A 57,671-nucleotide genomic window follows, 5' to 3' on the forward strand; every position below is an offset into this window, starting at 1 on the left:
AGACATACGGCATTGACTTGCAGATCGAAGGAGAGATCGCAGAAAAGCTTGTTTCCTTGAATGTGGCAAAAGTATTGAAGAATGAAGTGACCTATACGGGCGTCGGCGCAGGAGCGGTTCATGAACTTGACAACTTGGACAATGAAGCATTCTCGATAGAAGGCGAAGTAAACCTTACACCTGATTTTGGCGTTAAATTGGCCTACATGAACTATAATGACCGTTATACGTATCCAGATCACGACCATGGCGGAGAGGATCATGATCATGAATCGACCAATCAGTTTGTTGATGTAAAGGATTTGGACCATGCGATCACCGTGGGGCTTGACTATTCGTTTGATTTTTATCTGCCTATGAAGGCCTCAGCAGAGTATTGTTGGGCAAAACCGAGTTTGGATAGAGTGAAAGATTATGAAACACTTCTTTTTTCTCTAAATATGCTTTTTTAAATCCAAAAAACGAGTATCAATGGGGATAATTTGTCTCCATCGATGCTTTTTCCGCAGGATTATTTCAAAAATCTCATAAATACTTTTTAGTACACAACCCCTCGCCTTCCTGTTTTGTTTTTTAGTGTAACGGTGTAAATTGTAGATCTCTAAAAGTTTAGTCTATTTAACTAAACTTAATTTATAAAAAATATGAAGCATGTACTTGACAATCATTCGCTCAATGTTGTATAATTATTTCAAGCATTCAACTGAGATGCAATATATCTATAAAAAGGAGGTGTGTTAATGAGTCAGGAGAAAGAAGATTTTCAAGACGAAAAAGCACCCCATGAGCAAAATGAAATTCAAGAAGAGATGACACAAGAAGATCTTTTAGCTCAAACCCAGGCTCTTGCGGATGAGTACAAAGACAAGTATCTTCGTGCACACGCAGATTTTGAAAATTCCAAAAAACGTTTAGAAAAAGATAAGGCGAATGCCATAGCTTATGCCAATGAAGGTTTTGCCAAAGATCTTTTGGCGGTGATTGACTCTTTTGAAAATGCGCTTGCATCTATTGAAAGCACCAATGAAGAGAATACACATGAAATACTTGAAAAAATGAAAGAGGGAGTAAAGCTCACTTACGATCAGCTCAAAAAAGTTTTAGAAAAAAATCACATCAAAGAGATTGGATGCGAAGGAGTGTTTGATCCTGAAGTCCATCAGGTGATCATGCAGGTAGAAAGCCAAGAGCACCAAACAAACGAAATCGTACAAGTCATGCAAAAAGGGTATATACTTAAAGACAGAGTACTCAGACCTGCCATGGTAAGTGCCGCAAAATAAAAAATTTCAATAAAGGATAGATACATGGGTAAAGTATTAGGAATAGATTTAGGGACAACAAACTCTGCAATGGCGGTTTATATCAATGGTGAAGCGTCGATTATTGCCAACAAAGAAGGAAAAAACACTACCCCTTCTATTGTTGCTTTTACGGATAAAGGAGAAGTGCTTGTCGGTGAAACAGCAAAAAGACAAGCGGTAACCAATCCGGAAAAAACCATTTACTCTATTAAAAGAATTATGGGGCTTATGAGTGACGAAGAAAAAGCCGCCGAAGCCAAGGAGAGACTGCCTTACCATGTCATAGACAGAAATGGCGCATGCGCGATCGAAGTGGCAGGAAAAGTTTATACGCCTCAAGAGATTTCAGCAAAAGTATTGATGAAACTTAAAGAAGATGCAGAAGCGTATCTGGGAGAAAAAATAACAGATGCCGTTATCACAGTACCTGCTTATTTTAATGATGCACAAAGAAAAGCAACCAAAGAAGCGGGAACAATTGCAGGACTCAATGTGCTAAGAATCATCAACGAGCCTACTTCGGCAGCGCTTGCATACGGATTGGACAAAAAAGAGTCTGAACAGATCGTGGTGTATGACCTTGGCGGAGGTACATTTGACGTAACAACGCTTGAAACAGGCGACAATGTTGTAGAAGTTATGGCAACAGGAGGAGATGCATTTCTTGGCGGAGATGATTTTGATAATAGAATTATCGATTTTGTCGCAAGCGAATTTAAGTCTGAGACAGGTATTGATATCAAATCAGACGTGATGGCTCTCCAAAGGGTAAAAGATGCAGCTGAAACAGCTAAAAAAGAGCTCTCTTCAGCAATGGAAACAGAGATCAACCTTCCGTTTATCACGGCAGATGCGACAGGACCTAAGCACCTGGTTAAAAAGATCACCAGAGCAAAATTTGAGTCACTTGTCTCAGATTTGGTAGCCGGTACAATCAAAACGATCGAAGCAGTTCTTAAAGATGCAGGTCTTAGCAAATCCCAGATCAATGAAGTGGTTATGGTGGGCGGATCCACAAGGGTTCCTTTGGTTCAAGAAGAGGTTAAAAAATTCTTTGGCAAAGAGCTTAACAAATCTGTAAACCCGGATGAAGTGGTTGCGCTTGGTGCGGCAATTCAGGGCGGAGTACTTGCAGGCGATGTAAAAGATGTATTGCTTCTTGATGTGACTCCGTTGAGCCTTGGTATCGAGACGTTGGGCGGAGTAACAACTAAGGTGATCGAAAAAGGTACCACGATCCCTGCGAAAAAATCACAAGTGTTCTCAACGGCAGAAGACAATCAGCCTGCTGTGAGTATTCATGTACTGCAAGGGGAACGTGAATTTGCAAAAGACAATAAATCTTTGGGTATGTTTGAATTAAGAGATATTCCTGCAGCTCCTAGGGGTGTGCCTCAGATTGAAGTAACTTTCGATATCGATGCCAACGGCATCCTGACGGTTTCGGCGCAAGATAAAGGTACAGGCAAATCTCAGGAGATTAAAATTACCGGTTCGTCAGGACTTAGCGATGCAGAGATAGAAAAAATGGTTCAAGATGCAGAAGCACACAAAGCAGAAGACGAAAAAAGAAAAGCTGTTGTGGAAATAAAAAATCAAGCAGATGCATTGATTCATCAAACCAAAAAATCAATCAGTGATTTGGGTGAAAATTTTGATGCCGGCGAAAAAGCCAACATTGAAAAAGCAATAGAAGATCTTGAGGCAATACTTAAAGATGAAAATGCAACCAAAGAGCAGATTGAAGAGAAACTAAAAGCATTGACAGAGAAAAGCCATAAATTGGCTGAAGCGATGTATGCCAAAGAGCAAGGCGGAGCTGATGCTGCAAAAGGCGGTAAAAAAGCAGAGGATGATGATGTTATTGATGCCGAAGTAGAGTAATAGACGCTGCGTTACTCCCCTTAAATCCCTCTTTAGGGGGGATTTTTATATCCTCTTCCCTCTCTATTAATTCATTTTAAGCTATAATCATTCTATTGTGACGATATACTCAAGGATAGAAAATGAAAACAAAAAAATGCGTGACGCTTCAAGAAGCGAGAGAAGAAATCGATAAGGTTGACAGTCAGATCGTGACATTGATCGCTCAAAGAAATGACTATATCAAGCAAATCGCACATTTTAAAAACAGTATTGATGAGATAAAAGCCGAAGATCGGATACAAGATGTTATTTCAAGAGTCAGGGAGCAGGCAATTTCATTGGGTCTTTCTCCTAACCTTATCAATGATCTGTATGTCAGAATGATCGATGCGATGGTTGAGAGTGAAATTGCGGAGTTTAAAAACGCAAAAAGTTATTAGAGAATATTGCCCCTGCTTTTTTGGATGCACCCAAAAAGAAACAGTATGACAAATCGGATAATGCTTACGTTTTGATTTTTATTCAAAAGTGTTTGCAAAAATCATCGGGCACAACCAGAAATCCCAAATTTACCACTTACGCAAAGAGAGGATTTCGCGACTATTTTTTAGTTGACAAATACGTAAAGACAAAACTATTCTTTTGTGTCTTCAATGTCATTCATGAGAGCCCCGATTACATCTGTCATCGTTAAGATGCCCAGCAGTTCATTGTTATCGACGACAAGCAGTCGTTTGATACTGTTTGTTACCATCATTTTGGCTGCATATTTTACATTGAGCTTCGCAGAAACCGATATGGCGGGTATGGTCGCGATATCATATACGTTTAAAAGATCGATATCACCGTCTTCTGCAACAATGCTTTGTAAAATATTTTTAAAAGTCACCAGGCCATAAGCGCCGTCTTCATGGTTTTTCTCCACGATGACAGAGCGCACTTTGTGCGTTTTCATTAGCTGAAGTGCTTGACGTACCGAAGCGGTGGGGGTAACGAGGACCAATTTCTCTTTTGGGGTCATAATGTTTTGAACTAGCATATTTTTCTCCTATAGCATATTTTTAATATCATCTTCAAATTTTTCCAATTCTTTGATGTCCAGTCCGGCAACATGGCTCAAGGGCACAGTAAAAGTGAGGCCGCTGTTTTCGGGATTGTCCAAATCAAATGTTTTTCGTAAAACCCTCATGACTTTCAGGGAAAGTTTTCGGGGCAGTATAAAAAGCAATATGGATATGTTTTCTTCAAGTGTTAAGCCAAAAAATACCTTTTTTTCCTCAAGACCGATATTCTTTCCGGCGATAATGGTGACGCTGCCTGCTCCTGCTTCTTTGGCTACCTTGATAGCCTCTTCTTCATCTTTGTCTTGAATGATAGCGATAAGTGCCGTAAACTTCATGATGCAACTCCTTTTGTTTTGGATTGTTGATAGTGGGCATAGATACCATATCCCATGACGGTCAGCATAGGAAAAAGAACTGCAAATGCAATGAGACCAAATCCGTCAATGAGCGGATTGCGTCCCTCGACATTTTCAGCCAGTCCAAGCCCCAGTGCAGCTACAAGCGGCACTGTAACTGTTGACGTTGTTACTCCGCCACTGTCGTAAGCGATAGGAATAATATAGCGAGGTGCAAAATAGGTTAGAATGATTACCACGATATATCCCATAATAATATAATAATGAATCGGATCACCTTGAACAATGCGAAAAGCGCCCAGAGTAACTCCCATGGATGCACCCAACGCAACAATAAGGCGCAACGGCTTTTGTTTCATGTTGCCTTGGCTCACCTCTTCTGCCTTGAGAGCAATAGCCAAAAGAGCCGGTTCCGCCATGGTTGTAGAGAAACTGACCAAAAACGCAAAAAGATAAACCAAGCCGATATAATCCATGGAAGTCAATTGGAATGCAATGGCTGACCCAATAGGGAACAGCGCCATTTCGAGCCCTACAATAAAAGCATAGAGCCCAAAAATTACCAAGATAATTCCTGTTGCGATTTTTCGTAAATAAGGAATGGCTTTTTTGATGATAAGGTATTGAAAGAAAAAAATGACCGCCAAAATGGGTGCAACATCTTTTGTAACCCCTCCAATTCCCATTAGAATTTCACGTAATGAAAAGGCATAGGCATTTACACTCGCTTGTGTCTGATTTGCTACCGCCTCAACTCCCGCCGAGGATACTTCTGCGAAACTGTATACGATAATACCATAAATTTGGACAAAAATCATCGGAGTGAGTGAGGCGAAGGCAATGAGTCCAAAACCATCTATGGCCGGGTTGCGGCCTTTGATACTTGAAGCCAGCCCGATACCCAGGGCGGCCACCAGCGGCACCGTCACGGTCGATGTCGTTATCCCTCCGCTGTCATAAGCTAAACCAATGATCTCTGCAGGAGCAAAAAAAGTGATCGTTATCGCAAAAATATACCCGGCTATAATATAGTAATGAATCGGATGTCCTAATAAAATACGCAATACCCCAAGCATAATGGCGAATCCTACCGAAAGTGCCACAGTCATACGAAGCCAAAAGGCATCAATAAGCCCTCCGCTAATGAGAGTCGCCTTATTGGCTATCGCCATTAAAGCCGGTTCCGCAACAGTCGTAGAAAATCCTACCGTGAAAGCAAAAAGAAGTAGCCAAAAGAGTGATCCTTTTTTTGCAAAATCGACTGCAAGACTTTCTCCGATAGGAAAGATGCCAAGTTCCAATCCTCTGACAAAAAGAGCTAATCCTACGGCAACTATAAATAAACCTATTATGATGGAGTCAAGGTTCTTGGGAATAACCTGGATGATCCCTGCTTGGAAAAACGTCACAACTGCAATGATGGGCAAAAGATCTTTAAATGAATTTCTGATATCGGAATAAAATATTTTAATGCTTTCTCTCATGTCAAATATTATATCTATTGGCAAATTCTTTTGTGTTTAAAAGGTTTTATTCTTATACAATCTTGTAGTAAAATACATAGTAAATCATTTTAATAAGAAATCCAAAGGCGAGATGTGCTGTTGGTATTTGAATGATTTGGAATTTGATACAAAAGCCCTTGTTGCTATGGCGGGAAAAAAAGAGTTTGAAGCCTTATTTTTCTTCTTGCTCCCGCAAATAAAATTAGTTCCCCATTCTGGTTTGTACGCAGCTGATGATGCCGCTAAATTCTTTTTCATGTCCAAAGCAACTGCTGCTATTGCAAATCATAAAATCATCATTTAAACTATTTTTAAACAGCGTAAAAGGGTAGGGAACGGTGTCCATTTTTTCAATATGCGGTTTGAGCGTTTCTTCTTTGGCTTTAATGACAAGGTCGTCCTTGAGGTAGCGTATCACCGTATGGCTTAGTTTCGGCGTTGAGATAGGTTGACGCATGACATCATAAGAGTTAAGTTCCAAAGTTTTAAAAACAAACTTTTTGTAAACGGTGTCAACCAGTGAAGAGAGACTAAGAAGTACGCAAAGCATTGTTGAAACTGATGAAGGATAGGAACTGTCATAAAGATCTGCATCGGTTTCAAATTCGCCGCGGGAAAATTTCCATTTTCCGTGTACATAATATTTTTCTATCGCACTGTTTGCCAGCTTGGCGGCAGTGATGAGGTATCTTTCGTCCAGAGTGCTTTTGTAAGCTTCTATCAGCGCTTCGCTCAAAAAGGCATAGTCTTCCAAAAAGGCATGTATTTTTGGTTTTTTATCTATAAGTGCAGAATGAAAGAGCTGGGAATGGATATACATAGTTTCAAGCAGTCTGTCTAGGGAGCCAGTAGCTGCTTCAAGATAGTGTTCGTTGATACGCGCGGCTTTAAAAAGTGCTTTGATCATCATGGCATTCCAAGAAACAATGATTTTTTTGTCTATGAAAGGATAGGTGCGCTTTTCTCTGCATTTTTTTAAAGCCCCAATCGCCTCATTATAGAAAGGGGTATCTAAATGTTGAGGATCTTCGATCCGGATGATATTTTTGCCTTCAAAATTGCCTGCTTTTGTGATATGCAAGGCAGCCGCAAGCGCGGCATGCTCTTTGCTTGGGATGTTTGCTTTTTTAAAAGATTTGAGTGCTTCTTCGTAGGTATAAACAAAATAGTTTCCCTCTTTCCCTTCTGTATCTGCATCGCTTGCGGAATAAAAAAGTCCATTTTGGTTCATTTTTTTAAGCATAAAATCTAATGTTTCAAAAGCGATTGTTTTGTAAACAGTATTTTGAGTGATACAGTAGGCCTTCAGGTATACTTCGGCAAGCAAAGCATTGTCATAAGTCATTTTTTCAAAGTGGGGAACCAGCCATTGATTGTCTGTAGAGTAGCGGCAAAAACCACCTTCCACCCTATCGTACAAGCCTCCTTTTGCCATTGATAGAAGCGATACCGTTCCCATTGAGAGTGCTTCTTTGTCTTTAGTGAGACTATAAAGATCAAAAAGCAGGTCAAGGATTGAAGCTTGCGGAAATTTGGGCGCCTGGTTGAATCCTCCGTTTTGATAGTCAAAAAGTTGTTTAGCTTGGCTTAAAAAACGATTTATGATACTTTCATCAAGTGTTGTGGCTTGAATTTTGTCTATTTTTGGATTAAGAAAAGTCAAAATCTCTTCCGCTTTTTGGGTAAGGAGTTCTTTTTCGCTATGGTATTTTTGCACAATCGCCTCCAAAAGCGACTCGAAACTCATCATGCCGTAGCGTGGTTCGGGAGGGATGTAGGTTGCCGCATAAAAAGGCTTTAGCTCTTCGGTAAGAAAAATGGATGTAGGCCAGCCTCCCGGACGGGAATTTATAAGCTGATAAACTCCCTGAAAGTGTTTGTCAATATCAGGACGTTCTTCCCTGTCTACTTTGATGGAAATAAAATATTCATTAAGAATTTTTGCGGTTTGTTTATTTTCAAATGATTCGCGCTCCATCACATGACACCAGTGACACGAACTGTAGCCGATTGAAAGAAAAATAGGCTTATGTTCTTTTTTGGCTTTTTTAAATGCTTCTTCGCCCCATGGATACCAATTCACCGGGTTTTGAGCATGTTGCTGGAGGTAAGGAGAGTGTTCATTTTTAAGATGATTTGCCATAAGTAACCTTTTTTATAATTCAATTTGTACTATAATCTTATAGAGTAGTATGCGGCTTATATGCGATTATAATACTATAATTGAATAAAAAATAAAGAAAAAAAGAGAAAAGATGGGCAGTACGATAAAAAAAATGTTGTGGATGAGTGTTGTTTTGAGTACCTTTGTATTGGGAGGGTTTGGCGGCGCAATTCAAAAACAGGAATTTTTAAAACCTGAAGATGCTTTCAAGGTTAGCGCAGCCAAGCAAAACGATAAGATTGAAATAGACATTGCAATCGCCCAAAGTATTCATGTTTACAAAGAATCGTTGGAATTTATGATTGTATCTCCTATTGAAAAAAAGGTGGAAGCAGCCAAACCTCAAGCGATTGATTTTGAGGGAGAGGAAGTGTATGAAAAAACTATACATGTTTCTATCCCGGCAGAGCAAATCGAATCTCAAATCAAAGGAAATTATACGCTTGCAGTAAAATTTGAAGGATGTTCTGACCAAGGTATTTGTTATCAGCCCATAACGGAAACATTTGACTTTAAAGGAGAAGAGCTAAGCGTTTTTGATAAGATCTCCTCTTTGACAAAAGAAAGAAATACCGCAAAAATTGCTGACGTATTAGGGGGTGAAAGTTCATGGTTTGTGATTGTGCTGTTTTTTATTTTCGGTCTGCTTTTGGCCCTTACGCCTTGTGTCTTCCCGATGATTCCAATTCTTTCTTCCATCATTGTTTCGCAGTCGGGTGATGAAAAGCCCAGTGTAGTCAAAGCATTTTTTATCTCGTTGGTGTATGTTGTTTCTATGGCGTTAACCTATACCTTTGTGGGGGTAGTTGCAGGTCTCCTGGGGGCAGACATTCAAGCAGCAATGCAAAATCCTTGGGTTTTGACGCTGTTTGCCGGGCTTTTTGTTGCTTTGGCTCTTTCGCTTTTTGGTTATTATGAGATAGGTCTTCCCGCTTCTTGGCAGTCTAAAATCTCTAAAGCCAGTGATGATGCAGCCAAAAGCCAAGGACTTTTGGGCACAGCCGTCATGGGATTGCTTTCCGCGCTTATCGTAGGCCCCTGTGTTGCACCTCCGCTTGGCGGAGCCGTGTTGTTTATTTCCCATACGGGAGATGCATGGCTTGGAGGATGGGCGCTTTTTGTGATGAGTATGGGTATGGGGATGCCGCTGCTTCTGGTAGGGATAGGTGCAGGCAAGTTTATGCCGCGTCCGGGAGGATGGATGATGCGCGTTTCACAAGTCTTCGGTGTGATGATGTTGGGGCTTGCCATTTTTATGTTAAGCCGTATTTTGCCCGACAGCGTTACGGTAGTGCTTTGGGCGCTGCTTTTTTTGGGGTCTGCACTCTACATGGGGGTCTTTGAGAGCAAAGAAGACGAGGGGGCGCTGAAACTTTTCAGACTTCTCGCTTTGGTCTTTTTGCTCTATGGAGCATCGTTGTTTGTAGGTGCGCTTAGCGGTGCAACCTCGATGCTTGATCCGTTTGAAAAATTTACTTCCGGTACGAAAGTGACAGGTGCTGCTCAAGAAACGGACAAGAGTACCCATTTGGGTTATTCCGTGGAGAGATTGATGCAGGAGGTTCAAGCTTCTGAAAAACCGGTGGTTGTGGATTTTGGAAAAGCTTCATGTTCTGCGTGCGATGAGCTTGAGCTTATCACTTTCCCAAATCCAATCGTGCAAGAACAGCTTAAAAAGTTTACGTTTATTAAAATAGATTTGACCAAAAACACCGAAGAAGACAAAGCGCTGCTGAAAAAATTTGAACTTTTTGGGACTCCCAACATCATTTTCTTTGACAAAGACAACAATTTTCTGCCGGAGAAAAGTTTGACGGGATTTATAAAACCTGAAGATTTTGCAAAACATTTGGAAGCGATAGCGCAATAACGTAAAATTGGATATAATCATTCATAGATTGTGTGTGCTTCGCAATACTTCAATACGACGGAAAAACCTATCATGCCAAACAAACTTCAAAATACACATATTAAAATTGGTGAAGTCAATACTCTCAAAGTAGAGCGGGATACTGACTTTGGTCTTTATCTTGTTGCTCAGGATTTTCACGAGGTGCTGCTGCCCAATATTTATGTGATGGAAGACGAGATGCCCTTGGGCGCACTGATAGATGTATTTGTCTACACGGATTCTGAAGATCGTCCTGTGGCAACAACTAAAATGCCTTATGCAAAACGGGGTGAGTATGGGTATTTTACAGTGGTGGATTACAAATCATATGGAGCATTTGTCAATTGGGGTTTGCCAAAAGATCTCTTTGTCCCTCTTTCTCAGCAAAAAGAGTATTTTAATATCGGAAAAAAATATATCCTGCGTATTTGTCTGGATGAACAAACAGGGCGGCTTTATGGTACGCAGAAAATAGGCAAATATTTTAACCGCGATATGAAGGGGCTGCATCCAAACAAAGAGATGGAGATAGTTGTGATTGCTAAAACCCCTTTGGGATATAAAGTCGTTGCAGACAACCAGTATGAAGGAATGCTGTTTGATAATGAGATTTTTGAAGAGGTGAAAACAGGAGATCGCAAAAAAGCCTATATCAAAACGGTAAGGAAAGATTATAAACTAGATCTTTTATTGCAGCCTATGGGCAAAAAAGCTAAAGTGGAGGAGGCGCAGCATAAAGTGCTGCGATTGCTTAAGGAGCAGGGCGGCCGGCTGCCTTTTACTTATAAAAGCGATGCAGAGGAGATTCAAAAAGTATTTGGATTGAGTAAAAAAAACTTTAAACGCACGCTTACGACACTTATTGAAAATAAACAAATTATACTTCATGAAGATTGCATAACATTTGATAGTGCATCTTTTGTCTGACAATTTGACAATTTTTTCTTTTCTTCCTTATTTTCTTTGATAAAATATTTAATCAATACAAAATAGGGGATTGCTTTTGCGATATTTTTATTTTTTTTTATTGCCATTGCTGCTGTATGCTAAGCCTTTTAAGATAGCAACCTATAATGTGGAAAACCTTTTTGATGCGTCTTTTCAGGGAAGCGAATACGAACAATATGTTCCCGGCAAACATAATTGGAATGAGCAGATGGTGGATACCAAGCTCAATCATACCGCAGAAGTTATCTGTGATTTGGATGCCGATATCCTGGGACTCCAAGAGATAGAAAACAGTAATATACTTAAACAGCTTCAAAAACGCCTTGAAGAGGTTGGGTGCGGCTATCAATATAGTGCCATTACGACAAAAACAAATACGTCGATCCAAGTCGCGTTGCTTTCGCGGTATCCTATACGGGCACATAAAGAACTGGTGGTAAGCCATGAGCCGAATATACGCAATCTATTGGAAGCGGACGTGGAAGTGCAAGAGCATTTTGTGAAACTTTTTGTCAATCATTGGAAATCAAAAAGCCGAGGCGGAAAAGAGAGCAAGCGTATCATCTATGCGAAAAAGTTAGAAAAGTATATTCTGTCTTTGCCTCCCGGTACAGATTATATTGTTATGGGGGACCTTAATAGTGATTATGATGCGTACTTGACATTAAATCACAGGCTTGATGATACAAACGGGCAGACCGGCATCAATCATGTGCTGCGTACTGTCTGCGATGAGAAATTGCTGCAAAAAGATGAAATGTCAAAAGCGCAAAAAGGAAGTCATTATAATTTATGGCAGGAGCTTCCTTTCGTGCAAAGATGGAGCCATAAATTTTATGGCAATAAAAGTACTTTGGATCACATAGTACTTCCTGCGGGTATGTTTGACAAAAAAGGCATTGACTATGTCAATCACTCTTTTAAAGTATTTAAGGCCCCTTATCTCTTTACAAAGCAAGGATACATCAACCGCTGGCAATATGACCACGGCAAGCACAAGGGTAAAGGCTATTCTGATCATTTGCCTGTCTATGCCTTTTTTGACACAAGTCCTTATGCGGCAGATAAAAATTCTCAAAAGAATAAAACAATTGTCTCCAAACCGATAGAGTTTCTTTATAGTGTTGAATCCTTGAAAGAGGAAGTCTTGCTAGAAGATGTAGTGGTATTAATGAAGAGAGGGAACCATGCCCTGATCAAGCAAACTCCAAACGGGCGCGGCATCTATCTTTACGGTTGCGCAAAAGGACTTACGGAGGGTCGCCGATATGATATTGTGGCTCAAAATATCGCTATGTATCATGGACTAAAAGAGATTACACATGCCTACAGGGTCAAAGAAAAAACCAAAACCAAAACCGCTTCTTATTTTAATCAAAATACAAAAGTACAAAATGAAGCGCTCAAAGAAATTATTGGGATCTACAAAGGCAAAAACTTTTATTTTAACGGGCAAACGCTGCCTATTCACTTTAAAAATAAAAAAGATATTCCGCGCCAAGGAAGCAAACTAAAGTTACACTATGCGCATTTAGGATATTATAAACAATTACAAGTGGTTGTATACAATAAAAAAGATTTTAGCATAGTGAGGGAATAATGGAATTTTATACATGGATATTGGCATTTCATGTGATGAGTTTTGTGAGTTGGATGGCAATGTTGTTTTATCTCCCAAGGCTGTTTATCTATCACCGCGAAAATGCAGACAATAAATCCTTTACAGAGATTGTAGAAATACAAGAGTATAAACTTTTTAACTATATAGGCGTTCCTGCGATGTGGGCAACTCTGTTTTCAGGTTTGGCCATGATTTATTTAAATGCCGGTATTTTTTCAAGCGGCGGATGGATGCATGCGAAGTTGGTTTTGGCGGCATTCTTGATCGCTTATCATTTTTCGTTGGGAAATATTCGCAAAATCATGCTGGAAAATCCTCACTACAAAACAAGCAAATACTTAAGAGTCTACAATGAAGTTCCCACATTGCTGATGATTTTTATCGTGATTATGGTGGTTGTAAAGCCGTTTTAAAATATCATAAAATAAAATTATTTTATGATATAATATTTTATATAAAAGTTCTAAAAGGAGCAATATATGGAACTTCCGACTATTACATTGCCTGCTATACATCTCCCTTTTGATATTCCCTTGTTGCTGCATCCGCCGGTAGATCATTTTGCTATCGCATTGCCCGGTGTTATTCTCTTGCTGGAGCTTTCAAATCTGGTACTTAAAAGAAGAGCCGTCAGTATAACTTCGTTCTTGTTTATAACTTTGATGGCCATAATGACCGGTGCGGCCTATTTCACCGGAGTGACCGATGGAAAAGAAGCTTTTGAGCTATTAAGTGATGAGGGGCAGGAAGCACTCAGGGGACACAAAAACTTGGGCACCTATCTAATGTTGGCATCCTGGATTGTATGGTTGGCAAAATTGTTCTCCATGATGCTAAGCAGGAGAGGAATACAGATAGCCTACATGGTTCTTCTTCTTTTGTTTGTTGCTCTTATTCTCAAGCAAGGCAAAGACGGAGGTGAGCTGGTGTATGTTCACGGAGCGAATGTAGCCAAGGTTCAAGAGCTTGATGATGAAATGTTTGATATAAGCGAAGAGCTTGATGATCTGAAAGCAGAGATGAAGAAGCTAAAGGAAATACAGCCGCCGGTCATTGAACCTGAGTTGGAGACTGAAGTTCCGGCTGCTTCGGCGCCTGACGCCAACCATACTGTTGAAGCAGAAGACAAAACAAAAGAAGTGCAGCAGAGCGAAGTTGATGCTCCGAGTGCGGAGACGTTGCCTCAAACAACAACGGATTGAACGTATTTGAAGTTTCAATAAGTGATACGGGCAAGATAAAGCCCTGAAGGCGACGCAAGTTTTGTAGTGTGTCGTATTTTACATGCAAGTTGCTGCTCTAAGGCTTCTATGGACATTGTGCCGCAAGCACAAGCCATTGCCGCCTCAATCATCATTCTTACCTGTGAGCGCAAAAATCCATTGGCCTGAAAATAGATAAAATGATAGCGGCCATGTTGTTTGTAAGCTGCATGGTAAATTTTCCTAACTGTGGTATGGGTGATTGTTCCTGTTTTATGAAAATAGTCAAAATCATGTTCGCCTTCAAAACATGCGAGCGCTTGGCACAGCAGCGTTTTATCAAAAATGCCATAACAAGAGATATAGTTTTCTTCAAAGACAGAAAGTTCATCTGTTTTAAAAACATAACGATAAAGACGTTTTTTGGCACTGAAACGCGCATGAAATGCTTGAGATGTTTTGGTAATATGTTTAAAACGGATACCGCGCAGTTTTTTATTGAGTATGGACTTTAGTTTGTCTAAATCGTACCAGAATTCAGGCAGGTCAAAGTGTATAATTTGACCTGCAGCATGAACACCTGCATCCGTTCGTCCGCTTGCAACGATACGAGAGTCTATGCGTAAAGAATGCAGCGCTTTTTCTATCGCCGAAGCAATAGTCTGAGAGGTGCTGTTTTGTTTTTGAAAGCCATGGTAAGCGCTTCCGTCGTAGGCAATGACGGCTTTTACTCTCATAGGATTTCCTTTGTTAAAAATATTTAGCTACACGTTTGTTAAAGAGCCATTTTCCAAACAGCGCAATTATAAAAATCAGTAAAAGCACTATGTAAAAATTTCCCCATTTGTCCAAAGATGACGCTATAAAATAAAAAAAGAGCGACACTGCAAAGATAATAAGAAAAGAATGATTGGCATCATATCGGGGGTTGATCATGGCAAAAGAAGCTATCGGATAGACACAAAGAAGGGGGATGAAACTCACAAAGATAAAAAATAGAATTTTGCCCATTAATTTTTGATTGACGGCTGCCTGTGCCCAATAGTTAAATATGTCTTGATAATGGAAATCTTTTTGTGCGGTTGTGTCGTAAACTTGAAGAAGTTTGTATTGGGCTTGCTGTAGTTTGGTGCCCGTGTAAGTATATCCGTATCCCTCATTGAGTAAAAGCGAAGTTTGATTGTGTTCTTTGTTGAGTTTGCCGCTATGCGAAGAGAAAAACTGTTCTTGGTCTTTGTTTGTGCGGTTATAGATGACGATCGTGTGAAAAACATCATCTTTGTTCTCTTTAACATAGACATAATAATCCCCAAACCTTTGACCCAATTTACCCGGAACGATATTGAGTTTAGCCTCGGCTTGCTTGGCCGTCTTAAATGATTGATAATATTGCTTGCTGAGCGGCATCGCCAAAAAAGAAACAAAGAGAAGCAGCAGTGAAAAAAGCAATCCCAGAACAAAAAGACTTCTCAGTATTTTGTCTGCTTTGAGCCCAAGCGCATATAGCGCGATCAGCTCATTGTCCAAAGAGAGTCTCATGAGAACGTTTGTCAAAGCTGCCACAAAAGAAAGAGGCAGAGTATAGAAAATGATATCGGGCAATGTATAGCTGTACAGTTGAAACATTTCTGTAAAAGAGATTTGTATCTGAGCCGTAAGCGAAGCTATTTTTACAAGATACACCAGGGAGATGATAAGAAAAAAAGGAAGAAATACTGTCAAAAATGCTTTGGTGAAATTGGTTGAAATATACCCTTTGATATTAACCATAGATGATTTTTCCTATAAGATATGATGTTTGCGTGTCATAAAGATAGACAATCAGTGTTGCAAGTGCCAAAAAAGGCACAAACGGTACGCCTGTTTCGCGATTGATCAATGAGGGAACCATTGCCAGTACGGCCGAAAGAAAAAGGGCAACAAAAAAGTTTGGAAATCCAAGAAGGGCACCCATGGTTCCGGCAACAATGACATCTGCACTGCCCATCGCCTCTTTTTTTGCAAGAAAAGAAGAAACTAATCCGATAAGATAAAGTCCTCCTGCGGCAATGGCTGCATATAAAGCGGCATGTATGAAGTCCGGCTGAATCAAAGCAAAAATCAAGGCAGAAAAATTGACATTATCCGGAACAGCCATATATTTAAAATCGATCATCACCAAAGCAAGGAGTGCGGCAAAAGAAGCAGCCGCAAAAGGCAAATACCACACTAACCCCATTTTCATATAAAGCGCTGTAAAAATGAGTCCGGTAATCAGCTCGAGCATGGGATACTGTATGGCAATTTTTTCGCCGCAAAAATAACATTTTCCGCGCAATGCAATCCACGAAACGAGAGGAATATTGTGCCACCATCGAAGCGGCGTATGGCAGCTTTGACATTTTGATGCCGGAAAAACGATACTTTCACCTTTGGGGATACGGTAAATAACTACATTTAAAAAGGAACCGATGGTGATTCCCAAAATAAACACGGCTATGGCTACGGGAAGCAGAATCTCTTCTTGCATTATAGTCCTCCAAAGCGTCTTGTGCGCTGATGGTAGTTTTGGATGATTGTATCCAATTCGTCCGCGGTAAAATCGGGCCAAAAGGTGGATGCAAAATAGAGTTCGCTATAGCTCAATTGCCAAAGCAAAAAATTTGAAATGCGCTGTTCTCCGCTGGTCCGTACAAGCAGATCGATATCAGCATAAGGTGTTTGAAGTGCTGATGATATATCCTCTTCTGTAAGCATATTTTTCCCGCTTGCAATAAGACTGTTGACTGCCGCGGTGATTTCAGCGCGTCCTCCATAGTTGAGTGCAAGTATTTGTGTGAGGTTTGTATTGTTTTTGGTTTGCTCTTGGGTATCCAGAATCCTTTGCTGTAAGGTTTTTGAAAAAGCGCTCAAATCCCCGATTGCTCTAAATGCGATGCCTTGTTTTTGATAAGAGGATAATTCTTCTTTAAGATATCTGTCTAGCATTTTCATAAGAAATTCCACTTCTATTTTGGGGCGCTTCCAGTTTTCTGTGCTGAACGCATAAAACGTAGCCGTTTCTATCGTGGGATGTTTGGCGCAATAAGCAGTAATATCGCGAATGACTTCTGCGCCCTTTTCATGTCCTTTGGTGCGCTTTAGTCCACGCTGCTCGGCCCATCTTCCATTGCCGTCCATGATGACAGCCAGATGCCGCAGGGGAGTATCACCCATCTATAAGCGCCTTTGCTTTGTCAAGAATATATCCAGAAAGGGTGAGTTTGTCGGTTCTTTCTAGCGTGGTTTGACTTTCTTTTGTGATAAATGTGATTTCGTTTTCTTCTGTCCCAAAGCTTTCGCTATTGTTTAAAAGATTGTAGCATACCCCATCAACCTCTTTTTGTTCAAGCAGTGCCGCGGCATTGGCGAGGCCATGCTCGGGATCCATTTCTGCTTTAAAAGCAATGGTTTTAATGCCTTCTTTGTTTAAAACAGAGAGGATATCCGGTGTTTGTTTTAGCTCCAAACTCCATGTGTTACCCAAGAGGCTTTTTTTGAGTTTTCCTTTTTGCGGATACCTGGGCGTAAAGTCAGAAACGGCTGCAACCATAAAGAGGTAAGGTTCTTTCTGTATGAGATGTCTGGGGTCATAGCTGTTCAGAGAGACTTTGCTCATCTTTCCTTTTTTGGCTACGCGAACAGCATCCTGTGTGTAATCCAAAAGCTCTTTTGTGTCATCAACCTCTATGGTGTAGATATTTTGAGGCAATCCTTCTTTCCCCGCAGTGGTAATGTAGCATACGTCTGCCCCCTTAAGATAAAGGCTTAGGCAGAGTGCTTTTGCCATTTTTCCTGAAGAGAAATTGCTGATATAGCGTACTTCATCTATCTTTTCGCGGGTACCTCCGCCCGTAACCACGATACGTCTGTCTTCCCAAAAATTCTCCTTGAGCAGGGCTTTTGCCGTTTCAAAAAATATTTCAGAAGGGTCTGCCAGTGCACCCGAACCTACATCCCCGCACGCTAAAAGTTTTTCTTGCGGCTGTATGATTGTATAATCATTAACTCCCAGCATCTTAAGGCTGCCCGCAGTGTAATGGTTTTTGAGCATTTGAGTATTGGCAGCAGGGGCAACAAGCATAGGTCCGGCATAAGCCAGAGCAGTCTGTGTTAAGAGATTATCAGCAATCCCTTTAGAAAGTTTATTGATCGTGTTGGCTGTAGCGGGAGCGATGAGGAACGTGTCGCATTTTTTGCCTATCTCAATATGATTCAATTCTGAGACCCAGCTTTCACTGCTTTCTGTCAGTACGGGATTTCGCGTAAGTGCCTCGAAGGTCAGCGCAGAAACAAACCGTTCAGCACTGGGCGTCATCACGACATGCACCTGTGCGCCGGCTTTGACAAAAAGTCTTGCAATGTCGCAGGCTTTGTAGGCTGAAATGCTTCCTGTGACGCCCAGTAAAATCGTTTTATTTTTTAAATCAACCTGCATCTATTTGTCTTCCTTGTTGCTCTCTGCGAGAAAAAACTTGTAAAAAAAGTTTTTTATTGTTCTAAGCGGAGCTCTTGAGATAGCAAGCTCGCCTTGCTTTATATTTTTATTGACAGTGGTTCCGGCGGCTATCATCACATCGTCTTCTATGACAATGGGCGCAACCAACTGTGTATCGCTGCCGACAAAGACATTTTTCCCAATGATTGTTTGGTGTTTGTTTTTGCCGTCATAATTGCAGGTGATGACTCCTGCGCCAAGATTGGTGCCTTCATCGATGCTCGCATCACCGATATAAGCCAGGTGTCCTGCTTTAACACCGTTGAGGGTGGATTTTTTGACTTCTACAAAATTCCCGATATGGGTGTTGATAATTTTTGAATGCGGTCTGATGCGTCCCATAGGGCCCACGTCAGAATTTTCTATATAGGATTCTTCAATAATAGAGTGTGCTTTGATGTGTGCATTATTGAGATGGCTTTTTCCTTGGATGCACACGCCATTTTCAAGGACACATTCTCCTTCAAATGTGGCTTGACTATCAATGTAGATCGTCTCAGGCAGGCGCATGCTCACCCCTTCTTTCATCCATTTATGTCTGATGCGTCTTTGCATAATCTCTTCAGCAGACGCCAGATCAAGTTTGGAGTTGACTCCTTTAAACTCTTCTTCTTGCACAAAAACAGGGTGCACTGTTTTATTTTCATCGACTGCCATTTTAATGATGTCGGTAAGGTAGTATTCTGCTTGTGCATTGTTGTTGTTTAGTCGGGGAATATAGTTTTCCAGCATTGCTTTTTTAACGCAATACACACCGGCATTGACCGATTGTATCTTTTTTTGTGCGAACGTACAATCTTTTTCCTCTACAATCTCCTGTACCTTATCCTCATCGATGATTACCCGCCCGTAGCCGCTTGGATCATCAAGTTTCAGGACGGACATGTTGATGTGCGCGTCACCCAGCGTAAGAGAAAGCAGAGAATCTGTCGTCATAAGCGGCATATCTCCATTGAGTATCAATACTTTATCGTGCTGTATATGTACCCCCTTCATCGCACCTCCTGTACCGGGAAACTCTTGGGCGTTTTGCCTATGAAAAGAAATTCCCTCGTACTGCGTCTCTATCTCTTTTTGGATACGGTTTGCCTGATGATAAAGCACGACCGTGATGTCATTCGAGAGTATTTTGGCTGCATCAATCACATGAAAAAGCATAGGTTTGCCGGATATTGGATGAAGTACTTTGGGGGTGGCTGACTTCATTCTTGTTCCTTGACCCGCCGCGAGTATAACCACACTGATAGACATTTACACTACCTTTTAGATAAAATGATACAAATAATATTATTGCGATTATACCTAATTGTAATTAAAGGCATTACTTTGAGATGTAAACATTTTGGAAATTGTGGGTCTTGCGGATTGTATGAGATGAGCTATGAAGAGCAGCTCCATGAGAAGCACGAAAGGGTGGCGCAGTTGCTTGCGCCTTATTATAAAAAAGAGTTAGAGTTGTTTGGCTCTCCTTCTTCGCACTATAGAGCCAGAGCAGAGTTTCGTATCTGGCATGAAGGGGACCGTTGTGCATATGCAATGGGCAACTCTCAAAAAAACGGTGCGGTTTGCATCGAGGAGTGCCCCAAGGTCATCGAAGCGATCGAAAAACGTATGTGGAGACTGCTGGAAAAGATCAATGCATCGACACAGACATTGGGACATCGGTTGTTCGCAGTAGAATTTTTGGCTACGATGACCGATGAGTGCCTCATAACGATGCTTTATCATAAAAAGCTCGACGACGCATGGAGCACAGAAGCCAAGCTTCTCGAACAAGAGCTCGGGTGCAAAATCTTGGGCAGAAGCCGCAAACAAAAAGTCGTACTCAGCGATGAGTATGTGACTGAAAAGCTTATTGTTGACGGCAGATGTTTTACTTATAGGCAGTATGAAAGCGGTTTTACGCAGCCCAACCCAGCGGTTAACGCAAAGATGATAGAGTGGGCTATCAGACAAGCCAAAAAAGTAGGTTATGGAGATTTTTTGGAAAGTTATTGCGGGTTGGGCAATTTTACATTGCCGCTTTCGCACTATTTTGAGAAGGTGTTGGCTACAGAGATAAGCAAGCGTTCAATTGGGGCAGCACTTGAAAATTGCCAACACAATGATATAGCCAATATCACTTTTGCAAGACTCTCTTCTGAAGAGATGACTGAAGCGCTCAGCGGTGCACGAACATTCAACCGTCTCAAAGGAATAGACTTGCAGGCGTATGATTTTTCTATCGTTTTGGTTGATCCGCCAAGGGCGGGGCTTGATGAAGGAACAATGGCGCTTATTTCAAAAATTGATCATATTATTTACATCTCATGCAATCCTGAAACTTTAGCAAGAGATTTGGGCGTATTGACGCAAACCCATGAGGTGGCTGAGGCTGCCTTGTTTGACCAATTTCCTCATACCGAACATATAGAGAGCGGTGTCTTCTTGGTCAAAAAAGGGTAGTCAGAAACCGTTTATCCCAAAAGCGCTCTGTGATCGACCATTGCGCATCGGTTCTGCACGACATGGATGCCTGCATCTTTTGCTTTTTCCGCTGCAGTATTGTTGACGATACCAATCTGCGTCCAAAGCACTTTTACATCTCCTCTTTTGATGCAAGCATCAGCGACAGCATCGACCACCTCAGGTTTTCTAAATACAACAACCATGTCAACAGGCTCATCGATCTCCAGAAGGCTTCTGTAGACTTTTTGACCGAGAATCTCTTCTTCTTTAGGGTAAACAGGGAACATTTTATAGCCTGCTTCAAGTAAATATTTGGCAACCCTATGGCTGTCTTTTTGGGGGTTTGGGGAAGCGCCGATTACGGCAATATTTTTTGTGTCTTTAAAATATTTAATGATTTCTTCTTTATTGCTGTTAATCCTTGGAAATTCACATTCCATGCTTTATCCTTTATTTTGATATACTTTTGCCAATTATTACCTAGGATGCATAATGTTAGACTTAAAACGTATTGAAAAAGCCTATAAAAGAATAGAGGAGGTAGTCTGCCGTACCCCTTTTTCTTACGCCCCGAATTTAAGCAAAATGAGCGGCTTTGAAGTGTATCTGAAAAAAGAAAATCTCCAACATACCGGTGCTTTTAAACTCCGCGGTGCTTTCAACAAGCTGTCTTGTTTGATGGAGGAGGGATACAAAGGAGGAGTGGTTGCTGCAAGTGCGGGAAATCATGCCCAGGGTGTTGCTTTCTCTGCACAATATTTTGGTATCAGTGCGACGATTGTAATGCCTGAATCCACTCCGTTAACCAAGGTGCAAGGCGTCAAAGAGTTTGGGGCAGCGGTCATGCTGCATGGAACAAATTATGATGAGGCTTATGCTTATGCGGTTAAGTTCGCAGAAGAAAACGATTGTACATTTGTGCATCCCTTTGCAGACGATGAGGTAATGGCGGGCCAAGGCACGATAGCACTTGAAATGCTAGAAGAGGCAGAAGATCTTGATGCCATCGTGGTGCCTGTAGGAGGAGGAGGGCTTATTTCCGGTATTGCGTGTGCCGCCAAAACACTCCAGGAAAAAGTTAAACTTATCGGTATATCGGCAGAAGGTGCCCCGGCGATGAAAAACTCCTATGATGCCAAGCGGCCGTTGGACTCGTTGAGTGTTCGTACGATAGCGGACGGAATTGCCGTGCGTGATGTTTCGCCTGTAACATTAAAGTATATCCTTCGCTATGTTGATGCGTTTGAGAGCGTGAGCGAAGATGAGATTGCTTCGGCTATTTTATTTTTGCTTGAGAGACAAAAGGTATTGGTGGAGGGCGCAGGAGCCGTAGGGGTAGCGGCGCTTATGCATGGCAAAATCGATTTACCAAAAGGAAGCAAGGTGGGAATTGTTCTCAGCGGAGGAAATATTGATGTTACGATGCTTTCGCTCATCATTGAAAAAGGGCTTACGAAGTCTGCACGAAAAATGAAATTGGTAGTTACGTTGGTTGATAAGCCCGGAGCGCTACAGGTATTTACAAAAATATTGTCAGACATTAATGCTAATATCGTTCAAATAGGTTATGATCGAACCTCTACAAATTTGGATTTTGGGGATGCTCATGTTTCTGTTGCGCTAGAGACCAAAGGGGTAGAGCATCAAGAGCTGATACGTCAAGCGCTCAAAAAAAACGGATTTGTGTTTAAAGAGGAACAGTAAACGGATAAATAAAAACAGATGATAGCGATTGATCTGGGTTCAAATACATTACGGGTGGTTCAGTTTGACTGCGCAAGCCAAAAGTGCATCTTTGCGTATGAAAAAATAGTAAAAACTGCTGATGGACTGGCGTACCACGGAACCATAAGCAATGAAGCGGTTAGCCGAGTCATTGATGCAATCAATGAGGCTAAAACACAAATAGATTTCAGTAAAGACAAAATCAGGGCTGTGGCTACCGAAGCACTAAGAAGTGCTGCCAACAAAGAAGAGGTTATTGTAAAGGTAAAAGAGCAGACCGGCATTGCATTTGAAATAATTAGCGGCGATGAAGAGGCAGCATTGACCTTGCTGGCGGTAAAAAAAAGATTTGAAAACTTACCGTATGCATCTAAAAATTTTATCGTAGTCGATATAGGCGGAGGATCAACCGAGCTTATTTTTCACTATTCAAATCAAGTTTTCACCAAAAGCTTTCCTCTTGGTATCGTGACCGTTGCACAAAGTTATTGTTCGCTTGAGGAGATAGAAAAGGCATTGCCCGGACTGATGATCCAGATGAAAACATTTTGCGCTGAAATTTATGCTGTTTACGGCAAAGCGGATATGTTTGCTGCCACTGCAGGCACTCCTACTACGGTAGCCGCAATGAAACTTAATCAAAGCTATGCAACGTATGATTCGCGAAAAATAAACGGAACATTGCTTCAAAAAGATGAGCTGGATTTCTTTTTGGGCAAACTCTTGGCTATGCCTTTTGAGCAGCGCGAATATATGGTAGGCACAGGGCGGTCTGATCTGATCGCTGCAGGGATATTGATCTTTAAACAGCTTTATACCCTTCTTGAATTTGAAGAGTGTATGGTGGTTGATGACGGGCTGCGTGAAGGTGTAGCTTTGGAGATGTGCGATAAACTCTAATCTTTTTTAGCTATAATCGGAAAAATAAAATATTAAAGAAAAACGGAGTGTAGGCCATGCAGATGAGTGGTGCACAAATGGTATGTGAAGCGATCATCGCCGAGGGCGTAAAGACCGTATTTGGTTATCCCGGCGGTGCAATTATGCATGTGTATGATGAGATTTACAAGCAAAACGGTTTTGAGCATATACTCAACCGTCACGAACAAGCAGCAGTGCATGCAGCAGACGGATATGCCAGGGCAACAGGCGAAGTAGGTGTTGCAATGGTTACAAGCGGACCGGGATTTACCAATGCCGTGACCGGACTGGCAACGGCCTATATGGATTCTATTCCTTTGGTTGTTATTTCGGGGCAGGTTCCTTTGTCCCTTATAGGAACAGACGGATTTCAAGAGATTGATGCTGTAGGCATTTCAAGACCCTGTACAAAACATAACTTTTTGGTGCGTACGATTGAAGAACTTCCGCGTATTTTAAAAGAAGCTTTTTATATCGCAAGGTCGGGAAGACCCGGTCCTGTGCTTGTAGATGTGCCTAAAGATATTACCGTAGCAGTGGGAAATTTTGTTTACCCTGAGACTGTAAACATACCTACGTATAAGCCAACATACAAAGGAAATAAAAAGCAGATAGAAAAAGCGGTTGAGGCGATCAAAAAAGCTAAAAAACCATTGATCTATGCGGGCGGAGGCGTCGTATTGTCCAACGCAAGCGATTTGGTGCGGGAGTTGGCCGAAAAAACACAGATTCCTACAGTTGAAACACTCATGGCAAGAGGGGTTATGGGCGCTAAAAATCCATTACTTTTAGGAATGCTTGGTATGCACGGAAACTATGCCTCCAATATGGCAATGAGTGAAACAGACCTCATTATTGCATTGGGCGCGAGATTTGACGACAGAGTAACAGGCAAACTCTCTGAATTTGCGCGTTATGCGGATATTATTCATGTGGATATCGATCCGGCAAACATAGCCAAATTGGTCGATGTGGAGTATCCAATTGTCGGTGATGTCTATGATGTATTGAAAAATATGATCCCGCTGTTGGAGGATGTTAATTCCGATAGGTACCAAGCATGGAGGGAGATTCTTAAGCGGTATGATACGCTTCATCCTCAATCGTATGTAGATAGCGACGAAGTACTTAAACCGCAGTGGGTTATCGAAAGAGTGGGTGAGCTGGTAGGTGAAAATGCCATTATTACTTCGGATGTCGGGCAGCATCAGATGTGGGCAGCCCAGCATTATCCGTTTGACAGGCCGCGCCAATGGATCAATTCGGGAGGTCTGGGAACCATGGGGTTTGGATTTCCTGCTGCACTAGGAGCAAAACGGGCCTTTCCTGAAAAAACTGTCATCAATGTTACCGGCGATGGATCAATCCTCATGAATATGCAAGAGCTTGTCACTGCGGCCGAATATAAAATACCGGTTATCAACCTGATTTTAAATAACCATTTTCTTGGAATGGTAAGACAGTGGCAGACTTTTTTTTATGAGAAACGCTATTCACAAACAGATCTTACTTTTCAACCAAACTGGAAGGCTTTGGCTGAGGCATGCGGTGGCATAGGATACGATGTTGCGACCAAAAAAGAGTTTGATGCCGCACTCAAAGATGCCATAGAGCAAGACAAGGTCTGCTTTATGAATATTGCCATCAATCGTTTTGAAAATGTACTTCCGATGGTGCCTGCAGGGGGTGCATTGTTCAATATGATGTTACCGCAAAGTGAGGAGAAGTGATGGGAGCAGAAACAATGAAAGACGAACGACGTGTTATTTCTATAATCGTAATGAATGAAAGTTCTGTGCTTGCAAGGGTGACTGCACTTTTTGCAGGACGCGGTTACAACATTGAGTCACTCACGGTTGCGCCTATACCAAATAGTGAAATGTCCCATATTACTATAGAGACCAAAGGGAATGCCAAGGTAATGGAGCAGATAACAAAACAGCTTCACAAGCTCATTCCTGTTTATAAGGTTATCGAACATGAGGAGATGGTAGAAAAAGAGATGGTGCTGGTCAAATTTCCTATTGCTGAAAATCTGAGTGATATTGCGGCGCTATGTAAAGCGTATAATGGCGGAATCGTTAACGTGGGCAAAGAGATGGTTATTGCGCAGGTTGCGGATGAGCCGATGCGTATTCAGCATTTTATTGAAGCCGCACAGCGTTACAATCCCTGCGAGACAGTGCGTAGCGGCGTTGTTGCTATTGAGCGTTAATCCATTTTTATAAAAGGCGAAGGGTGAAAGAATACAGTTTAAGAGAGATTTGCCAAGAGATCAAGATTGATTTTAAAGGGCAGGACATTCAAATCAATGGTATTCATACACTGAGTGAGGCCGCTTCCTCGCAACTGAGTTTTTTTAATGCTTCAAAATATGCGGATCAGCTTTTTTTTACAAAAGCCGCAGCAGTGCTTATAGAAGAAAAATATGCGCATCTTTTGCCTTCAGGCACGATCGCATTGATAACAGATGAACCGTATTTGAAACTCGCACTTGCCTCCAAACTTTTTGCCCACAAAATAGAGTCTTATGGCGGACATCCTTCAATGGGAACAGGTTGCGATATTGATAAGCGTGTACGATTTGGCAAAAATGTAAACATTGGAAACAATGTAACAATTTTGGCCGGATGTTATGTGGGGGACAATGTCACTGTCGGTTCGGATACACTATTGTATCCCAATGTTACACTGTATCATCATACCCAAATCGGAAGCCGATGTATTATCCATGCAGGCACCGTCATTGGTTCGGACGGTTATGGTTTTGCCCACACAAAGACGGGAGAGCATATCAAGATTTATCAAAATGGCAATGTTGTAATTGAAGATGATGTGGAGATAGGGGCAAACTGTGCCATAGACAGAGCAGTTTTTGGCAGTACGTATATTCGCAAGGGTACAAAATTGGATAATCTTATACAAATTGCACATAATTGCGATGTAGGAGAACACAGTCTTTGTGCCGCCCAGGTAGGGCTTGCTGGCTCCACCACGCTTGAGAGAAATGTTGTCATGGGCGGACAGAGTGCCACGGCCGGACACTTAAAAGTCGGGGCTTTTGCAACGATTGCGGGCAAAAGCGGTGTGACAAAATCACTTGAAGGCAGAAAAACATATGCCGGCTTCCCTGCAATAGAGCATAAAATGTGGTTGAAAATGCAAGCCATGTTTTCTAAAATGTTAAAGCAGAAGTAAATTAAGAAGTTCTAAGATCTATGGTATAATCAAACTGAAAAATTATAGTGTAAAGGAATAAAGATGAGCGGAACAGTAACTAAAATGGATGAAATAGCATTAAGCAACACAAAAGAAGGTAAAATCACTATCGCAATTATTCACGAACCCTACGGCCCAAAGAGCCAGAGCGTAGCAAGCATCGGTATTTCGCTTCAGACAACCTTGGAAGAACCGGACTGGAAAGTGCATATTCCTAAAGAAAATATTGATGCAGTCATTGAGGCACTACAAAAGGCAAAAGAAGCGCTTTAAGCCTTCTTTGTGCTTTTTTTAAAAAATACCACTCTTCCAATTTTTAGCCTTTCGCTTATTGCGGCACAAGAACAACATCCTTTTAAACGTATTTGTTTCATACTTTGCTACAATTACACCATTACAATCAAGGAAGTTTTTTGTCTACGATCCAAACAATAAAATCACTTTTAAACAGACGCATTTTAGTTATAGACGGTGCGATGGGAACCCAAATACAAGACCTCGAAGTGCCCAAAGAAGCATGGATAGACGATAAAGGGGTCTCTCAAGAAGGGTGCAATGAATTGCTCAACGATACCGCACCTGAGCTTATAGCAAGAATTCATAAACGCTATGCGATGGCGGGTGCAGATCTGATCAAGACCAATACGTTCGGTACGATGCCGTGGGTGCTGGATGAGTACGATATGAAAGAGCGTGCGTATGAACTCTCCAAAAAAGGTGCACAGCTTGTAAAAAACATATGCGATCAGTATGCTACAAAGGAGTCTCCGCGGTTTGTACTGGGTTCCATGGGTCCGGGAACAAAACTGCCTTCGTTAGGACATATCCACTATGATGAGATGTTTGAAGGCTACAAAGAGGTGGCTCTTGGACTGATCGATGGGGGGAGTGATATATTTTTGCTTGAAACCTGCCAGGATCCGCTTCAAATCAAAGCCGCACTCCACGGATGCGAAGCAGCGAACGGCGAGCGCAAGGTTCAATTGCCTATCATGGTTTCTGTAACCATTGAGCTTAGCGGAAGCATGCTTATCGGTACGGACACATCTACGATCGCAACAATCTTGGAGCCTTTTGATATCCTCTCGCTAGGTTTCAATTGCGGAACAGGTCCCGATCAGGTCAAAAAACATCTTAAAACACTCAGTGAACTTTGTAACATTCCAATCTCTGTGCATGCCAATGCCGGATTGCCTCAAAACAGAGGAGGGTACACCTATTATCCGATGGGGCCGGATGAATTTACGGCAAAACAGCTTGAGTTTACCGAATTTGACGGAGTGAGCTTTTTGGGCGGATGCTGCGGTACGACACCGCAGCATATTCAAGCGCTTAAAAAAGCAGTGGGGACTATAAGGCCCAAAAAACCCACAGGCAGCATCAAACCCTCTATCGCTTCTTTGTTTAACAGCGTAGAGCTGTTTCAGGAACCTGCACCTTTGCTGATAGGAGAGCGAAGCAATGCCACAGGATCTAAAGCATTTCGTGAACTTATCATTGCAGGCGATTACGATGGGACGTTGACTGTGGGACAGGCACAAGTACGTGACGGAGCACACTGTTTGGATGTCAACGTAGAGTTTGCCGGCCGTGATGGAGCGGCGGATATGCGTGCGGTGATGGAGCTGTATAATCAAAAAATACCTCTGCCGCTGATGCCTGATGCCACACGTGTCAATACGATGGAAGAGGCGCTCAAATGCATAGGGGGTAAACCTATCATTAATTCGGTCAATTTGGAAGACGGCGAAGGAAAGCTTGACGAAATTTGCAGACTGGCAAAAAAATACGGTACCGCTCTGGTCTGTTTGACGATTGATGAAAAAGGGATGGCAAAGACCACTGAAGATAAACTTCGTATTGCTGAGCGCATCTATGACCTGTGTGTAAACCGACACGGCATAAATCCCAGAAATCTCATCTTTGATATGCTGACTTTTACCGTTGGCTCAGGAGATCCGGAGTATCGTGATGCGGCAGTGCAAACTTTAGAAGCGATCCGTCAGCTGCATGCAAGACATCCTGAGGTGGGTTCTACGCTTGGACTTTCAAATATCTCTTTTGGATTGAGTGCCAATGCGAGAGTCTATCTTAACTCAGTCTTTTTGCATCATTGTGTTGCGGCGGGAATGACATCGGTCATTATCAACGTCAAACACATTGTGCCGTTAGCCAAAATGAGTCAAGAGGAGATTGCTATTTGTGAAGAGCTGTTGTTTGGGGCAGATGATAACTCTCTTTTTAAATTTATAGAATATTTTTCTGACAAAACAGTCGATAGCGGTGCCAATGATGAAGCCTATGAAACGATGAATCCCCAAGAGAAGATTGCAAAATTGCTTTTAGACGGCGATAAAGAGCGCATGATCCCTTTAGTCGAAGAGGCGCGTCATCATATCCACCCCGATACCATTGTCAATGAGATACTCATTGATGCGATGAAAGTAGTGGGAGAACTTTTTGGAAACGGGCAGATGCAGCTGCCTTTTGTGCTTCAAAGCGCTGAGACAATGAAAGCCACAGTGGATTATCTTACGCCGTATCTCACCAAACAAGAGAAAGATACTGACACTACGCTGGTGATTGGTACAGTCAAGGGCGATGTCCATGATGTAGGTAAAAATTTGGTGGATATCATTCTTTCTAACAATGGATTTAAGGTTATCAATATAGGGATCAAAACCGAATTGCAAGAGTATCTTGATATGCTCCAGGAACATCCGGTACAAGCTATCGGCATGAGCGGGCTTTTAGTAAAATCTACCGCTGTCATGAAAGATAATCTTGAGGCAATGGCGCAAATGGGACTTGAGATACCTGTACTTTTGGGCGGTGCGGCATTGACGCGAAGTTTTGTCGATGATTTTTGCCGCCCCGTGTACAAAGGACCTATCTTTTACTGCCGTGATGCCTTTGACGGAGTCATTGCCATGGGCCGTATCGAAAAGTACAATGAAAACCCAAGTGTAGGACTTGATACACGCTTATCGGGTGACATGACGGAACGCCAAGAAAAAGTACAAAAAAAGACGATCATTCCGCCTTTTGAGCAAATCAAGATGCCTGACCGCTCCGCGGAGATACCTACACCGCCGTTTTGGGGAAGAAGAGTACTCCAAAAAGCTGATTTGGATGCCAGTATGATCTATGAGTGGATCAATACACGTTCTGTTTTTAAGATGCACTGGGGATATAAAAGCAAAGGGATGAGTAAAGAAGCCTATGAAAAGCTGCTTGATGAAACCATTATCCCGGCATTTGAAAGACTTAAGCGAGAATTCATTGAAAAAGACCTTTTCGAGCCGATTATCATCTATGGGTACTATCCGTGCAGAAGCAATGATCAGGAGTTGCTGATTTTTGATGAGAGTGAGGGGTGGAATGTTGATGCCAATGCAAATAGAGAGCCGCTTTATGAGGTCATAGGCAGGGCCGTCACACAGTTTTCTTTTCCAAGACAAGGCAGAAAACCGCATCGTGCACTGAGTGATTTTTTTCATCACGACAGGCATGATGTCATTGCTTTAACCTGTGTGAGCGCAGGCAAGAAATTCAGCCAATATGAAAAAGAGTTGTACGAAGCGGGAAAATACCTTGAATACAATTTGGTACACGGACTTTCAGTGGAGTTAGCCGAAGCACTTGCAGAAATAGCGCACAAACAGATACGTTTGGATCTGAATATTGCAAGCAAGGATGAGGGCCACACTTTAAGAGATGTGCGAATGAACCGTTATCAGGGGGCCAGATATTCGTTTGGATATCCTGCGTGTCCGGATTTGGAGCAAAGCCGCCAGCTTTTTGATCTATTGAAACCTGAAGAGTTTGGCATAGAGCTTAGCGAAACGTTCCAAATACATCCCGAACAAAGCACTACCGCACTGACGGTGCACCATAAGGAAGCTACCTATTATGCGGTATAAAGAGCGAAACGTAAACATAGGGTACCGGGGTAGGGTATAGTGATAAGCGAAGAGTTAATGATGTGGAAAAAATTATTATCAAAAAAAAGATATCATGGTTGCAATGAAACAAGAGAGGACACCATAGAAGAGTACTGTCGCAGCAGTTACCATAAAGATTACGACAAAGTAATCTTTTCCAATCCATTCAGAAGGTTGTCCAAAAAGACGCAAGTTCATCCTTTGTCAAAAAACGATCATGTCCACAATAGATTAACCCATAGCCTGGAAGTTGCCAGTGTCGGAAGAAGTTTAGGATTGAAAGCCGGCGAATTTCTAAAAAAGAAGTATCATGCCATTGAGCCTTATGATGTTGCCTATATAATTCAAACAGCATGTTTGGCTCATGATATCGGCAATCCGCCTTTTGGACATGCCGGAGAAGAGGTCATCAAAGAGTGGTTTGCAAAAAATGCAGACAAAGATTTTTTAAAAGAGTTATCATCGGAGGAATTGGAAGATTTTAAATGTCTTGACGGTAATGCCCAAAGTTTCAGAATAGTCAGCAAAATAGAAAACAACCTATTTGGCGGAGGGATGAATCTTACATTTGCGACATTGGGAACACTGGTAAAATATCCTTATTCTTCAAGCCATTGTCAGCTAACCGGGACATCAAAATTTAATTATTTTCATAGCGAAGCAGATTTTTTTAAACTTTTGTTTGAGGAGCTTGGATTGGCCAAAGCCGACGGTTCCTTCAAGAGACATCCTCTTTCTTATTTGATGGAGGCTTCTGATGATATTTGCTACGGATTATTGGATCTGCAAGATGCATTTGAGCTGAAGATTATAACCCTAGAAGACATGAGGGATATTTTTGTCTCAATTTGCGGTGAAGAAAAAACAGAAGAAGTTTATCGTAATGAAAAATATACACAGACCCAAAAAGTTTTAAAGCTGGTAGCCGCTTCTATCTATATTTTGGCTACCCATGCAATGGAAGTCTTTGAAGAAAATTTTGATGCCATTGCAGGGGATAATCAGCCAAAAGATCTCATTGAACTTTTTAATAACAAAGTGCTTAAAGAAGGGATCAAAAAAGCAAAACGATTGGGAATTAAAAAAATATTTAATGAAAAAAGAAAAATTGAACTGGAACTTGGAGCATACAACATCATAGAAACGCTGCTGGATATTCTCATTCGCGCTACCTATGAACTCTATAAAAGCGGGGACGGAACAGCATTGTCTTTTAGAAATAAAAGGGCACTGGAATTGATGGGCGGAGGCAGGCCGCAAAAAACAGACAGCGTGTATCATATGTATCAAAGAGTCATAGACTATATCATTGGCATGACGGACAATCATGCAAAATATGTCGCAAACCAATTAAACGGCAGCGGCTATTAAATTAAAAAATAAAACTGCGATACAAAATCGTCTTTTGTGATTAATGTTGATTAATATGCAGGCGGCTATAATTAGCGATAAAAAGTCAGCCTAAAATCTATCTAAAAAAGAGGAAATCTTATCTTGCACTCTCTTATAAAATATTTTCTCGACAATTCAAGATTGAACCACACTATTTTGGTATTTTTATTGTTTATGGGTATTTTTGCTTACATAAAGATACCAAAAGAGATGTTTCCTATCGTGACGCTTGATGCGATCGATATCAAAGGAAACTATAGCGGAGCAAGTGCAGATGCGCTGAACAATTTTGCCGTTAGAGAGATAGAAAATCAAATCGATGCTATTTCCGGCATCAAAAAAGTAAGTTCAACTATTACTAACGGGAGTTTTCTTGTCAGCATTGAACTTCAAGACGGTGTCGATAAGTATGAAGTGCTCAATGAGGTCAAAGATGCCATTAGCATCGCCAGGCAGTACCTTCCGGGCGATATGGATGAGCCCATAGCAACGGTTTCTCAAAAAGTGATGCCGCTTTTGAATGTTTCTTTGTCTTCAGGCGCTTATGACCAAAAAGGACTGTTGGATATCGCAGAAAAATTAAAGACATCTGTATTTCAGGTACCTCATATAAACGATGTGCAGATATTTGGCGATAGTGATCTGCAGATCGATATTATGCTAGACCATAAAAAAATTATGATGTACGGGCTGAACAGTTCTTTGATTATCAATAAAATTAAAGAGCTTTCGTATATCTATCCGGTTGCTTTTGTCGAGGAGGTCGGCAATCATATCTTTTTAACTGCCAACAACAACAAGTTTGATCTTAATCTCTGGAAAGAAACACTCATAGAGGCTGAGGGCAAAAAAATATATTTGGGCGATGTGGCTGCCGTCAAGATCGATTATCCGACCAAGGATACCATTTCGAGGTTTAATGCAAAATCATCTATTTCATTGCTGATATTTAAAGATGAGCAGGGCGACTCCATAAAGGTTTCCCAAGAAGTAAAAAAAGTTTTGCAGAAAACACAAAATACCTATAAAGATTTATCAATTGATATTTCAAGAGACAGCTCAAGGCCTGTTGAGCAGAGGATCAAAACGATACTTTCCAATATTACATTGGGGCTTATTTTAGTCGGATTTTCGATGTACATTTTAATCAGTCCCAGATTGTCGCTTGTAATTGTGATGGGGATACCGTTTTCGTTTATTTTTGGGCTTTTGATCATAGAGGTTTTGGGTTACAGTTTAAATATGATCTCACTGATGGCGATGCTGATCACTTTAGGTATTGTTGTGGATGATGCGATCATAGTAAGTGAAAATATTCAGCGCCACTTGGATGAAGGAGCCGACGTCAACGAAGCGGTGATCAATGGCACCAAAGAGATGATTATGCCCGTCATGATCGCTGCGTTTACTACGATATTTGCTTTTTTGCCTATGCTTTTGATCAGCGGCGAAATGGGATTGCTGATCAAACTGATCCCGATAGTGATATCGGTGTTGATATTTTCATCTTTGATAGAATCTTTTTTCTTTTTGCCGCTTCATGCAAAAGATATTTTGCGGAAAAATGACAAACTGTTTGACTGGTCACCCGTATACAATGCATATGAAACGATTTTACATAAAATTATTCACCACAAGAAATCATTTTTGGTTGTATTTTATATTATTGTTCCTGTGTTAACTGTTTTTGCTGTAGAAAACAGCAGATTTCAAATGTTTCCCGACATGGATTCACGAAACGTTACGCTTTCTGTCAAGCTGGATGATTCTTTAAGTATCGAAGAGACCGATAAGATAGTTGAAAAATACGAACAGCTTTTGCTGGAGAATAAACAGCGTTTTTACATTAAAAACATCAATACCTCTGTAGGTGTTTTTTCTGATTTGACCGGCACGACAGAAGTAATAGAAAACGGATTTACGCTGATGCTGGAGCTTGAAGATTTTAAAGAAGACAATATTTTGGATAATTACATCAATCCGGTGCTGTCGCTTAGTTTTGATTTTGAACAAAAAGATAAAATCAGGTTAGAAAGTACTCAGGCCGTGATGCAAAAAATAAGAGAATTTGTTGCACCTGTTACACAAAAAGACAAAGCCGTGGATTTCAATATCGTAAGCAACAGGCTTCACGTGATGAAAACAGACATTGAAATAAAATTAAGCTCAGATGATACCCAATCGCTTGTTTCGCATATAGAAAAACTCAAAACAAAACTTTCTTCGATTGAGGGGGTAAAAGACGTTACAGACAATACAAAAATGGGACAACAAGAGTATAAATTTATACTGAACCCTTATGGCCAAACTTTGGGGTTGACTGACACGGCTGTTGCTTTGGCGCTTAGCAGCTATTTTATGGAAAAAGAACAGGCAGCCACGTTTGACAATAGCGGAATTATCAAAATAAAAACATACTCAATCCACAAAGACAATTTGGATGAATTGAAACATTTTCCTATCCCTCTAGGCAACGGATTTGTCGAATTGCAGGATGTGGTAGAGTTTAAGATCGAAAGAAATTTTGAAAAAATCGAAAAAGAAAATGGAAAAATCTACAAAAGTGTTTTTGCAAATGTAGATAATCGAATCATTAGCGCAAATGAAGTTTTAAAGCAAATCGATAAGATTGTTCAGGAGGCAAAACAGGACAATATCACAGTCAGTTTTGGCGGAGAACGTGAAAAAAGCATTCAAATGGCAATTGATATGGCAAAAGCGTTTATGATAGCCATCTTTTTGATTTTTATCACACTGTTGATCAACTTTCCTTCCTTTAGGGTTTCCTTAATGCTTATTTCTGTCATCCCTTTTACTGTTTTAGGTGCCGTAGCTGGCCATTTTATTATGGGTATCAATCTCAATTCCCAATCTATGATCGGCATGCTCGGTCTTGCCGGAGTGGTAATCAATGATGGGATTATCATGTTGGATTTTTTGCACGGAACCAAAAACAAAGAAGAGTTTTACAAAAGAGCCAAACAAAGAGTAAGACCTATACTCATCACCTCAATTACTACGGTTTTGGGGCTTATGACCATTATATTTTTTCCATCGGGCGAGTCTATCATGCTTCAGCCGATAGCGGTATCTTTGGGGTTTGGTATCGCATGGGGGACAGTGTTGAATTTGCTCTATCTGCCTGCGCTTTATGCGGCGGTATTTAAAATTAAGGATTAAAAATGAAATATGTATTTCTTTTGTGTGTGCCGATCATGCTTTTTTCTCAAACCTATATGGCAAAAATAGAGCCGTTTGACAGTTTTACTATTTACGCACAAACAAACGGACAGATTGTATACCTGGATAAAAATGATGAAACCAAAGTGGTCGATAAAATGATCATTAAACTCGATGACTCTTTGGAGCAAAAAGAGTTGAAAGGCTATCGGATACAGCTAAGGCATTATGAGGAAAAGTTAAATTTGCTTACCAAAAATTATCAAAAGTATCTTCAGGTTGCCGGAAAAAGTGCTTTTGAAAAAGATGAAAAGTACTATCTGGTGCTTGATCTTAAGGTAACAATAGAAAATCTTAAAATCCAGATAGCCCAACTTGAGGATACGATAGCAAAAAAACAAATATCGGTAAATAAACTTTATATAAAATCATTTCAAGCAAATAACGGTGATTATGTTACCGCAGGTACACAATTGGCAAAAGCGTTCGATATTAGCCGTTCTAAGCTGGTTGTTTTTGTCAGTCGTAATGATTATGAAAACATAGACAATAAAAAAATTCTCATAGACGGAAAACATAATAATGCAGAAATTTATAAAATTGACAAAATTCAAGACGAAACGATGATTTCGGCTTACAGGGTTGAGCTGCTTTTGGAAAGTAATGATTTTGGCAAAATTGTAGAAGTGGAGTTTGTTTCTTCTTGAGGATGCGTGCATTTTTGATAGATGGCGGTCATGGTGCCTTGCAATCTGTTTGTTGGAGAACGGGTGATGCAAAAATTACACAAGTTGCTTAAAAAGCGGAAGAGGTTGCATGAAAATAGTTCACTTTAGCGATACCCATTTGGGTTTTAATGATCTCGATGTGCTCAATGAGGACAACATCAACCAAAGAGAAGCTGATTTTTATGATGCTTTCTTGCAGGTTGTAGAGCAAATCAAAGAGATAAAGCCCGATTATATCGTCCACACCGGAGACCTGTTTCATAGAACAAGCCCCAGCAACCGTGCCATTACGTTTGCCCTGGAGCAGTTTAAAATCATCAATGCTTTAAATATCCCTTTTATTTTAATAGCCGGTAACCACAGCACCCCGCGAACAAATCTAAGCAGTCCGATACTAAAGATTTTTGAGAACTTTGAAAATATCTATGTATCCTATAATCAGCAGTATAAAAAGCAAGAATTTGAAGATATCGTGTTTCACTGTTTGCCGCATATGAACGATGATGCCAAAGCACTCTCGCAAATCGAACTTTGCGAAGCAGGGATTGAACCAAACAAAAAAAATATCATGATGATGCATTGCAGTGTCGGAGCATGGTATTTGATGCAAGAGTTTGGAGAGTGGGTCTATCCGACTTCTAAAGAGTATATCTTTTCCAAAATGGACTATGTAGCTTTGGGGCATTGGCATGGATTTGGAAAGGTTGGAAAGCATGAAAATGTTTATTACAGCGGAAGTACAGAGCGAACAAGCCTTAACGATAAACGCAACTCAAAAGGGTTTATCGTTGTAACTCTTGAAGATGAACCAACAGTTGAATATAAAGAGATAACTATCCGGCCGATACTGGAGTTTCAAATAGACTGTGAGGATTTTGAAAAAAGTGTGGCATCACTTGTTCTTTTGAATATCAAAGATGCCATCATCGATGTAAAACTAACGAATCTTACTACACTTCAGTCTATTGATATCAATACGGGCGATATCAAAAAGATTTTTGATGGCGCTGTGTATGTTAACGTCAAACGAGAGTTTAAAACCGCTGGCGATGCAAAAACGATCGAGGATATCGAATCGCTTTCACTGGAAGATTATTTTATAGAACATATCAAAGAAGAGAGTAAAACAGAAGAGTTTGACAGACTAAAATCAAAAGTGCAAGAGCTATTTAGTGCTTATGAGGAGGTGTGCAGTGATACTGAATAATCTTGAGCTCTTAAACTTTAAAAAGTACACCCAAAAAAGCTTTTCATTTGATGAGGGGCTGACCGGCATCATCGGGAAAAACGGCAGCGGCAAATCCACCATCTTTGAAGCGATACTTTTTGTACTTTACGGAGAGCTAAAAAACAAAGGCTCAAAAGAACTGATACGAAATTCAAGCGTAAGCCAGAAAGAGCCTGTAAGCGTCACACTGGAGTTTGAGTTTGATAGCGCTACCTACAAAGTGATCAGAGAGTTTAGAGGCAAAACACTCACAGCCAATGCAAAACTTTATAAAAATGAAGCACTCGTTTCAAGCGGAGCAAAAGAGGTAACAAACTCTATTGGCAAACTTGTAAAAATGAACAAAGATGCTTTTTTGCATACTTTATTTGCCTCTCAAAAAGAGCTTACAAGTCTTAGCAATCTAAAACCAGAAGACAGAAAAAAGATGATAAGAAAGCTTTTGGGGCTGGAGAAAATCGATGCCATAGAAACCATGCTTGTTGAAAAAAGCAGAGGACTTAAAAGAGAGATTGATGCATTTAGGGAAGTGCTACTAAGTAGTGATGAGATCATATCTAAAGAGAGTGCAATAAAAACTCATAATGAAAATAAAACCTCAATATTTACAAATTTAACAGCAAAGTCAAAAGAGTTAGAAACGCTAAAACTAAAAGAGATTGAATCTAAAAAAGAGTTAGATCTTTTACAAAAAACAAAAGAGCATAAAACAAAGCTGCTAAGTGAACTTGAACTTATTAAAAATACTCTTGAATCTAATAAGCTACAACAAACAAAACTTTCATCTGAGCTATTAGAGTTACAACAAAAACAAAAAGAGCTAACAGTTTTAGAGCCTTTAAAAATAGAGTTTGAACAGTTGCAAACTAAACTAAAAGAGCAACAGCAACTAAAAGAGATACATCTAAAAATTGAAGGGTTAAATAAAGAGCAGACTCAACTTAGAGAGCAATACACAAAAGCCAAAAATGATATTGCTGCTCTAGAACTTGAAGTGAAAGATTATGCAAGTTTGCAAGTGAAACAACAGCAGATGAAAAATGAAGCGGATAAACTTCAAACAACTATCAAAGAGTTAGAAACTCAAATAAAAGCTATCAGTTCTTCTGTATCCGGAGAGCAAAAACTCATCGACACTACAAAAGCCCAGATTGCAGAGATTGAAAAAATAGGCAAGGGCTCAAACTGCCCCACTTGCACCAGGCCGCTTCTTGAAGAGTACGACAAAGTCATTGCGACACTTTCAAATACCATACAGACTATCCAAAAAGAGAAAATTGATAAACAAACCCTGGAGTTGTCAAAAGTAGAAAGTTCAAAAGTAGCACTTGACAAACAAAAAGAGGAAATTCAAAGTCAACTTCAAGAGCTAAATAAACAACTAACTATCATCGAGACAAAACAAAAAGACCTTATCAAAGCACATGTACATTTTAAAGAGGTTGAAGCAAAAGGTATCCAAAACAAAAAAGAACTAGAAGCGCTTTCAAAATACTCTTATGATGAAAAATTGCACGAAGATTTGATAGCAAAAGAGCAAACATTAAAACCTAAATATGATGAGTATAAAAAACTCCAAACTCTTATCCAAAGAGTTCCCGTACTTCAAAAAGAGTTAGACGAGATTAAAAAAGCTATAAAAGAAAAAACTTTAGGTTTTACACATAAAGAGACTGAAATCAAAGCCATTATTTATGATGAAACAAATCATAAAACAAAACTTGATGAGTTTACTCTCCTGCAAAAGCATAAAGATGAATTAGCAACTGTTATCAATGAATTTAAAGTGCAAATCGCTTCCATCGATGGTGAGATAAAAACACTTCAATCCTCCCTTGATACAAATAAAGAGCATCAAGCAAGATTGGCTGCAAAGCAGCAAGATTTAAGTGATTATGAAAAGATAAAAGTATCTTTGAACGAATTTAAAACGAAGCTCAACTCGAAAGTAGCTCCAAGAATTTCTCAAATTGCTTCAGCCATGTACGGTCAAATCACCAAAGGAAAATATCAGCATATCGAAGTGGATAACGACTTTGACTTTTATATCTACGATGAGGGGCAAAAGTTTCCGATAGAGAGATTTAGCGGCGGGGAAGTGGACCTTGCAAATTTAGTTCTTAGAATTGCTATTTCAAAAACATTAGGGGAACTAAGTGGTGCAGGGAATATAGGGTTTTTAGCATTTGATGAAGTGTTTGGTAGTCAAGATGAAAGTAGAAGAATGGAAATCTTAGAAGCATTTCATACTATCAAAGAGCAATACAGACAGATATTTTTGATATCCCATGAGATGGAGATAAAAGAGATGTTTGAGCGGCTTGTGGAGTTGTAAAAATTGATATCTTTGATTTTTGCGGCCAGGATAGAAGGCAGAGAAAATTTCAAAAATCAAGAAAATTTATTTCCAAAAATATCTTCTCCGATCTTTAATGCCGCACGTTTAAGCTGCGTTTGTTCTTTGTCCAAAAACGTTTCAAACTCTTTGCCCAAAGGAGTGTCCAGCGTGTGCAAAAATGTTTTAAAAACTGTGATATCGTGGATATCCCCCAGGATATGTGCCAAAGATTTGAGAGTTTCTGCTTTTTCCTGAAACTCCTTTTTGTCTATCATAAAAAGCTGAAAGCCGTAGTAGTTCACCCACTTTCTCCACTCGTGAAAATACAAATCGCTTTTTTTCTTGATAGCCGTTTTTCTTAGTTTGTCGGTTTTTTGATACGTCTTTTTCAGACATGAGAGAAAATGCGCTTTTGTGTTTTTTTTCAGTTTGTAATGTTTGAGGGTTTTAAGGTTTTTTTGCAGGCGCTCTTTGATGTCAAGAAATGATTGGTCGGGATCGAGCGGGGGTTTTGACGATCGGATGGCTTGGAGTATCGCATCATAGGTTTGTTCGTCGAGAGTGTATTTTCGGATGATTTCAAGATAGGTATCCCCCAGCACTTTTTGATCCCTTGAGGCAGAAAATGAGTGCGCGCACTCTTTGAAAATGCGGTTTTGTTTTTTAAAAAAGCTTTCGGAAAGATCGTTTAGCAGGAGATGTGTCAGGGCGCGAAGTTTTTTAAATCTTCTTCTGATCTGATGGATGGCTTTGTCCTGGGGAATAGTTTCATTTTCGCACATCGCAATGATTTTTTGCATATGATTTTTGAGGATTTTTTGGATTTGTTTATTTAAATTTTTTTTAAATGATATGGTCGAAGACACAGCAAAACCCTCCATCTCTTTTCAGTCATTGTACACCTTTGTGGCTTAATACACTCCGGTTTGGTTATTTGATATGCCATTCTTTATTTTTTTCAAATACGGATATTAAGATCTCTTTTAAGTCTCTTTTCATCTCTTTGCTCAGTTCTTTTTTGCTGCTGTATATAAAAAAAGGCACAGTGTTGAGCATGGATTTTTTAAGCCTTTTTCTGAGTGTTGATACTTCATCGATAGATACCAAATCCGGCCCACTAAACAGGTAGAAATCTTTTGAGACCCCCAGTTTAAATGAAACGATCTGATAAGACAAAAAGACATCGCCTTTTGATTCGTAGTGCGCCATAAAATTATCCAAAGAGTTCTTGAGAATATGCAGTTTGGATGGGCTGATATATCCGAAGCTTTCCCGAAACTGATATTTTTGCGTTAGAGTAAAACCTAAAACGCCATAGAGGTCATTGAGGTTTTTCCATAGGGAGTTAAAATATTTTTTTCCAAAGAGAACTTCTTCAAATACCATTAAGATTTTTTGTTTATTTTTGGTGGAGGGGGAATATTTTATCTTGAAATACTCTTCTTTAAAAAGAGATATAAGCCAGTTTTCATCAAGCAGACTTATGGTGTCGAGTTTTTTTTCGAGTTCGTTGGCATCAACAAACTTCCACAGCATCGAGATATCATTGAGCCTGTCATTTTTCTCTTGTGTAAAATATTGATTGGCCAGATAGACAATCAGGTTTTCAAGCATGGCATCTTTTTTTGCTATTTGATGATTGAAAATCACTTTTTTGTAGAGATTGAACCGCATCTCCAGCATATGTTCAATGTCCAAAATGGCGCTGTCGTAAAAAGAGAGATGATAGGTATTGTTTTTTGATGTTAAAATGGTTTGTTTTGCGATTCTGAGCAAATCAACTGCTCCTCCGATATAGCCGCTGGCAAGCATGTCGCGGTTGACATAATCCAAGCGATCGGCGTCTACGGTAGAATCAATGATATCATGCAGTACCCCAAAATCAAATCCGCCAAAATTTTCATCTTTGAAGATATTTTCAATCACTTCATAGACAATTTTTATATAATTTGTATCAATCGGATCGCTAAAATTTTCGATTATTTCGTATTCAAACAGCATTTTTGTAAACGCATGGCCCATTGCTTCATGCAAAACTTTCTTTTTGTTGTCTGTTATTTTTTCGTAGAAATTTATAAACTCTTTTTGGGACGGGTTTGCATCGAGAAGTGTTGCTTGTTTGTCGTAGATGCTTTGCATGGCGTATTCTACCTGATGGGAAAAAGGCAGATGGCCTACATCATGAAGCAGTCCGGCGAGCCTTATGGCTTGCAGTGAGATCAGGTAGGCATATTTTTCTTTATTGTTTTTGAGCGGTATAAGAAATTGATACAAGGAGTCATCTTCAAGCAGATTGCTTTTGTTTATTTTTATGTCTATGTCCAGTTTGGTTTCTATCTTTTTAATCGCCCCATAAAGATCGGCTAAAAAATTTTCTCTTAATTTTGATTTTGCATTGAGCAGGGCACTTTTGTACATATGCGATGCGAGATGCATGGTCCCAAGGCTATGTATATATCTTTTGGTGGTAATGGACGGAAAAGAAAAGTAGGCCAAAGCATTTTGCGTGATAAATTGCAGCCTGCTCAAAATCTTGGTTTGAAGAATTTTCCCTTCAAATTTTGTGTGTTCTATGTGGCTGTAGAGAGTATCGTTTATAAATCTATTTGTCATCTTTTTTTTCAAAAATTCTTTCGCTAAATTGTGCAAACCTGCCGCGAACCGATTTTTCAAGTTCTATTGCAAACATGCCCAGTTCGGAATGTTTATGCTTGCTTTGTTTGAGCAGCGCGGTGAGCCCATTGTTGTATTTGTTAAGATACAGGTTGTCTATTTGTCTATTTGATCCTATGACGATAGCCATACAACTCTCATCAAGCCTAGATAAGATAAGCTGGGTCGTTTTCTCGCTGCTGTTTTGCCATTCATCCATGATCACAATAGATCCGCTTAAGGTTCGGCCCCTTGCTTCTCCCGGCCAAAGCGTTTCAATGCCGTATCGTGCAATAAGTTCTTCTGTTTTTGAGTTAATTGATTCTGCATTGTCCGTATTTCCTTTCTTTTTTATCTGTTTTGTGGCAATAAACTCTATCGTATCTCTTAGGGCCATATTGTAGATTCTAAACTTCTCATCATTGCCGGACAAAAATCCTATTTCAGCACCTTTGTCTATGGATTCTATAGAATTGCGCACGTAAATGATCTTATCATACAGTCCTTTGTCGATAAGTTCCATGGCAGAAACAAGCGATATAAGCGTTTTGCCGCTTCCGGCTTTTGCATCTATGACCAGTAAATTATACCCGTTTGTGATGATGGCTTTTGCAAAAAACTTTTGTTTTAGGTTGGCAGGTTTCACAAGAAGCGAACTAAAATCGCTATCATCGACAACCATAATCTTGTCGTTGGCTACTATCGCATACAAACTATTCCCGTCATTAAATTCAAAATGGTAGCAGAAATTTTCCGGCTTGTATGCTTTGTCAAATTCCACAATCGATCGAAAATAAAGTGCATCGGGCTGTACCGTTTCAAGATAAAGTGTTTTAACAAATTCAAAATCCGGTACTTCGCTTTTGTCATCATGCAAGGTTTGAGTTTTGATGTTTTTAAGCAGCGCAAATGTTCTTGCATAGATGTCGATAGAGAGGAAGATTACTTTTTTTCCCTTATAGTAATCCTTTGCAGCTTCTGCGGTCTCTATGATTCTTTTGTCGTTGCTCTCAGAAATATGGTGCTGTTCGATCGCGCTGTCGTAGTTGTCTTTGGAGATGATGTGGATTAGAATATCATCTTTATACAGTTTTGCAACTTTATAGTTTGACTTATGGTCAACCTCTTTTACTTTTGCAGATGCCAGAAATCTGGCAAATTCTCTTGAATAGAAACCAAGCTCGTTCGTTAGCTTTTTTTTGTCTTCAAGTTCAAGCAATACCGTTTCCGGTATCACTATGATGTTTGTGCCGTTATCCGAGAGTTTTTTAATATTTTGCAAATTCTGCAAGATAATATTGGTATCCAGGACGTATACTTTTTCTTTTTTCATTGAAAAATGATACGTACTTTTGGTTACATTTTGGAGACAAATATCTTTATTTTTTTTTGTCAGCCATAAATCCTCCGCCAAGACTTACATACAACTCAACCGCGGATTTTAAAGTTTCAAATTTTATGCTTTCTTTTGATAGTGCAACTTCAAATTCTTCTTTTCTCGCCTCTAAAAACTCCAAATGATCGGCAAAACCCTGTTTGTATTGTTGTTCAATGATTTGTTTTTTATGGTTTATGGCCCGGTATCTTTTTTCTTGAGAATGCAGTCTTTGTTTGTTTGAAGCATAGGTGTTGAGGCTGTCTTTAACTTCCCCAAAAGCTTTTCTTACGGTATCTTGGTACTCCAGCAATGCTAGTTGCTGATCAATTTTAGCCGTTTTGATATTGGCTTGTATTTTTCCAAAATCCAATATCGGGGACAATATATTGCCACCTGCAGAGTAGGTAGAGGTGTTTGACGAGATGAGGCGGCTTAAGTCCCCGCTTACGTATCCCTGTGCTCCGCTGAGGGAAATGGAAGGGAAAAATGCACTTTTTGCAACAGAAACTAAAAAGGCACTGGATTTGACTTTTGCTTGAGATGCCTGAATGTCTGCTCTTCGCTGAAGTATATCGGATGGAAGGTTTGACGGAACGGGCAAGGAAGAAGCGCTGTAGGCAGCGTCCCGCACCTTTTGCGTTCCGGCAAATACTTGGGCAGGTTCTTTTCCAAGAAGTATCGAAACCGCTGTTTTGTAGGCGCTTAAAGCATCTTCTCGTTTTATCATTTCGTCATAAAACATTTGCACCAAAGATTCTTCCTGCAACAAATCACTTTCCCGTATTAGTCCGGCTTTGTATTGATTGTGCATATAGGTATAAAATGCTTTTTCGTTCAAATATTGCTCTTTGGCTATTTGATAAATTTTGGTGTTTGTTTTGAGGCCGAAATAAGCGATGATGCTATCGGCAATAATTCGTTGTTTGATGCTTTCTTTGAGATAGGATTCTCTCATCATATCTTCAAAAGCGGCCATTTTTGTATTTTTAAGCTTCCCCCATAGATCTACTTCATAAGAAGCCATGGCGCCTAATTCAAATTGGTCATAGGTGAAGCTTTGGTCAAACGAAGCCATATAGCTCTTTGTCTTTGAGGCGGATCCAAAAGCGTCTATTCTTGGAAGCTGTTCACTTTTTTTGATATCTAAAAACTCTCTAAAGCGCATTACTTGGAGTGTTGCGATTTTAAGGTCGCTGTTTTGGTCTAAGGCTTCCTGCACAAAGAGATTTAATTCTCTATCATGAAAATTTTCCCACCATCTGTCGTTCAATAATAGCTTTTCGCTATCACCTATGCCGCTATGTTTCGGAAGAACGGTGTTTGGAATATTTGGATTTTGGGAAAGCGAACAGCCGCTTATCAGGAGTAAACTTAAGGTTAAAGCCAGATGTTTCATTTGTTTGCCTCCTCTTTTTTGAAGCTTAGTTTAGAAATCCATACATAAAAAAGCGGAATAAAGACGATCGCCAGGAATGTTGCCGCGAGCATTCCGCCAATGACGCCCGTACCTATAGAGTGTCTACTGGCCGCACCCGCACCGCTGCTTATGGCAAGCGGCACAACCCCCAATGTAAAGGCCAAAGAGGTCATGATGATAGGCCTTAGTCTTATTTTTGCCGCTTCGATTGCAGCATCGTAAATGCTCAAGCCTTCCTCTCTTTTCTGCATCGCAAACTCTACGATCAAAATGGCATTTTTTGCTGCAAGTCCGGCAAGCACTAAAAGCCCTATTTGGAAATATATGTCATTTTCCAAACCTCTCAAGAGGGTAGCGATAATCGCTCCAAAGATAGCAAAGGGAACTGCCAGAACGACTGAAATCGGCATCGACCATTTGCCGTATTGTGCAGCAAGTATCAAATATAGCAGCACCATGCCAAAACCAAAAGCCAAAATACTGCTGCTGGCAATTTGTTTTTCTTGATAAGCAGTTCCTACCCATCCCAGAGAATATCCCGCGGGAAGCACTTCTGCCGCCACTTCTTCTATGGCTTTGATGGCATCCCCGGAACTGTATCCCGGTGCAGGCTGACCGGAGATTTTTGCCGAAGGAAACAAGTTAAATCTTTCTGCCAGGTCGGTTCCTACCACTTTGGTAAAATTGACTAAAGCGCCAACCGGGATAAGATCGCCTTGATCATTTCTGACAAAGACTTTGTCCAAATCCTGCGGATCTTTTCTGAACTCACCGCTTGAAGCGATATTTACTTTGTATGTACGGCCGTAAAGATTGAAGTCATTGATATAATAATTTCCAAAAGCGGCATTCAGTGTTTCGTAAATGTCCGAGACGCTTACGCCTTTCGCCTTTGCTTCCTCTATATTTACAAGCACTCTATATTGGGGCACATTGGCATTTAGCGTGGTTCTTACACCCACTAAATCTTTCCGTTGATTTGCTTTTTGGATAATTTGCTGCACATACGTATTTATTTCACTGACATTTGCGCCTGTTCTGCTTTGTACGTACATATCAAATCCGCCGGCTATGCCCATACCCATGATAGGAGGCGGTAGCACTGGGATAGAAAATCCGTTGGGAATTGCCATTGTCTCTTTTGAAAATTGTCCTGCGAGGGCTTGGGCATGTTGATTTGCAAGCGGTCTTTGGTCCCATGGTTTGAGCTTGACTATAGTTGCGGCAGCATTGGTTTTTTCTGCAAACGTCATAAAATCAAGCCCTGTAAAAGATACGATATGCTTGATATTTGGATTTTGCGATATTACATCATAAATATTGTCTGTCAACTGTTCTGTTCTGTTTAAAGAGGCAGCAGGCGGATTGTAGCTCAATATAAATATCGTCCCCTGGTCTTCTTGCGGCACAAGTCCTGTTTTCATCATTTTTAACATATCAAAAGAGGCATAAATCAATGCACCAAACAAAAGAATACTGATAAAGCCGTATCTGATGGCTGTTTTCACGGTTGCCATATATCCGTTGGTAGCTTTGTCAAACAGGGTATTGAACCATTTGAAAAAACCTTTTGGTTCATTGTGGGCCGGTTTTAAAATACTTGCGCAAAGCGATGGAGTCAAGGTGAGGGCAACAAAGCCTGAAATGGCAACAGATATTGCAATGGTAATAGCAAACTGTTTGTACATCTCTCCGGTCAACCCTCCCAAAAATGCTACAGGTATAAACACGGCCGACAACACCAGAACAATGGCTACAAGTGCACTGGAAACCTCTTGCATGGCTTTAAATGTGGCTTCGCGCGGGCTGAGTCCTTCGCCCATGTGTCTTTCGACATTTTCTATAACGATGATGGCATCATCAACAACGATACCAATCGCAAGCACTAAGCCGAAAAGCGTTAAAAGGTTGATGCTGAAACCAAAGAGGTGCATACCCGCAAAAGCACCTACTACGGATACAGGAACAGCCAAAATAGGAATGAGCGTGGCTCTCCAGTTTTGCAAGAAAAGGAAGATAACCCCGATGACCAAAATAAGAGCCTCAATAAAAGTATATACGACTTCTTTTATGGATATTTCGACAAAGTCTGTAGAGTCATAAGGGATTTCATAAGAAACACCCTCTGGAAATTTGGCAGCCGCGGCCGCAAGAACCTTCTTCACCTCTTTGGCAGTCTCAAGCGCATTGGCCCCTGATTGTAAAAACAGAGCGACGGGAATTGCAGGAACTTTATTGAGTTTGGACACAAGGCTGTAGCTTTGCGCACCCAATTCTATCGTGGCAACGTTTTTTAATTTGAGTGAGGCGCCGTCTTTTTTTGAATACAGTAAAATATTATCAAAGTCTCTTGGATTGCTCATGCGCTCCTGGGCTAAAATAGTATAGGTGAACATTTGCTTTTTATCAAGCGGCTCGGCACCGAATTGCCCTGCGGCGTATTGTGCATTTTGTTCTTTGACGGCATTAATGATATCTTGGGGCGTCAGCCCGTACAAAGAAAGTTTTTCAGGATCTATCCATACTCGTATCGAATAGTCTTTCGCTCCAAAAATAACAGCATCGCCGACCCCTTTAACTCTTTTTAAATCATCGGTGATGTTGATGAGGGCGTAGTTTGACAAGAATGTGGTGTCTTTGCTTTTGTCGGGCGAATAAAAAACAGAAACCAGCAGCATGCTTGGAGATTTTTCATTGACCCTTATTCCCTGTCGCTGTACGGCTTCGGGAAGCCTCGAAAGGGCAACCTGAACTCTGTTGTTTACATCTATCTTGGCATCATCCGGATCGGTTCCGACTTCAAAAAATACATTGATGCTCACCCTGCCGCTGTCTTCGGCGCTTGAAGTCATATAAATCATATTTTTAGCACCATTGATCTGCTCTTCAAGAGGTGCGGCAACGGTTTTTGAGAGCGTTTCGGCACTTGCGCCGGGATAAGCCGCCGATACTACGATTTGAGGCGGTACCACTTTAGGATATTGCTCTACAGGCAACGTAACCATAGAAGCAACTCCGGCAAGAAGAATGATGATAGAGACAACGGCAGCAAATACCGGATTTTTTATAAAAAATGCACTAAACATTCTACTTCTCCGTCTCAACTACTTTGGCATCCGGTCTTATTTTTGGAATATTGTTGATGATGATTTTATCGCCTTCATTAAGCCCTTTTTTTACAATGATTCCACCCTTGGTGAGTATATCTATCCCGATAGGCCTCATTTTAGCCACTCCGTTTTCTGCTACATACACCATTGCACCGTTTGGGGTTTGCAAAATAGCCTCTTCGGGAATCACAGCTACATTCGGCGCAATCAATCCTTCTATACTTACTCTCACAAAATCTCCTGCCAAGAAACGGTCATCATCATTGTTTATTTTTGCTCTGATTAAGAGAGAGTTGGTTTTTTGATCAATTTCCGGAGAGATAAAATCGATAGTCCCGTTATAGTCTGATTCATTATTTTTAGTATCCAATAATTTAATAACGGTCTGAGAATTTTTTATTTGAGACAAATAGCTATGTACATCATTTTTCGGGATAGAAAATTCTACATGCAATTGATTTGTGTTTGTTATCGTTGTTAAACGTGAGCTTTGCTCATTTGCGTCGATATAATCACCGATATCGTGATTTTTAATTCCTGCTATGCCGTTTATAGGTGCTTTGACGGTTGTGTAGTCAAATTCAATTTGTGCTTGTTTTAAATTTGCTTTAGCATTGGATAACTCCGCTTTGGCATTGGTGTATTCGGACAAATAAAAATCTGTCTCTTTAGGGCTGATGGAATTTGTTTTTTTAAGAGTTTTGGCTCTTTCCCAGTCTTTTGTGGCCTTTTGAAGATTTGAATGTGCTTTTTCGAGCACAGCATTTGCTGTATCAAGTTTTGCTTTATAGATATCTTGCTCTATGGTATAAAGGAGGTCACCCTTTTTTACAAAAGCCCCTTCAGCAAAATGTTTTTTTTCTAAAATACCTGAAACTCTGGCAATAATATCTACCTTTTCATAGGCATTGATGATGGCTGGATATTTTTTTTCTATTTTGGCATCATTAAATTTTACTACATGAACAGATACGGGCAAAGGCGGCATGTTTTGTGCTTGGGGTGACTGCTGCTGCTTGGCATCGTTGTCATTGCATCCATTTAATCCCAAAATTAAAACGCCTAAAATCACTGTGTTCAGACACCTCATTTTTATCGCTTTCATTTTATCTCCTGCATATACATATTTTATCTTTCCGGAAAGATATCATTAATTGGCTTAAAATATCTTTCTAGAAAGATGTATAAACCAAATTATTAAGTTTTTTATTATACAATCTTTCTATAAAGTATAATTTAGAGTGTGTGTAAGGCAAAGAGATGAAAAAAGACATGTTGGCGTTTATAGATGAAAAGCATAAGTTTTTAGAGAACAACATGCAAGTGCACTATCGACACTACAAAACCGTGGTAGACATAGGGCTTCCTTTGATGCTGGTCAATAAACTTTTCAATGAAAAAAAAGATAAGATATTTATTCCGAAATACAATATTTCTTCATCAGAATTTGATGTTCTGATGACGATCTTATCCCACGGCAAACAAATGAGTCCGACTGTTTTATCCGAGAATATGATTTTTTCTTCAGGCGGCATGACAAAACTGCTTAAAAAACTGGAAGACAAAAAACTGATTCGAAGAATACCATCAAAGAAAGACAAAAGAAGTTTGCTTGTGGCATTGAGCCAAGAAGGAAAAAAACTTACCATTGACGCGTTTGGCGATATTGTTAAAATCAATATGGAAGTATTGTCTAAACTCCAAGAAAATGAACAAATTATGCTTGGCGATCTTCTGAAAAAACTTTTAGTAGAGCTTTCTGAATCTCAAGATTGATACGGTAACCCCAGCTATTTTATTTTCATGCGGAATAAAATAGCTGCAGAGCGGCCATGAGCTACTCTACTGTAAAATATTTTTGCTTAAGAACTGTAAATTTTTTTAACTCTTTTTCTCCATCAAGATTTAACTGCTTAAGAGCTCCAGGGTTTACCACATAGTATCCGATTTGTACTTCAAGTTTATCGCCGTTTTTCACCGGATTCTTATAGTTTACAATTCTTTTTTCATTGGCTTTGATCATGGTGTCAACTATGATTGCATTTGCAAGCCAAGGCATTGATGGTTTGCCGTCACGACCGATTGCTTTGATAAAACTATTTGTTTTCAATGCAGTAGTGTTGCCGTCTCTTGTCAAATTTACCCTCAGTTCGATTGCCCGCAATGGATGAGTTAAAAGATCATGCGGCGCTTTGTTTTTCACGAGAATATTAAAGCCGGTTACTGTTTTTTCGAAATTTAGCTCAATGTACTCAGACAGCATCTGAGGTTTATGCCTGGCTCCGGCAAAACCGTGAAACGCATGTTTCTGTGTTTTTCTGATCGTGGTTGCGCTTCCTTTGATTTTTGGCATATGGCAGGTAATACAGTTGTTTTCTCTATCTTTTACACCGCTTTCTTCTATTTTGCACAGGGTAAATTCCTGCGAATTTTGTCTGTGAGAATGGCACCCCATGCATACTTGGCCTGTGTAGAAATTTTCATTTGTGTAATCAATGTCATGATAGGGTGAACCGACAGTGGTTTTATTCATCCCGAAAAACGAACGTTCCTGCTTGTAGGTTACTTTTTGGGTTTCTTTGCCTTTTTCGGCCGAAAAAAATGTTTTGGGATCTTTGGAGTAAATGTTGCTATTGGATTGTTCATGATGTTCGATATTTTGTATCGTATGGCAGGTTGAGCAGGAGATGCCTTTTTTGATCTCTTCTTCTGTTTTGCCATGGGGAGCATGACATTTTGCACAACTGTAATCACCCTTTTCTTTAGAGGGGTGTCTATCCCAAACGGCGCTATGAATCTTGTCATCATAAAATGATGATTTTTTATGCATGGAATTTTGAAACTCTTCAACGATAATCGGGTGACACTTTTTGCAGGTCTCCATTTCTGATTTGGCAAACATGAGCGATGATACTGTGGCGATGAAGACCAAGATTTTTTTCATATAAACTATCCTTTTGATTACTATAAGGCAGAATTCTATCCAATATTAAAATATCAACATTGACCCATATCAATAAATAGAATTTTTTGATATCCGCATGTAACGTGATAGATAAAAATAACGATTTGTTTTTTGGGCGATCAAGAAAAAACACCATTGGCATACGCTTGACAGTGTCTGGGCTTTATGGTGCAGCATTGCAGTATCCTTAAAAATACTATATACTAAAATGAAAAAAAGGAGATATTAAGAGTGGATAAATTTACTGCAAAATCAACCTTTCAAGAACGATGTTATGCGCTTTTGACTCAAATTCCCAAAGGCAAAGTAACAACATACAGAGCGATTGCCCATGCGTTGGGATGCAAAGCGTATCGCGCAGTCGGACATGCGATGGCGACCAATCCCAATCCTGTTACGGTACCATGTCACAGGGTTATCAGAAGTGACCGAAGAGTGGGTGGCTATGTTGGAGGGGAGGACAAAAAGATAGCACTGCTCAAAGAGGAAGGCATTCTCATTAGAGAGGAAAAGGTGGAAAATTTCTCTAATGTTTTTTTTGATTTTTCATGAGCTTATGAGGCTGTTTGCTTTTTTGACGGCAGGAAAAAGGGTGCTTGGTCATTCAAGTTCTTGCAGCCTGGTGTCATAGTGTGAAACGATCTCATCATATTTTTCGCTTGTTACTTCGAGTTGCTCAAAATGGTTATCTATCTCTTTTTGTGTTTGGGCTATATGTTGTGAATATTCCATAATACCCGAGTTGTCGCCGTGTTCAGATGCTTTTGCGAGTGCACCGTTTTGTTCTTGAAGGAGTTTTTCAAGTGCCGTGATCTGTGTTTCGCAGAGTTCCATCTTTTTTTTGTAGGGAGCGATTTCTTTGCTTTTTTCCTGAATGAGTGCCGTTCTAAGTTTTTTGCGCTCTTTTTTATCGAGTTTGGGTCTGGTTTTTTTGGGTTTGGTTTGCCCTTCTTCCTCTTCCCAGCCAATTTTTTCAAGGAACTCATCATAGCTGCCTTCAAAATACTCGGCTCTTCCTTCATGAAAGACGATCAGGGCATCAGCCAAACGGCGCAGAAGCATCTCTGAGTGTGTAACCATAATGACTGCCCCGCGAAAAGATTCTACCGCATCACAAAGAGCATCTATGGATTGCATATCGAGGTGGTTTGTAGGCTCATCAAGCAGCAATAAGTTGGCAGGCGTGGCGATGATCTTGCCCAGCATAACACGGCTTCGCTCACCTCCTGAGAGCACCTCTATCTTTTTTTCGGCTAACTCGCCACTAAACATCATTGTCCCGCAAATACCTCTTACCTGTGCGATGCCAAGTTTTTTATCTACAGCGCTAATCTCATCAATGATGGTATTTTGAGTGTTGAGCCTTTCAATGTTGGTCTGTCCGAAGTGTGCCATGGCGGTAGAGGGATGAAGGGTGATCTCTCCTTGCTGTTTAGGAAGTTCGCCTGCAATATAGTTGAGCAAAGTGGATTTTCCTTTGCCGTTTTTTCCGATAATGGCGAGGCATTTACCGTTTTCCAAAGCAAAGGTAAGATGTGCAAAAAGAGGTACGCTCTGATCGTAGCCAAAACCCAAATTTTCTGCACGGAGTACGACCTTGGCGGGTGTTTCTTTGTAATTAAAATTGAATGCGAGAGAAGCTTCGTTTTCCAAACTGTCCATCTCTTCCATTTTTTCCAATGCTTTTACTTTGGATTGCGCCAAGGTAGCTGTAGAGGCTCTTGCTTTATTTCGTGCAATAAAATCCTCAAGTTCTTTGCGTTTTTTATCCTGGTTGAGCCGGGTTTTTTCATAGGTTTCGTCCTGCATTGCCAAAGTTGCTTCATACTTTTTTGTATCACCCTTGATGATGTGAAGTCCTTTGCGCTGAATACCCATCGTATGCGTAGTTACACTGTCCATAAACTCACGATCATGCGTGATAAGTATCACTTCTCCGTCAAACTCTCGGATAAATTGTTTAAGCCAGCGCAGGGACAGAATATCCAAATAGTTGGTCGGTTCATCGAGTAAAAGCATATTGGGTTCTGTGGCAAGAAGTTTAGCAAGATTGATGCGTATCTGATAGCCGCCCGAAAAGCTTAAAGGGTTTTTATCTAGATCTTCTGCGCTAAATCCGAGTCCAAAAAGGATTTTTTCTATCTTGTAAAAGTTATACTGTTCTTCTTCGGGAAGCACTTGTGCGCATTCCTCATGTACGGTAGGCTTAGTAAATTCAAGATGTTGGCGCAGGGTGCCTATGCGGTAATTTTTGGGGATGCTTACCTCCCCTTCATCATAGCTTTCTTCTCCCAGTATGATCTTGAAAAGTGTGGATTTGCCTGTGCCGTTGCGTCCGATAAGGCCTATTTTTTGACCTTGTGAAAGCTTGAGGTTGAGGTTGCGAAAAAGAGTTTGCCCGCCAAAGCTTTTGGTGAGATTGGTTAATTGTATCATGATGTATCCGTTATGGGTAGGAGATTTATGGCGGAATTATAACAAAAAGTCATTAGACTTTTTGTTATATGGTTGAAGAGAAGGTTATTTTTTGCCGCCGTTGATCATATCGGAGATGATCCCTTTGTCTTCTTTTTGTTCAGCGATAATCACGCCCAAAAGGTGCAGGGGAACAAAGATAAGCACGCCGTTATACACAAGTTCATGCAGTTCTTTTAACGATTTTACCGTCTCTTCAATCAATCCAAGTTCTTCATGAAAAACCATTAGCAAACCGCTAATGCTCATAAATGCAATGATCGCATAAAATAGCAGATAGCCTATTTTTACCATTTTGTAGTGAAGGGTTTGCTCTTTGAAATTTATATAATTTTCTTTGCCGCTTTGGGTAAAGAAAAGCAGTATCCTCCATACTGCTAAAGCAGCCAGAGCGTATCCCAATATAATATGCCACTCCCACATCGGTGCGCGGATAGCTTTGGCAAGAACCGTTGCCTGCTCGCTTGTGATATCAATATTAATTTCGGAAAGTTTTTGCACAAGCAGTTCACTGTTGGTGCGCCAACTTAAAAAAGTTTTTCGTAAAAATACAGTCCCTAATAATCCTAAGATAACAAAAGCGTTTATCCAATGCCATACTCTAAAATTTATACTCCATTTTTTCATGACACTCTCCTTTTTGTTGAGTATAACACAATAAAAAAAAGAATCAACAGCGTTTTTGGCATTAAACAGAGGTTTTTTTAAAAACATGTTTTATAATGCATGCAAAAAAGAGAAAATATGTCAAAGATCATTGAGCACTTTCAGGCCCTCACTCAAATTCCCCATTGCAGCAAAGTAGCCGAAAGACTACTTGATTATCTGATTGAATTTGCTAAAAGCAGAGGTTACGCCGCAGAGGTGGATCAGGCTAAAAATATTTTTATAACCAAAGGCAAACCAAGCGTGTGTCTTCAGGCGCATTATGACATGGTCTGTATGGGCAAGGCGCCCCTGATAGAAACCTATACGCAAGAGGGTTGGATGAAGGCCAAAGAGGCTTCCTTGGGCGCAGATAACGGCATAGGGATTGCGATGATGATGGCGCTGATGGACAAGACTGAGGAGCTGGAGTTTTTGATTACTTCGGATGAGGAAGTGGGATTGATCGGTGCAAATGCGGTGACATTTGATTTGCAAAGTAAATATATGCTCAATCTCGACAGTGAAGATGAGGCGGAGGTATATATAGGGTGTGCAGGCGGAGCAGATATCGTAGCAAGCAAAAAAGATAGATATATAGAAGGGAAAGGGCAATGCTATGAGGTGGCTGTCAGAGGGCTTCCGGGAGGGCATTCCGGCGTAGATATCGACAAAGGTATTTCTTCGGCGATCAAAGTGCTTGCCGAGTATCTTAATGGACATCAAGTGACCCAGCTCGCGTCACTTGATGCCGGTGAGCGCCGCAATTCTATTCCCGCCAATGCCGCGGCAATCGTCTATTCGCAGGCACCCCTTCATGGCTCACCGATGGTGCAGGTAAAGCAATTGAACCAAAAACCAAAGATTCTTAAAGAGGGAGAAAAAGTATTGGCAATGATGGATGCTTTCAAGCAAGGGGTGCATGCGCAAAATATAGAACTGGGCATTCCTGATACAAGCATCAATCTTGCTATTATGAAAACAGATGGCAAAGGGAGCCTTGTCGTTGAAACCAGTGCACGAGCAATGAGCGCTAAGGGATTGGAAAAGCTTTCCAAAGAAACTGTTGCTTTTTTTAAATCTTACGGTTTTGATGTGGTACTTGAAGATAAATATCCTGCATGGAAACCGGATGTCAATGATTTTACAAATCTCGTCAGCGAGGAGATGGCGAAAGTGTTTGGTGACTCCAAACTCAAAGCGATTCATGCAGGCTTGGAATGCGGGGTTATCGCCGAAAAATACCCCCATATGAAATTCGCCTCCATCGGACCGACGATCCGATATCCCCATTCAACCAGAGAAATGGTGAATCTAAAGTCCGTAGAGCGAACTTTTGAGGTATTGTTGGGGATTGTAGAAAGAACTAGACTTTGAAGGTTTCTTTGCTTTTGCAGTAGGGCAGCATAAAACACATTTCACATTCAGGCTTGAGCGCTTTGCATCGGTAGCGCCCAAAAAGCACCATCGCCTGATGAAGCCGATGAAGGTCGGTTTTAAAAATTTTACTTAAATCTTCTTCTGTTTTCAGTGCCGTTTTTGCTTGGCTTAAACCTAGGCGATGCGCTACACGAAATACATGGGTGTCTACTGCCATAAGATTTGCGCCGGCATACTCTATCATGACGACATTGGCTGTTTTTTGGCCTACGCCCGCAAGCTTGACCAGCTCTTTTTGCTCCAGAGGTATTTCCCCATTGTAGTTTTCTACGATGCTTTGCGCCATTTTGATGAGATTGGCGGCTTTGTTGTTGAAAAAGGAGCAGGTATTGATATGGGACTTTACTTTTTCAAGGTCTGCATTTGCTAAGCTGGAAGGATCGGGATAGGTTTCAAAAAAAGCCGGAGTAATCATATTGACGCGTTTATCGGTGCATTGGGCCGAAAGCATTACGCAAACAAGCAGCTCATAAAGGTTTCGGTAGTGTAGTTCTGTAACGCTGTTTGGGTAGTATTCCAAAAAAAGAGCCTTTATTTCTTCCGCCTCTTTTTTAGTCGCTTTTTTTATTTTTGCCATTTTTAAAGATATTGCCTTTGAGTAATAAGATGATGTTTGTACGGTAAGATAATATCAAAAACAGATTAAGAATGCTGCCTGTTAAGCATTGATTTACCCAATAGGGTTATACTTCTTCTAAAAATAAATAAGTAAGGATTAAATTATGTTAAAATTTGCCAAAACCTCATTGGTTGCTATAGCGATTACTGCCACTTCTCTTGCCGCTTCAGATATTCTTGTTACTGTCAACGGTAAGAACATTACAAAGCAAGACGCCGAAGTATTTGTAAGTGCGACTGCGCCTAATGCACATTTTTCGCAATTGAGCAAATCACAGCAAGATATGATTAAAGAAAGATTGATTGAAAAGGTACTTTTTATGCAGCTTGCACAAGAAGAGGGGATCGATAAAAAACCGGAATTCGCAATGAACATGGAAAAAATAAAAGAAGAACTTCTTGTCAATATGTGGATGAAAGCACAAATGGATAATGCGGTAGTGAGCGACAGCGAGGCAAAAGAATTTTATGACAAAAATACAGAGAAATTCATACAAGAAGATTCTGCCCATGCAAGACATATATTGCTTAAAACAGAAAAAGAAGCGCAAGACATTATCAATGAGATGAAAAATTTAAAAGATGATGCGCTTAAAGCAAAATTTATTGAATTGGCCAAAACGAAATCCGCAGATCCCGCAGGCTCTAACGGAGGCGATCTGGGAACCTTTACAAAAGAGCAGATGGTGCCTGAATTTTCCAAAGCAGTTTGGGAACTGGAAGCAGGAAAAATGACGATGCAGCCGGTCAAAACACAATTTGGATATCATATTATCTATCTTGAGGAAAAATCAGATGCAAAACCTATGTCATATGAAGAGGTTAAGGACAAAATTATTGCATCATTAAAGCAGCAACAGTTTAACAACAAGATCACAGAAGTAGTAAAAGAATTAAAAGGCAAGGCGAAGATTGTTGATTTGTCAAACGAAAGCAATACAACAAAATAATGGTTAATCAATTATTTATCATTATTGGATAGAATTCCACAATTAATTAATCAAGGATTTTGAATGAAAAAACTTTTGACAACAGCGGGATTGGTTTTGATGCTTAGTGCCACTGCGGTGTCCGCAAAAGATGCGGGCTCAGTAAACGGTATGGCTATCACTGAAGATGAGGCAAATAAAGCTCTCAAGGTGCTTACCCAGGGCAAAATGACATGGGATAAGCTGCCAAAAGAAGGCAGAAACCAATTGATTCAGATGATGGCGCCAAGCAAATTGGTTGCAGCGGCATCAAAAAAAGAATTGACAGCCAAAGAGCAAGAAGCAGCACTTTCAGGTTTTTGGATGCAAAAAAAGATGGCTAAGGTGAATGTGTCTGACCAAGAGGCAAAACAAGCATACGATAAAATGGTTAAAGCAGCCAAAGCAGCAAAAACCAAAGAAAAGATACCTGCATTTGATGG

The 57,671-nt window shown here is 40.4% G+C and carries 46 protein-coding genes and 1 pseudogene (2 of these 47 cut by a window edge); 27 read left to right on the forward strand and 20 right to left on the reverse strand.

What is annotated here, in order from left to right:
• From CFH81_09315 to CFH81_09330, 4 genes are all read left to right on the forward strand, one after another.
• Positions 1–452, forward strand: the final stretch of a protein-coding gene (locus CFH81_09315) for a hypothetical protein (protein DAB40379.1). It extends 868 nt beyond the left edge of the window; only the last 452 of its 1,320 coding nucleotides appear in the window; its start codon lies off the left edge, out of view; the stop codon is at positions 450–452.
• Between the two features lie 288 nt (positions 453–740).
• Positions 741–1,283 (forward strand): nucleotide exchange factor GrpE, encoded by a 543-nt coding sequence (locus tag CFH81_09320; protein DAB40380.1) that lies wholly within the window; start codon positions 741–743, stop codon positions 1,281–1,283.
• Positions 1,284–1,307: 24 nt separating this feature from the next.
• On the forward strand, positions 1,308–3,188 hold the full coding sequence (locus CFH81_09325; GenBank protein ID DAB40381.1) for a molecular chaperone DnaK: 1,881 nt from the start codon (positions 1,308–1,310) through the stop codon (positions 3,186–3,188).
• A 122-nt stretch (positions 3,189–3,310) separates the two neighbouring features.
• Complete coding sequence (locus tag CFH81_09330; protein ID DAB40382.1) at positions 3,311–3,610, forward strand: chorismate mutase; 300 nt, start codon at positions 3,311–3,313, stop codon at positions 3,608–3,610.
• Between the two features lie 194 nt (positions 3,611–3,804).
• Here CFH81_09330 and CFH81_09335 read toward each other — a convergent pair whose 3' ends face one another.
• From CFH81_09335 to CFH81_09345, 3 genes and pseudogenes are all read right to left on the reverse strand, one after another.
• Positions 3,805–4,209 carry a histidine kinase gene (locus CFH81_09335; GenBank protein ID DAB40383.1) on the reverse strand — a complete coding sequence of 135 codons (405 nt, stop codon included), beginning with the start codon at positions 4,207–4,209 and terminating at the stop codon, positions 3,805–3,807.
• 9 nt (positions 4,210–4,218) lie between these two features.
• Positions 4,219–6,074 (reverse strand): annotated as a pseudogene (locus CFH81_09340) (hypothetical protein).
• A gap of 223 nt (positions 6,075–6,297) precedes the next feature.
• Positions 6,298–8,238 (reverse strand): thioredoxin domain-containing protein, encoded by a 1,941-nt coding sequence (locus CFH81_09345; protein DAB40384.1) that lies wholly within the window; start codon positions 8,236–8,238, stop codon positions 6,298–6,300.
• A gap of 112 nt (positions 8,239–8,350) precedes the next feature.
• On the opposite strand from CFH81_09345, the gene CFH81_09350 reads away from it, so the two are divergent.
• The 5 genes from CFH81_09350 (at position 8,351) to CFH81_09370 (ending at position 13,921) form a co-directional block, all read left to right on the forward strand.
• Positions 8,351–10,129 (forward strand): thiol:disulfide interchange protein, encoded by a 1,779-nt coding sequence (locus tag CFH81_09350; GenBank protein ID DAB40385.1) that lies wholly within the window; start codon positions 8,351–8,353, stop codon positions 10,127–10,129.
• A 72-nt stretch (positions 10,130–10,201) separates the two neighbouring features.
• Complete coding sequence (locus CFH81_09355; protein DAB40386.1) at positions 10,202–11,077, forward strand: DNA-binding protein; 876 nt, start codon at positions 10,202–10,204, stop codon at positions 11,075–11,077.
• Between the two features lie 76 nt (positions 11,078–11,153).
• Positions 11,154–12,698 carry a hypothetical protein gene (locus CFH81_09360; GenBank protein ID DAB40387.1) on the forward strand — a complete coding sequence of 515 codons (1,545 nt, stop codon included), beginning with the start codon at positions 11,154–11,156 and terminating at the stop codon, positions 12,696–12,698.
• Positions 12,698–13,132, forward strand: coding sequence for a TIGR00701 family protein (locus CFH81_09365; protein ID DAB40388.1), 435 nt, complete (start codon positions 12,698–12,700; stop codon positions 13,130–13,132). Before CFH81_09360 ends, CFH81_09365 begins: the two co-directional genes overlap by 1 nt.
• A 66-nt stretch (positions 13,133–13,198) precedes the next feature.
• Positions 13,199–13,921, forward strand: coding sequence for a hypothetical protein (locus CFH81_09370; GenBank protein DAB40389.1), 723 nt, complete (start codon positions 13,199–13,201; stop codon positions 13,919–13,921).
• A gap of 14 nt (positions 13,922–13,935) precedes the next feature.
• On the opposite strand, the gene truA is transcribed toward CFH81_09370, so the two are convergent.
• Genes truA through glmU form a run of 6 tightly spaced genes read right to left on the reverse strand, consistent with a single transcriptional unit; the run spans position 13,936 to position 19,688 of the window.
• Positions 13,936–14,658, reverse strand: a complete 723-nt coding sequence (gene truA, locus CFH81_09375; GenBank protein ID DAB40390.1) for a tRNA pseudouridine(38-40) synthase TruA — start codon at positions 14,656–14,658, stop codon at positions 13,936–13,938.
• A 13-nt stretch (positions 14,659–14,671) separates the two neighbouring features.
• The gene (locus CFH81_09380; protein DAB40391.1) at positions 14,672–15,691 is read right to left on the reverse strand and encodes a hypothetical protein; all 1,020 of its coding nucleotides are present in this window, start codon (positions 15,689–15,691) and stop codon (positions 14,672–14,674) included.
• The gene (locus CFH81_09385; protein DAB40392.1) at positions 15,684–16,430 is read right to left on the reverse strand and encodes a prepilin peptidase; all 747 of its coding nucleotides are present in this window, start codon (positions 16,428–16,430) and stop codon (positions 15,684–15,686) included. Before CFH81_09385 ends, CFH81_09380 begins: the two co-directional genes overlap by 8 nt.
• Positions 16,430–17,116, reverse strand: coding sequence for a di-trans,poly-cis-decaprenylcistransferase (uppS, locus tag CFH81_09390; protein DAB40393.1), 687 nt, complete (start codon positions 17,114–17,116; stop codon positions 16,430–16,432). The genes CFH81_09385 and uppS overlap by 1 nt, the downstream gene beginning before the upstream one ends.
• On the reverse strand, positions 17,109–18,377 hold the full coding sequence (gene coaBC / locus CFH81_09395) for a bifunctional phosphopantothenoylcysteine decarboxylase/phosphopantothenate--cysteine ligase CoaBC (GenBank protein DAB40394.1): 1,269 nt from the start codon (positions 18,375–18,377) through the stop codon (positions 17,109–17,111). The genes uppS and coaBC overlap by 8 nt, the downstream gene beginning before the upstream one ends.
• On the reverse strand, positions 18,378–19,688 hold the full coding sequence (gene glmU / locus CFH81_09400; GenBank protein DAB40395.1) for a UDP-N-acetylglucosamine diphosphorylase/glucosamine-1-phosphate N-acetyltransferase: 1,311 nt from the start codon (positions 19,686–19,688) through the stop codon (positions 18,378–18,380).
• Positions 19,689–19,763: 75 nt separating this feature from the next.
• On the opposite strand from glmU, the gene CFH81_09405 reads away from it, so the two are divergent.
• On the forward strand, positions 19,764–20,882 hold the full coding sequence (locus CFH81_09405) for a tRNA (uridine(54)-C5)-methyltransferase TrmA (protein DAB40396.1): 1,119 nt from the start codon (positions 19,764–19,766) through the stop codon (positions 20,880–20,882).
• A gap of 11 nt (positions 20,883–20,893) precedes the next feature.
• On the opposite strand, the gene CFH81_09410 is transcribed toward CFH81_09405, so the two are convergent.
• Positions 20,894–21,325, reverse strand: a complete 432-nt coding sequence (locus CFH81_09410; protein DAB40397.1) for a CoA-binding protein — start codon at positions 21,323–21,325, stop codon at positions 20,894–20,896.
• A gap of 52 nt (positions 21,326–21,377) precedes the next feature.
• Here CFH81_09410 and CFH81_09415 point away from each other — a divergent pair, with 52 nt between their 5' ends.
• The 12 genes from CFH81_09415 to CFH81_09470 all read left to right on the forward strand — a co-directional run bounded on the left by CFH81_09415 (position 21,378) and on the right by CFH81_09470 (position 39,557).
• Complete coding sequence (locus tag CFH81_09415; GenBank protein DAB40398.1) at positions 21,378–22,589, forward strand: threonine ammonia-lyase; 1,212 nt, start codon at positions 21,378–21,380, stop codon at positions 22,587–22,589.
• 18 nt (positions 22,590–22,607) lie between these two features.
• Complete coding sequence (locus tag CFH81_09420; GenBank protein ID DAB40399.1) at positions 22,608–23,510, forward strand: phosphatase; 903 nt, start codon at positions 22,608–22,610, stop codon at positions 23,508–23,510.
• A gap of 56 nt (positions 23,511–23,566) precedes the next feature.
• Positions 23,567–25,261, forward strand: a complete 1,695-nt coding sequence (gene ilvB, locus CFH81_09425; protein DAB40400.1) for an acetolactate synthase, large subunit, biosynthetic type — start codon at positions 23,567–23,569, stop codon at positions 25,259–25,261.
• A gap of 14 nt (positions 25,262–25,275) precedes the next feature.
• Positions 25,276–25,746, forward strand: coding sequence for an acetolactate synthase small subunit (locus CFH81_09430; GenBank protein DAB40474.1), 471 nt, complete (start codon positions 25,276–25,278; stop codon positions 25,744–25,746).
• A 23-nt stretch (positions 25,747–25,769) separates the two neighbouring features.
• The gene (gene lpxD / locus CFH81_09435) at positions 25,770–26,729 is read left to right on the forward strand and encodes a UDP-3-O-(3-hydroxymyristoyl)glucosamine N-acyltransferase (GenBank protein DAB40401.1); all 960 of its coding nucleotides are present in this window, start codon (positions 25,770–25,772) and stop codon (positions 26,727–26,729) included.
• A gap of 63 nt (positions 26,730–26,792) precedes the next feature.
• On the forward strand, positions 26,793–27,023 hold the full coding sequence (locus tag CFH81_09440) for a hypothetical protein (GenBank protein DAB40402.1): 231 nt from the start codon (positions 26,793–26,795) through the stop codon (positions 27,021–27,023).
• 140 nt (positions 27,024–27,163) lie between these two features.
• On the forward strand, positions 27,164–30,673 hold the full coding sequence (gene metH / locus CFH81_09445) for a methionine synthase (protein DAB40403.1): 3,510 nt from the start codon (positions 27,164–27,166) through the stop codon (positions 30,671–30,673).
• Positions 30,674–30,733: 60 nt separating this feature from the next.
• Positions 30,734–32,065 (forward strand): deoxyguanosinetriphosphate triphosphohydrolase, encoded by a 1,332-nt coding sequence (locus CFH81_09450; GenBank protein ID DAB40404.1) that lies wholly within the window; start codon positions 30,734–30,736, stop codon positions 32,063–32,065.
• A gap of 123 nt (positions 32,066–32,188) precedes the next feature.
• A complete protein-coding gene (locus CFH81_09455) occupies positions 32,189–35,266 on the forward strand; it encodes a multidrug transporter AcrB (protein DAB40405.1) in 3,078 nt (1,025 codons plus the stop codon).
• Positions 35,267–35,268: 2 nt separating this feature from the next.
• Positions 35,269–35,973: a hypothetical protein gene (locus CFH81_09460; GenBank protein ID DAB40406.1), complete on the forward strand. Its 705-nt coding sequence runs from the start codon at positions 35,269–35,271 to the stop codon at positions 35,971–35,973.
• Between the two features lie 109 nt (positions 35,974–36,082).
• Positions 36,083–37,201, forward strand: a complete 1,119-nt coding sequence (locus CFH81_09465) for an exonuclease sbcCD subunit D (GenBank protein ID DAB40407.1) — start codon at positions 36,083–36,085, stop codon at positions 37,199–37,201.
• On the forward strand, positions 37,188–39,557 hold the full coding sequence (locus CFH81_09470) for a chromosome segregation protein SMC (protein ID DAB40408.1): 2,370 nt from the start codon (positions 37,188–37,190) through the stop codon (positions 39,555–39,557). The genes CFH81_09465 and CFH81_09470 overlap by 14 nt, the downstream gene beginning before the upstream one ends.
• Positions 39,558–39,613: 56 nt before the next feature.
• Here the strand turns inward: CFH81_09470 and CFH81_09475 are convergent, their stop codons facing one another.
• Genes CFH81_09475 through CFH81_09500 form a run of 6 tightly spaced genes read right to left on the reverse strand, consistent with a single transcriptional unit; the run spans position 39,614 to position 49,222 of the window.
• On the reverse strand, positions 39,614–40,441 hold the full coding sequence (locus tag CFH81_09475; GenBank protein DAB40409.1) for a hypothetical protein: 828 nt from the start codon (positions 40,439–40,441) through the stop codon (positions 39,614–39,616).
• A gap of 49 nt (positions 40,442–40,490) precedes the next feature.
• Positions 40,491–42,107 carry a hypothetical protein gene (locus CFH81_09480; protein DAB40475.1) on the reverse strand — a complete coding sequence of 539 codons (1,617 nt, stop codon included), beginning with the start codon at positions 42,105–42,107 and terminating at the stop codon, positions 40,491–40,493.
• Positions 42,108–42,162: 55 nt separating this feature from the next.
• Positions 42,163–43,545 carry a phosphate starvation-inducible protein PhoH gene (locus tag CFH81_09485; protein DAB40410.1) on the reverse strand — a complete coding sequence of 461 codons (1,383 nt, stop codon included), beginning with the start codon at positions 43,543–43,545 and terminating at the stop codon, positions 42,163–42,165.
• A gap of 46 nt (positions 43,546–43,591) precedes the next feature.
• Positions 43,592–44,986 (reverse strand): hypothetical protein, encoded by a 1,395-nt coding sequence (locus tag CFH81_09490; GenBank protein DAB40411.1) that lies wholly within the window; start codon positions 44,984–44,986, stop codon positions 43,592–43,594.
• Positions 44,983–48,093 carry a hydrophobe/amphiphile efflux-1 family RND transporter gene (locus CFH81_09495; GenBank protein ID DAB40412.1) on the reverse strand — a complete coding sequence of 1,037 codons (3,111 nt, stop codon included), beginning with the start codon at positions 48,091–48,093 and terminating at the stop codon, positions 44,983–44,985. The genes CFH81_09490 and CFH81_09495 overlap by 4 nt, the downstream gene beginning before the upstream one ends.
• Position 48,094: 1 nt before the next feature.
• The gene (locus tag CFH81_09500) at positions 48,095–49,222 is read right to left on the reverse strand and encodes an efflux transporter periplasmic adaptor subunit (protein ID DAB40413.1); all 1,128 of its coding nucleotides are present in this window, start codon (positions 49,220–49,222) and stop codon (positions 48,095–48,097) included.
• 155 nt (positions 49,223–49,377) lie between these two features.
• Between CFH81_09500 and CFH81_09505 the strand changes: the two genes are divergently transcribed.
• Entirely contained in the window at positions 49,378–49,893 is a 516-nt protein-coding gene (locus tag CFH81_09505; protein ID DAB40414.1) for a transcriptional regulator, read from the forward strand.
• A gap of 61 nt (positions 49,894–49,954) precedes the next feature.
• On the opposite strand, the gene CFH81_09510 is transcribed toward CFH81_09505, so the two are convergent.
• A complete protein-coding gene (locus tag CFH81_09510; protein ID DAB40415.1) occupies positions 49,955–51,061 on the reverse strand; it encodes a hypothetical protein in 1,107 nt (368 codons plus the stop codon).
• A 252-nt stretch (positions 51,062–51,313) separates the two neighbouring features.
• Here CFH81_09510 and CFH81_09515 point away from each other — a divergent pair, with 252 nt between their 5' ends.
• The gene (locus CFH81_09515; GenBank protein ID DAB40416.1) at positions 51,314–51,634 is read left to right on the forward strand and encodes a cysteine methyltransferase; all 321 of its coding nucleotides are present in this window, start codon (positions 51,314–51,316) and stop codon (positions 51,632–51,634) included.
• Positions 51,635–51,682: 48 nt separating this feature from the next.
• Here the strand turns inward: CFH81_09515 and CFH81_09520 are convergent, their stop codons facing one another.
• Both CFH81_09520 and CFH81_09525 read right to left on the reverse strand, forming a co-directional pair.
• Positions 51,683–53,518, reverse strand: coding sequence for an ABC transporter ATP-binding protein (locus CFH81_09520; GenBank protein DAB40417.1), 1,836 nt, complete (start codon positions 53,516–53,518; stop codon positions 51,683–51,685).
• 84 nt (positions 53,519–53,602) lie between these two features.
• Positions 53,603–54,184 (reverse strand): cytochrome B, encoded by a 582-nt coding sequence (locus CFH81_09525; GenBank protein DAB40418.1) that lies wholly within the window; start codon positions 54,182–54,184, stop codon positions 53,603–53,605.
• A gap of 117 nt (positions 54,185–54,301) precedes the next feature.
• Here CFH81_09525 and CFH81_09530 point away from each other — a divergent pair, with 117 nt between their 5' ends.
• Positions 54,302–55,579, forward strand: coding sequence for an aminoacyl-histidine dipeptidase (locus CFH81_09530; GenBank protein DAB40419.1), 1,278 nt, complete (start codon positions 54,302–54,304; stop codon positions 55,577–55,579).
• On the opposite strand, the gene nth is transcribed toward CFH81_09530, so the two are convergent.
• Positions 55,569–56,210, reverse strand: coding sequence for an endonuclease III (gene nth / locus CFH81_09535; protein DAB40476.1), 642 nt, complete (start codon positions 56,208–56,210; stop codon positions 55,569–55,571). The genes CFH81_09530 and nth overlap by 11 nt on opposite strands.
• 154 nt (positions 56,211–56,364) lie before the next feature.
• Here nth and CFH81_09540 point away from each other — a divergent pair, with 154 nt between their 5' ends.
• Positions 56,365–57,210 carry a peptidylprolyl isomerase gene (locus tag CFH81_09540; protein ID DAB40420.1) on the forward strand — a complete coding sequence of 282 codons (846 nt, stop codon included), beginning with the start codon at positions 56,365–56,367 and terminating at the stop codon, positions 57,208–57,210.
• Between the two features lie 63 nt (positions 57,211–57,273).
• Positions 57,274–57,671, forward strand: the 5' portion of a protein-coding gene (locus tag CFH81_09545) for a hypothetical protein (protein ID DAB40421.1). Its footprint extends 85 nt past the window's final position; 398 of the gene's 483 nt are visible here — the first part of the coding sequence; it begins with the start codon at positions 57,274–57,276; its stop codon lies off the right edge, out of view.

The organism is Sulfurovum sp. UBA12169 (genome assembly GCA_002742845.1).
GTDB lineage: Bacteria > Campylobacterota > Campylobacteria > Campylobacterales > Sulfurovaceae > Sulfurovum.

Excerpts from the sequence above, each read along its gene's own strand:
- CFH81_09540 (DAB40420.1), top strand. The coding sequence starts at position 56,365 with ATGTTAAAATTTGCCAAAACCTCATTGGTTGCTATAGCGATTACTGCC.
- CFH81_09525 (DAB40418.1), bottom strand. The coding sequence starts at position 54,184 with ATGAAAAAATGGAGTATAAATTTTAGAGTATGGCATTGGATAAACGCT.
- truA (DAB40390.1), bottom strand. The coding sequence starts at position 14,658 with ATGAGAGTAAAAGCCGTCATTGCCTACGACGGAAGCGCTTACCATGGC.
- CFH81_09355 (DAB40386.1), top strand. The coding sequence starts at position 10,202 with ATGCCAAACAAACTTCAAAATACACATATTAAAATTGGTGAAGTCAAT.
- CFH81_09350 (DAB40385.1), top strand. The coding sequence starts at position 8,351 with ATGGGCAGTACGATAAAAAAAATGTTGTGGATGAGTGTTGTTTTGAGT.
- CFH81_09335 (DAB40383.1), bottom strand. The coding sequence starts at position 4,209 with ATGCTAGTTCAAAACATTATGACCCCAAAAGAGAAATTGGTCCTCGTT.
- CFH81_09385 (DAB40392.1), bottom strand. The coding sequence starts at position 16,430 with ATGCAAGAAGAGATTCTGCTTCCCGTAGCCATAGCCGTGTTTATTTTG.
- coaBC (DAB40394.1), bottom strand. The coding sequence starts at position 18,377 with ATGCAGGTTGATTTAAAAAATAAAACGATTTTACTGGGCGTCACAGGA.
- CFH81_09430 (DAB40474.1), top strand. The coding sequence starts at position 25,276 with ATGAAAGACGAACGACGTGTTATTTCTATAATCGTAATGAATGAAAGT.
- ilvB (DAB40400.1), top strand. The coding sequence starts at position 23,567 with ATGCAGATGAGTGGTGCACAAATGGTATGTGAAGCGATCATCGCCGAG.
- CFH81_09370 (DAB40389.1), top strand. The coding sequence starts at position 13,199 with ATGGAACTTCCGACTATTACATTGCCTGCTATACATCTCCCTTTTGAT.
- CFH81_09450 (DAB40404.1), top strand. The coding sequence starts at position 30,734 with ATGTGGAAAAAATTATTATCAAAAAAAAGATATCATGGTTGCAATGAA.
- CFH81_09410 (DAB40397.1), bottom strand. The coding sequence starts at position 21,325 with ATGGAATGTGAATTTCCAAGGATTAACAGCAATAAAGAAGAAATCATT.
- CFH81_09520 (DAB40417.1), bottom strand. The coding sequence starts at position 53,518 with ATGATACAATTAACCAATCTCACCAAAAGCTTTGGCGGGCAAACTCTT.
- CFH81_09460 (DAB40406.1), top strand. The coding sequence starts at position 35,269 with ATGAAATATGTATTTCTTTTGTGTGTGCCGATCATGCTTTTTTCTCAA.
- CFH81_09380 (DAB40391.1), bottom strand. The coding sequence starts at position 15,691 with ATGGTTAATATCAAAGGGTATATTTCAACCAATTTCACCAAAGCATTT.
- CFH81_09440 (DAB40402.1), top strand. The coding sequence starts at position 26,793 with ATGAGCGGAACAGTAACTAAAATGGATGAAATAGCATTAAGCAACACA.
- CFH81_09320 (DAB40380.1), top strand. The coding sequence starts at position 741 with ATGAGTCAGGAGAAAGAAGATTTTCAAGACGAAAAAGCACCCCATGAG.
- CFH81_09420 (DAB40399.1), top strand. The coding sequence starts at position 22,608 with ATGATAGCGATTGATCTGGGTTCAAATACATTACGGGTGGTTCAGTTT.
- CFH81_09495 (DAB40412.1), bottom strand. The coding sequence starts at position 48,093 with ATGTTTAGTGCATTTTTTATAAAAAATCCGGTATTTGCTGCCGTTGTC.
- glmU (DAB40395.1), bottom strand. The coding sequence starts at position 19,688 with ATGTCTATCAGTGTGGTTATACTCGCGGCGGGTCAAGGAACAAGAATG.
- CFH81_09415 (DAB40398.1), top strand. The coding sequence starts at position 21,378 with ATGTTAGACTTAAAACGTATTGAAAAAGCCTATAAAAGAATAGAGGAG.
- CFH81_09330 (DAB40382.1), top strand. The coding sequence starts at position 3,311 with ATGAAAACAAAAAAATGCGTGACGCTTCAAGAAGCGAGAGAAGAAATC.
- CFH81_09345 (DAB40384.1), bottom strand. The coding sequence starts at position 8,238 with ATGGCAAATCATCTTAAAAATGAACACTCTCCTTACCTCCAGCAACAT.
- CFH81_09365 (DAB40388.1), top strand. The coding sequence starts at position 12,698 with ATGGAATTTTATACATGGATATTGGCATTTCATGTGATGAGTTTTGTG.
- CFH81_09530 (DAB40419.1), top strand. The coding sequence starts at position 54,302 with ATGTCAAAGATCATTGAGCACTTTCAGGCCCTCACTCAAATTCCCCAT.
- CFH81_09490 (DAB40411.1), bottom strand. The coding sequence starts at position 44,986 with ATGAAACATCTGGCTTTAACCTTAAGTTTACTCCTGATAAGCGGCTGT.
- CFH81_09500 (DAB40413.1), bottom strand. The coding sequence starts at position 49,222 with ATGAAAGCGATAAAAATGAGGTGTCTGAACACAGTGATTTTAGGCGTT.
- CFH81_09505 (DAB40414.1), top strand. The coding sequence starts at position 49,378 with ATGAAAAAAGACATGTTGGCGTTTATAGATGAAAAGCATAAGTTTTTA.
- CFH81_09325 (DAB40381.1), top strand. The coding sequence starts at position 1,308 with ATGGGTAAAGTATTAGGAATAGATTTAGGGACAACAAACTCTGCAATG.
- CFH81_09510 (DAB40415.1), bottom strand. The coding sequence starts at position 51,061 with ATGAAAAAAATCTTGGTCTTCATCGCCACAGTATCATCGCTCATGTTT.
- CFH81_09465 (DAB40407.1), top strand. The coding sequence starts at position 36,083 with ATGAAAATAGTTCACTTTAGCGATACCCATTTGGGTTTTAATGATCTC.
- CFH81_09475 (DAB40409.1), bottom strand. The coding sequence starts at position 40,441 with ATGGAGGGTTTTGCTGTGTCTTCGACCATATCATTTAAAAAAAATTTA.
- uppS (DAB40393.1), bottom strand. The coding sequence starts at position 17,116 with ATGGGTGATACTCCCCTGCGGCATCTGGCTGTCATCATGGACGGCAAT.
- CFH81_09485 (DAB40410.1), bottom strand. The coding sequence starts at position 43,545 with ATGAAAAAAGAAAAAGTATACGTCCTGGATACCAATATTATCTTGCAG.